The sequence below is a fragment of the Pseudomonas sp. CFBP 8771 genome, assembly GCF_014841695.1.
In the GTDB taxonomy this organism is placed as follows: Bacteria; Pseudomonadota; Gammaproteobacteria; order Pseudomonadales; family Pseudomonadaceae; genus Aquipseudomonas; species Aquipseudomonas baltica.
On record NZ_JACYUJ010000002.1, the window covers coordinates 172,296 to 228,792 of the forward strand.

At 63.1% G+C, this 56,497-nt stretch carries 51 protein-coding genes, 10 tRNA genes and 1 pseudogene (2 of these 62 only partly in view); 24 read left to right on the top strand and 38 right to left on the bottom strand.

Annotated features, from left to right (window positions below; translation table 11 throughout):
* Positions 1 to 904: the 3' portion of an aliphatic sulfonate ABC transporter substrate-binding protein gene (locus IFT80_RS05320; RefSeq protein ID WP_192136930.1), read on the top strand. 62 nt of this gene lie to the left of the window's left edge; only the last 904 of its 966 coding nucleotides appear in the window; the start codon falls outside the window, past its left edge; the stop codon is at positions 902 to 904.
* Between the two features lie 96 nt (positions 905 to 1,000).
* Here IFT80_RS05320 and mntP read toward each other — a convergent pair whose 3' ends face one another.
* From mntP to IFT80_RS05335, 3 genes are all read right to left on the bottom strand, one after another.
* Positions 1,001 to 1,567 carry a manganese efflux pump MntP gene (gene mntP, locus IFT80_RS05325; RefSeq protein ID WP_192137121.1) on the bottom strand — a complete coding sequence of 189 codons (567 nt, stop codon included), beginning with the start codon at positions 1,565 to 1,567 and terminating at the stop codon, positions 1,001 to 1,003.
* A gap of 226 nt (positions 1,568 to 1,793) precedes the next feature.
* Complete coding sequence (locus tag IFT80_RS05330; RefSeq protein ID WP_192136931.1) at positions 1,794 to 2,918, bottom strand: acyl-CoA dehydrogenase family protein; 1,125 nt, start codon at positions 2,916 to 2,918, stop codon at positions 1,794 to 1,796.
* A 148-nt stretch (positions 2,919 to 3,066) separates the two neighbouring features.
* Positions 3,067 to 3,960 (bottom strand): LysR family transcriptional regulator, encoded by an 894-nt coding sequence (locus tag IFT80_RS05335; RefSeq protein ID WP_192136932.1) that lies wholly within the window; start codon positions 3,958 to 3,960, stop codon positions 3,067 to 3,069.
* A gap of 94 nt (positions 3,961 to 4,054) precedes the next feature.
* On the opposite strand from IFT80_RS05335, the gene IFT80_RS05340 reads away from it, so the two are divergent.
* The 12 genes and pseudogenes from IFT80_RS05340 to IFT80_RS05395 all read left to right on the top strand — a co-directional run bounded on the left by IFT80_RS05340 (position 4,055) and on the right by IFT80_RS05395 (position 18,023).
* A complete protein-coding gene (locus IFT80_RS05340; RefSeq protein WP_192136933.1) occupies positions 4,055 to 4,678 on the top strand; it encodes a cysteine dioxygenase family protein in 624 nt (207 codons plus the stop codon).
* A complete protein-coding gene (locus IFT80_RS05345; protein WP_192057573.1) occupies positions 4,675 to 6,258 on the top strand; it encodes a rhodanese homology domain-containing protein in 1,584 nt (527 codons plus the stop codon). Before IFT80_RS05340 ends, IFT80_RS05345 begins: the two co-directional genes overlap by 4 nt.
* Positions 6,259 to 6,371: 113 nt before the next feature.
* Positions 6,372 to 7,166 carry a class II aldolase/adducin family protein gene (locus IFT80_RS05350; protein WP_192136934.1) on the top strand — a complete coding sequence of 265 codons (795 nt, stop codon included), beginning with the start codon at positions 6,372 to 6,374 and terminating at the stop codon, positions 7,164 to 7,166.
* 64 nt (positions 7,167 to 7,230) lie between these two features.
* Positions 7,231 to 8,004, top strand: a pseudogene (locus IFT80_RS05355) (ABC transporter permease); the annotation flags it as partial.
* Between the two features lie 4 nt (positions 8,005 to 8,008).
* Positions 8,009 to 8,800 (top strand): ABC transporter ATP-binding protein, encoded by a 792-nt coding sequence (locus tag IFT80_RS05360; protein WP_192104066.1) that lies wholly within the window; start codon positions 8,009 to 8,011, stop codon positions 8,798 to 8,800.
* Positions 8,801 to 8,963: 163 nt separating this feature from the next.
* The gene (locus IFT80_RS05365) at positions 8,964 to 10,616 is read left to right on the top strand and encodes an ABC transporter substrate-binding protein (RefSeq protein ID WP_192136936.1); all 1,653 of its coding nucleotides are present in this window, start codon (positions 8,964 to 8,966) and stop codon (positions 10,614 to 10,616) included.
* The gene (locus IFT80_RS05370; protein ID WP_192136937.1) at positions 10,613 to 11,572 is read left to right on the top strand and encodes an ABC transporter permease; all 960 of its coding nucleotides are present in this window, start codon (positions 10,613 to 10,615) and stop codon (positions 11,570 to 11,572) included. The genes IFT80_RS05365 and IFT80_RS05370 overlap by 4 nt, the downstream gene beginning before the upstream one ends.
* Before the next feature lie 20 nt (positions 11,573 to 11,592).
* A complete protein-coding gene (locus IFT80_RS05375; RefSeq protein WP_192104060.1) occupies positions 11,593 to 12,549 on the top strand; it encodes an ABC transporter permease in 957 nt (318 codons plus the stop codon).
* The gene (locus IFT80_RS05380; protein ID WP_192136938.1) at positions 12,546 to 14,165 is read left to right on the top strand and encodes a dipeptide ABC transporter ATP-binding protein; all 1,620 of its coding nucleotides are present in this window, start codon (positions 12,546 to 12,548) and stop codon (positions 14,163 to 14,165) included. The genes IFT80_RS05375 and IFT80_RS05380 overlap by 4 nt, the downstream gene beginning before the upstream one ends.
* A gap of 604 nt (positions 14,166 to 14,769) precedes the next feature.
* The gene (locus IFT80_RS05385) at positions 14,770 to 15,747 is read left to right on the top strand and encodes an ABC transporter substrate-binding protein (RefSeq protein WP_192136939.1); all 978 of its coding nucleotides are present in this window, start codon (positions 14,770 to 14,772) and stop codon (positions 15,745 to 15,747) included.
* Positions 15,748 to 15,759: 12 nt separating this feature from the next.
* A complete protein-coding gene (locus IFT80_RS05390; protein ID WP_192057579.1) occupies positions 15,760 to 17,094 on the top strand; it encodes an LLM class flavin-dependent oxidoreductase in 1,335 nt (444 codons plus the stop codon).
* A 62-nt stretch (positions 17,095 to 17,156) separates the two neighbouring features.
* Positions 17,157 to 18,023 (top strand): TauD/TfdA dioxygenase family protein, encoded by an 867-nt coding sequence (locus IFT80_RS05395; RefSeq protein WP_185793936.1) that lies wholly within the window; start codon positions 17,157 to 17,159, stop codon positions 18,021 to 18,023.
* 149 nt (positions 18,024 to 18,172) lie between these two features.
* On the opposite strand, the gene IFT80_RS05400 is transcribed toward IFT80_RS05395, so the two are convergent.
* The 8 genes from IFT80_RS05400 to IFT80_RS05435 all read right to left on the bottom strand — a co-directional run bounded on the left by IFT80_RS05400 (position 18,173) and on the right by IFT80_RS05435 (position 19,100).
* A tRNA-Gly gene (locus IFT80_RS05400) sits at positions 18,173 to 18,248 on the bottom strand.
* A gap of 2 nt (positions 18,249 to 18,250) precedes the next feature.
* Positions 18,251 to 18,326, bottom strand: a tRNA-Glu gene (locus IFT80_RS05405).
* Between the two features lie 103 nt (positions 18,327 to 18,429).
* Positions 18,430 to 18,505, bottom strand: a tRNA-Gly gene (locus IFT80_RS05410).
* A 3-nt stretch (positions 18,506 to 18,508) separates the two neighbouring features.
* Positions 18,509 to 18,584: transfer RNA gene (locus IFT80_RS05415), tRNA-Glu, on the bottom strand.
* Positions 18,585 to 18,687: 103 nt separating this feature from the next.
* A tRNA-Gly gene (locus IFT80_RS05420) sits at positions 18,688 to 18,763 on the bottom strand.
* Positions 18,764 to 18,766: 3 nt separating this feature from the next.
* A tRNA-Glu gene (locus tag IFT80_RS05425) sits at positions 18,767 to 18,842 on the bottom strand.
* A 103-nt stretch (positions 18,843 to 18,945) separates the two neighbouring features.
* Positions 18,946 to 19,021 (bottom strand) — tRNA-Gly (locus IFT80_RS05430).
* A gap of 3 nt (positions 19,022 to 19,024) precedes the next feature.
* Positions 19,025 to 19,100: transfer RNA gene (locus IFT80_RS05435), tRNA-Glu, on the bottom strand.
* 329 nt (positions 19,101 to 19,429) lie between these two features.
* Here IFT80_RS05435 and IFT80_RS05440 point away from each other — a divergent pair.
* Entirely contained in the window at positions 19,430 to 20,200 is a 771-nt protein-coding gene (locus IFT80_RS05440) for a hypothetical protein (protein ID WP_192136940.1), read from the top strand.
* A 13-nt stretch (positions 20,201 to 20,213) separates the two neighbouring features.
* On the opposite strand, the gene IFT80_RS05445 is transcribed toward IFT80_RS05440, so the two are convergent.
* Together IFT80_RS05445 and IFT80_RS05450 are read right to left on the bottom strand one after the other, a co-directional pair.
* Positions 20,214 to 20,705 carry a GAF domain-containing protein gene (locus tag IFT80_RS05445; protein WP_192136941.1) on the bottom strand — a complete coding sequence of 164 codons (492 nt, stop codon included), beginning with the start codon at positions 20,703 to 20,705 and terminating at the stop codon, positions 20,214 to 20,216.
* Positions 20,702 to 21,592, bottom strand: coding sequence for a DUF815 domain-containing protein (locus IFT80_RS05450; protein ID WP_192136942.1), 891 nt, complete (start codon positions 21,590 to 21,592; stop codon positions 20,702 to 20,704). The genes IFT80_RS05445 and IFT80_RS05450 overlap by 4 nt, the downstream gene beginning before the upstream one ends.
* 126 nt (positions 21,593 to 21,718) lie before the next feature.
* Here IFT80_RS05450 and IFT80_RS05455 point away from each other — a divergent pair, with 126 nt between their 5' ends.
* Positions 21,719 to 24,028: a response regulator gene (locus IFT80_RS05455; protein WP_192057581.1), complete on the top strand. Its 2,310-nt coding sequence runs from the start codon at positions 21,719 to 21,721 to the stop codon at positions 24,026 to 24,028.
* 32 nt (positions 24,029 to 24,060) lie between these two features.
* On the opposite strand, the gene IFT80_RS05460 is transcribed toward IFT80_RS05455, so the two are convergent.
* Positions 24,061 to 24,543 (bottom strand): glutathione peroxidase, encoded by a 483-nt coding sequence (locus IFT80_RS05460; protein WP_122479300.1) that lies wholly within the window; start codon positions 24,541 to 24,543, stop codon positions 24,061 to 24,063.
* Between the two features lie 20 nt (positions 24,544 to 24,563).
* Positions 24,564 to 24,971, bottom strand: a complete 408-nt coding sequence (gene msrB / locus IFT80_RS05465) for a peptide-methionine (R)-S-oxide reductase MsrB (RefSeq protein WP_122479301.1) — start codon at positions 24,969 to 24,971, stop codon at positions 24,564 to 24,566.
* A 164-nt stretch (positions 24,972 to 25,135) separates the two neighbouring features.
* Here msrB and IFT80_RS05470 point away from each other — a divergent pair, with 164 nt between their 5' ends.
* The 4 genes from IFT80_RS05470 (at position 25,136) to IFT80_RS05485 (ending at position 33,197) form a co-directional block, all read left to right on the top strand.
* Entirely contained in the window at positions 25,136 to 26,347 is a 1,212-nt protein-coding gene (locus tag IFT80_RS05470; protein ID WP_122479716.1) for a pyridoxal phosphate-dependent aminotransferase, read from the top strand.
* 129 nt (positions 26,348 to 26,476) lie between these two features.
* Complete coding sequence (gene htpX / locus IFT80_RS05475; protein ID WP_043187206.1) at positions 26,477 to 27,364, top strand: protease HtpX; 888 nt, start codon at positions 26,477 to 26,479, stop codon at positions 27,362 to 27,364.
* Positions 27,365 to 27,477: 113 nt separating this feature from the next.
* A complete protein-coding gene (locus IFT80_RS05480) occupies positions 27,478 to 31,770 on the top strand; it encodes a DEAD/DEAH box helicase (protein WP_192136943.1) in 4,293 nt (1,430 codons plus the stop codon).
* 251 nt (positions 31,771 to 32,021) lie between these two features.
* The gene (locus IFT80_RS05485; protein WP_192053725.1) at positions 32,022 to 33,197 is read left to right on the top strand and encodes an OpgC family protein; all 1,176 of its coding nucleotides are present in this window, start codon (positions 32,022 to 32,024) and stop codon (positions 33,195 to 33,197) included.
* Here the strand turns inward: IFT80_RS05485 and nadA are convergent, their stop codons facing one another.
* The 19 genes from nadA to IFT80_RS05580 form a co-directional block, all read right to left on the bottom strand.
* Complete coding sequence (gene nadA, locus IFT80_RS05490) at positions 33,198 to 34,256, bottom strand: quinolinate synthase NadA (RefSeq protein WP_192136944.1); 1,059 nt, start codon at positions 34,254 to 34,256, stop codon at positions 33,198 to 33,200.
* Between the two features lie 217 nt (positions 34,257 to 34,473).
* Positions 34,474 to 34,549 (bottom strand) — tRNA-Lys (locus IFT80_RS05495).
* Positions 34,550 to 34,609: 60 nt separating this feature from the next.
* Complete coding sequence (gene queC / locus IFT80_RS05500; RefSeq protein WP_185793942.1) at positions 34,610 to 35,296, bottom strand: 7-cyano-7-deazaguanine synthase QueC; 687 nt, start codon at positions 35,294 to 35,296, stop codon at positions 34,610 to 34,612.
* 1 nt (position 35,297) lies between these two features.
* Positions 35,298 to 35,945 (bottom strand): 7-carboxy-7-deazaguanine synthase QueE, encoded by a 648-nt coding sequence (gene queE / locus IFT80_RS05505; protein WP_122479306.1) that lies wholly within the window; start codon positions 35,943 to 35,945, stop codon positions 35,298 to 35,300.
* Between the two features lie 162 nt (positions 35,946 to 36,107).
* The gene (ybgF, locus tag IFT80_RS05510; RefSeq protein WP_185793943.1) at positions 36,108 to 36,944 is read right to left on the bottom strand and encodes a tol-pal system protein YbgF; all 837 of its coding nucleotides are present in this window, start codon (positions 36,942 to 36,944) and stop codon (positions 36,108 to 36,110) included.
* A gap of 6 nt (positions 36,945 to 36,950) precedes the next feature.
* Complete coding sequence (pal, locus tag IFT80_RS05515; RefSeq protein WP_043187198.1) at positions 36,951 to 37,454, bottom strand: peptidoglycan-associated lipoprotein Pal; 504 nt, start codon at positions 37,452 to 37,454, stop codon at positions 36,951 to 36,953.
* Between the two features lie 52 nt (positions 37,455 to 37,506).
* Positions 37,507 to 38,811, bottom strand: a complete 1,305-nt coding sequence (gene tolB, locus IFT80_RS05520; protein ID WP_122479308.1) for a Tol-Pal system beta propeller repeat protein TolB — start codon at positions 38,809 to 38,811, stop codon at positions 37,507 to 37,509.
* Complete coding sequence (gene tolA / locus IFT80_RS05525) at positions 38,808 to 39,905, bottom strand: cell envelope integrity protein TolA (RefSeq protein ID WP_446730837.1); 1,098 nt, start codon at positions 39,903 to 39,905, stop codon at positions 38,808 to 38,810. Before tolA ends, tolB begins: the two co-directional genes overlap by 4 nt.
* The gene (gene tolR, locus IFT80_RS05530) at positions 39,905 to 40,360 is read right to left on the bottom strand and encodes a protein TolR (RefSeq protein WP_122479310.1); all 456 of its coding nucleotides are present in this window, start codon (positions 40,358 to 40,360) and stop codon (positions 39,905 to 39,907) included. The genes tolA and tolR overlap by 1 nt, the downstream gene beginning before the upstream one ends.
* Before the next feature lie 14 nt (positions 40,361 to 40,374).
* Positions 40,375 to 41,070, bottom strand: a complete 696-nt coding sequence (gene tolQ / locus IFT80_RS05535; RefSeq protein ID WP_122479311.1) for a protein TolQ — start codon at positions 41,068 to 41,070, stop codon at positions 40,375 to 40,377.
* Positions 41,071 to 41,072: 2 nt separating this feature from the next.
* Positions 41,073 to 41,528 (bottom strand): tol-pal system-associated acyl-CoA thioesterase, encoded by a 456-nt coding sequence (gene ybgC / locus IFT80_RS05540; RefSeq protein WP_192136945.1) that lies wholly within the window; start codon positions 41,526 to 41,528, stop codon positions 41,073 to 41,075.
* A gap of 140 nt (positions 41,529 to 41,668) precedes the next feature.
* Positions 41,669 to 42,724 (bottom strand): Holliday junction branch migration DNA helicase RuvB, encoded by a 1,056-nt coding sequence (gene ruvB, locus IFT80_RS05545; RefSeq protein ID WP_192136946.1) that lies wholly within the window; start codon positions 42,722 to 42,724, stop codon positions 41,669 to 41,671.
* Positions 42,725 to 43,333: a Holliday junction branch migration protein RuvA gene (gene ruvA, locus IFT80_RS05550; RefSeq protein WP_122479314.1), complete on the bottom strand. Its 609-nt coding sequence runs from the start codon at positions 43,331 to 43,333 to the stop codon at positions 42,725 to 42,727. It lies immediately after the preceding gene.
* Between the two features lie 129 nt (positions 43,334 to 43,462).
* Positions 43,463 to 43,987, bottom strand: coding sequence for a crossover junction endodeoxyribonuclease RuvC (ruvC, locus tag IFT80_RS05555; RefSeq protein WP_122479315.1), 525 nt, complete (start codon positions 43,985 to 43,987; stop codon positions 43,463 to 43,465).
* A gap of 160 nt (positions 43,988 to 44,147) precedes the next feature.
* The gene (locus tag IFT80_RS05560) at positions 44,148 to 44,894 is read right to left on the bottom strand and encodes a YebC/PmpR family DNA-binding transcriptional regulator (protein ID WP_192136947.1); all 747 of its coding nucleotides are present in this window, start codon (positions 44,892 to 44,894) and stop codon (positions 44,148 to 44,150) included.
* Positions 44,895 to 44,999: 105 nt separating this feature from the next.
* Complete coding sequence (aspS, locus tag IFT80_RS05565; RefSeq protein ID WP_192136948.1) at positions 45,000 to 46,775, bottom strand: aspartate--tRNA ligase; 1,776 nt, start codon at positions 46,773 to 46,775, stop codon at positions 45,000 to 45,002.
* A 101-nt stretch (positions 46,776 to 46,876) separates the two neighbouring features.
* The gene (locus IFT80_RS05570) at positions 46,877 to 47,098 is read right to left on the bottom strand and encodes an FmdB family zinc ribbon protein (RefSeq protein ID WP_122479318.1); all 222 of its coding nucleotides are present in this window, start codon (positions 47,096 to 47,098) and stop codon (positions 46,877 to 46,879) included.
* Between the two features lie 60 nt (positions 47,099 to 47,158).
* Positions 47,159 to 47,446: a ribbon-helix-helix domain-containing protein gene (locus IFT80_RS05575; protein ID WP_122479717.1), complete on the bottom strand. Its 288-nt coding sequence runs from the start codon at positions 47,444 to 47,446 to the stop codon at positions 47,159 to 47,161.
* A gap of 317 nt (positions 47,447 to 47,763) precedes the next feature.
* Positions 47,764 to 48,234: a Dps family protein gene (locus IFT80_RS05580; RefSeq protein ID WP_090356750.1), complete on the bottom strand. Its 471-nt coding sequence runs from the start codon at positions 48,232 to 48,234 to the stop codon at positions 47,764 to 47,766.
* Positions 48,235 to 48,548: 314 nt separating this feature from the next.
* Here IFT80_RS05580 and IFT80_RS21710 point away from each other — a divergent pair, with 314 nt between their 5' ends.
* A complete protein-coding gene (locus tag IFT80_RS21710) occupies positions 48,549 to 49,139 on the top strand; it encodes a cold-shock protein (protein ID WP_049861522.1) in 591 nt (196 codons plus the stop codon).
* Between the two features lie 63 nt (positions 49,140 to 49,202).
* Here the strand turns inward: IFT80_RS21710 and IFT80_RS05590 are convergent, their stop codons facing one another.
* A complete protein-coding gene (locus IFT80_RS05590) occupies positions 49,203 to 49,409 on the bottom strand; it encodes a SlyX family protein (protein WP_049861523.1) in 207 nt (68 codons plus the stop codon).
* Complete coding sequence (locus tag IFT80_RS05595; RefSeq protein ID WP_192136949.1) at positions 49,406 to 49,837, bottom strand: HIT domain-containing protein; 432 nt, start codon at positions 49,835 to 49,837, stop codon at positions 49,406 to 49,408. The genes IFT80_RS05590 and IFT80_RS05595 overlap by 4 nt, the downstream gene beginning before the upstream one ends.
* Positions 49,838 to 50,677: 840 nt before the next feature.
* Between IFT80_RS05595 and IFT80_RS05600 the strand changes: the two genes are divergently transcribed.
* The 3 genes from IFT80_RS05600 to IFT80_RS05610 all read left to right on the top strand — a co-directional run bounded on the left by IFT80_RS05600 (position 50,678) and on the right by IFT80_RS05610 (position 54,793).
* Positions 50,678 to 51,949: an OprD family porin gene (locus IFT80_RS05600; RefSeq protein WP_122479320.1), complete on the top strand. Its 1,272-nt coding sequence runs from the start codon at positions 50,678 to 50,680 to the stop codon at positions 51,947 to 51,949.
* Between the two features lie 162 nt (positions 51,950 to 52,111).
* Complete coding sequence (locus IFT80_RS05605; protein ID WP_192057585.1) at positions 52,112 to 53,827, top strand: proline--tRNA ligase; 1,716 nt, start codon at positions 52,112 to 52,114, stop codon at positions 53,825 to 53,827.
* A gap of 15 nt (positions 53,828 to 53,842) precedes the next feature.
* Entirely contained in the window at positions 53,843 to 54,793 is a 951-nt protein-coding gene (locus IFT80_RS05610) for a hypothetical protein (RefSeq protein ID WP_122479322.1), read from the top strand.
* A 9-nt stretch (positions 54,794 to 54,802) separates the two neighbouring features.
* Here the strand turns inward: IFT80_RS05610 and dinB are convergent, their stop codons facing one another.
* Positions 54,803 to 55,867, bottom strand: a complete 1,065-nt coding sequence (gene dinB, locus IFT80_RS05615; RefSeq protein ID WP_192057586.1) for a DNA polymerase IV — start codon at positions 55,865 to 55,867, stop codon at positions 54,803 to 54,805.
* A 254-nt stretch (positions 55,868 to 56,121) separates the two neighbouring features.
* Here dinB and IFT80_RS05620 point away from each other — a divergent pair.
* Positions 56,122 to 56,198 (top strand) — tRNA-Met (locus tag IFT80_RS05620).
* A gap of 65 nt (positions 56,199 to 56,263) precedes the next feature.
* Here the strand turns inward: IFT80_RS05620 and IFT80_RS05625 are convergent.
* On the bottom strand, positions 56,264 to 56,497 hold the end of the coding sequence (locus IFT80_RS05625) for a nucleotidyltransferase family protein (protein ID WP_192136950.1). Its footprint extends 360 nt past the window's final position; 234 of the gene's 594 nt are visible here — the last part of the coding sequence; its start codon lies off the right edge, out of view — the gene reads right to left on this strand; it ends in the stop codon at positions 56,264 to 56,266.

Consider the following 56,497-nt stretch of genomic DNA (forward strand, 5'->3'; position numbering starts at 1 on the left):
TGCCTTCAGCTTTTCGGCAGCGGCAGAAACCCAGCTGCGCATCGGTTACCAGAAGTCCTCGACGCTGATGGTGCTGCTCAAGCAGCAAGGTACGCTGGAGAAGCAACTGGCAGACAAAGGCGTGCGCGTCAGCTGGCACGAATTTGCCAGTGGCCAGCCGCTGCTCGAAGCGCTTAACGTCGGCAACGTCGACCTGTCGGCAGACGTTGCCGACACGGTGCCGGTGTTCGCTCAAGCTGCCGGCGGCAAGCTCACCTACTACGCGTCCGAATCGGCTTCACCGCAGGCCCAGGCGATTCTCGTGCGGCAGGACTCGCCGCTCAAATCGCTGGCAGACCTGCGTGGCCATACCGTAGCAGTCACCAAGGCGGCAGGGGCTCACTACCTGCTGCTGGCGGCCTTGCGCAAGGGTGATCTGACGTTCACTGACATCAAGCCGGCCTACCTGACCATCGCCGACGGTCGCGCCGCCTTCGAAAACCAGAAGGTGGATGCCTGGGTGGCGTGGGAACCGTTCCTCAGTGCCGCGCAGCAGCACCAACCTACCCGCGTACTGGCGGGCAGCGAAGGCCTAGCGGCGTACAAGCGCTACTATCTGGCAGGCACGCCTTATGCGAAGGCCAACCCGGCGATCCTGAAAACGGTGTTCGACGACTTGGCCGAAACTGGCAAATGGGTCAAGGCGAACCCGGCCGACGCCGCCGCGATTCTGGGTCCGCTCTGGGGCAATCTTGACCCGGCAGTGGTGCAGCAGGCGAACGCCCGCCGCAGCTACGATGTGCAGCCCGTCACCCGCGAAGGATTGGCCGAGCAGCAGAAGATCGCCGATGCCTTTCACGACGAGAAGCTGATTCCCAAGCGGATCGATGCGGTGAACGTGGAGGTGTGGGCGCCGGGCGAGTAATCCAACGACGCACTCCCAGGATCTGTGCGGCGGCCCCTCACCTGCCGCCGCCAACCGGGCCGGAAAACGCAGCCCATGAGCAGTCGACTGCTCCGATTACGCCGCAGACAAATGCTCGTAGAGAATCACCGCACCGACCAGCATCAACACGATGCCGCCCACGATTTCCGCGCGCTTGCCCACCACGACGCCCAGTACCCGACCCAGCATCACGCCGATCGTGACCATGACCGTGGTTGCCACGCCGATGGCGGCGGCTGCGATCCAGATGTTCACGTCGACGAAGGCCAGGCCTACGCCAACCGCAAGAGCATCAATGCTGGTGGCAAAGGCGGTGACGGCCAGAATGGCAAAGGAATGCTGTTGCGGCTTGTCCTCTTCCGGGGCTTCAGCTTTGACCCCGTTGTAGATCATGTGCAGCCCAAGTCCCACCAACAGCACGAAGGCGATCCAGTGGTCGAAGTCTTGAACGTACTCAGTGGCCGCCTGGCCTATGAACCACCCTATCAAGGGGGTGATGGTCTCTATAGCACCGAAGATGACACCCGTACGAAGTGCTTCCGTGAATCGCGGTTTGTGCAGTGTCGCGCCTTTGCCGATGGCGGCGGCGAAGGCGTCGGTGGACATCGCCAGGGCGACGAAGATGATGGAAATGGGGTTCACGGTCGAAGATCCAGCCGGGCTATGAGTCAACGACGCGACCACACGCCCGGCTTTAGGCATGGATGCATCGTTGGTCTCACCAACCACAAGGTGTTCGTGCCACGGCAGGCAGCCGAGAATGTTGACACGAACGCGCTGGACCGAGGTCCAGAGCAGGCTACTCCCCAACAAGGGACGCCACTGTAATCAGCGGCACATGAAAATTTCGTGAGCTCGTTGATGGGTGTCAGAGCGCCAGTGCCTGACGCCCTATTGCAACCAGGGCGCTGTCATCCTGAGGCGTGTGAATGCGCGCGCAGAGCACGTTGCGGTAGTGCCTTTCCAGCGCGTTGCGACGGTCCAGCGCCGGGTTGCCGCCGGCTTCGATGGCCAGAGTCACGGCGCGTATGGCCTGGTTGCACACCAGGTACTTGATGGCGGGCCAGCGCTCGGCGGGCAGGCGGCCTTCGGCGGCCGATTGCAACAGGGCCTGGTTGGCCAGCAGCAGGCTGTCGATCTCGCCGACCCGTTCCTGGAAGCGCGGCAGCGTCGCCAGGGCGGCACCGAGATTGGCCGGTACGCGGTGCTGCAGCCAATCGATGAACGAATCACGTGCGGCCTGGGCGACGCCGTCGTAGACACTGGACATCAGCACCGCCATCCACAGAAGGCCTTCGCCGTCCAGTTCCGGCTGCGGCGTGCTGGCCGGACTTACGCTGACGGCCTGGTCGAACGGCACCAGCACGTCGTCGAAGACCACATCGTGGCTGCACGTGGCACGCATGCCCAAGTGGTCCCAGGTGTCTTCGATGGTGATTCCGGGGGTGTCTCGATGCACCAGCCAGGAACCCACCAACGGATCGTCATCATCGCTGCGCGCCCACACCAGCAGCCAGGTCAGGCCGTGGCTGCCAGTGGAATAGATCTTGCGGCCGCCCAGTCGCCAGCCCTCGGCGGTACGTCGCGCCACGGTGTTGGGCAGGCCGCCGCGGGCCGGCGTGCCCAGTTCGGGCTCGACCCGCAGCGAGTTGATCAGCGCCCCGCTTTCCACGGCGTCCAGCGCCAGGCGCTGCTTCCATGCCTGAGGCCAACGCTCGCTCTGGTGCAGACGGGCCTGCTGCAGGTACTGCATGACCAGGATCAACGCCGTCGCCGGCTCGCCCTTGGCGACTGCGGCCACCACTTTCTGCGCTGTTGCCAGGTCGGCCCCGCCGCCGCCATAGGCCGTGGGCACGGTCAGCGCGAGCAGGCCGAGGCTGTGCAGGTGGTCGATGTTGTCATGGGGGAACTCGCCACTGCGGTCGTAGCGCTCGGCGTGCAGTGCCATTCGTTCGGTGAGCGCGGCAAGGGCGCCGGGGTCTAACTGGGGCATGGCGAGAACTCGGTCGGACAAGTGCACGGCAACGCAACTCGAAGCGGCAGCGCTGTGGTTGTGGACTAATCTACGCACCTTCAAGGACATGAGTAAAGATCATTTTAGGAATATCCTAATATGCTAAACGCGCACGTATCTTGCTCCATCAGTCCGTATTCATCCCGTGTGCCACGCTTTCCCCGAACAGCCTGATCGCGCCTTGCAGGTTGCCGACGAACGCCGCATGCACCAGCCACAGGTCGACCATGGGTTTGAAATCCGCCACCTGCAGAACCTGCAGTTGTTCGCGGTGGCGACTGTGCTGCAACAGCGGTGCCGGGACCAGACCCAGGCCCATGCCGCTGGCCGCCAGGCCCAATTGCAGGTCGGTGCCGAAGGTCTCCAGGTTCAGTTTCAGGCTCAGGCCCTGCTCGGCCAGGGCGTGCGAAAGGCCAGCGCGAAAGCCACAACCGTCGGGATTCAGCACCCAACCTTCGCCTTGGCAGTCGGCCAGCTTGCAGCGTTTGCCGAAATCCAGGCCCTTGGCCCCAACCACCAGAAGCGGCATGCGTGCCAGCGAGTGACCCACCACGCCGTCGGGAAACACCTTGCCTGCCGGGAACAGCGCCGCAGCCGCATCCAGCTCACGGTGCTGGATACGCTGGACCAGCTGTCCACCCCAGCCGTGGGCAACCTGCACGTGCAAATCGACGAAGCGCTGCTTCAAGGCTTGCAGGGCATCGAGCAGCACGGCGTCACCGACCGTCTGCGGCACGCCGAGGCGCAGAGTGCCGGAGGGCGCTGCGTCTTCCGCCACCAGCTCGTGCAGCGAATCGACCTCGCGCATCACGCCCTGGCAGCGTTCATACACGCGCAGGCCGATGGCCGTGGGTTTCATCGGCTTGGTGTGCCGGTCGAGCAGAATTGCGCCCAGCGACTCTTCGAGACTTTGCAGGCGCCGGGTGACGGCGGACTGAGTCAGCTGCAGGGATTCGGCGGCCACGCTCAGGGACTGCAGGCGCACGACTGCCAGGAACGCTTGGATGTCATCTATCTTCATTCGCTTTTCGCATATTAGCTTATGAACAAATTGAATTTCGGGAAGCTTAATCCCTTTGCTAGGGTAATAACGAATCTGTTCGAGGGCTACTGAAATGACTCATCCACTGCGCTATGACCGCTTTCGCCAGTTCGTCGGCGACCTGGCCGAGTTGCTGGATCGCGAACCCAGCGAGCCGGCGGTGCTGGAACAAGGCGCAGTGCTGCTGCAGCGGCTGGTCAGCCACGACGACTGGCTGCCGGCCATCGCTGCCCAGCCCGATCCGCAACGCTACCAGCAATTCCTGCTGCACGCCGACGCCCGCCAGCGCTTTTCCGTGGTGAGCTTCATCTGGGGCCCTGGGCAGAGCACACCGATCCATGACCATCGCGTCTGGGGCCTGATCGGCATGTTGCGCGGTGCCGAGTTTTCCCAAGGCTTCAGCCGCGAAGCCGATGGGCGCCTGGTGCCCGACGGCGCGCCGATCCGCCTCGGGCCGGGCCAGGTCGAAGCGGTATCACCCAACATCGGCGACATCCATCAAGTCAGCAATGCCTTCCACGATCGGGTGTCCATCAGCATCCATGTCTACGGCGCCAATATCGGCGCGGTAGCGCGCGCTGTGTACAGCGAAAACGGCGAAGAAAAGCCATTCATTTCCGGTTATTCCAATGCCGGTATCCCCAATTTCTGGGACTTGTCCAAAGAGCGCCCGCCAAAAGAGAGTTCACCTGCATGAGCCAGATTGCCGTACGCCCCTACTCCACCTTGCGCCAGGCACTGCTGGACGGCCAGGAAGTGGCATTGATCGATGTCCGCGAAGAGGCGCCTTTCGCCGAGGCTCACCCGCTGTTCGCCGCCAATATCCCCCTGTCCCGGCTGGAACTGGACATCTACGCCCGGGTACCGCGCCGCGATACGGCCATCACCGTCTATGACGAAGGCGAAGGCCTTGCCGCCGTGGCCGCGCAACGCTTGCAAGCGCTCGGTTATACCGATGTGGCGCTGCTGCAAGGCGGGCTTGCCGGCTGGCACGATGCAGGCGGCGAGCTGTTTCGCGACGTCAACGTACCGAGCAAGGCCTTCGGCGAGCTGGTCGAAAGCCTGCTGCATACGCCTTCACTGGCGGCCGAGGACGTGCAGGCCCTGCTCGACAGCCGGGCCGACGTGGTGGTGGTCGACGCACGACGCTTCGACGAATACCAGACCATGAGCATTCCGGGCGGCATCAGTGTGCCGGGCGCCGAACTGGTGCTGCGCATCCGCGAGCTCGCGCCCGATCCGCAGACCCGGGTGATCGTCAACTGCGCCGGTCGCACCCGCAGCATCATCGGCACGCAGTCGCTGGTCAATGCGGGCATTCCCAACCCGGTGTCGGCGCTGCGCAACGGCACCATTGGCTGGACACTCGCCGGTCAGGCACTGGAACATGGCCAGCAACATCGCTTCGGCGAAGTCGCCGAGCACACCCGCGCGGCAGCGGCGCAGTCGGCACGCGCTGTCGCGGACAGGGCCGGTGTGCAACGCGCGACGCTTGCAGCGCTGGCCCGCTGGCAAACCGAACAGGGCCGCACCACCTATGTGTTCGACGTGCGCACCCCGGAAGAATACGCGGCCGGGCACCTGCCTGCGGCGCGCTCCACCCCGGGCGGCCAGTTGGTGCAGGAAACCGATCATTTCGCCAGCGTGCGCGGTGCGCGGCTGGTGCTGGTGGACGACGACGGCGTACGCGCCAACATGAGCGCGTCGTGGCTGGCCCAGATGGGTTGGGACGTGTTCGTGCTGGACGATGCACAGTCCAGCGATTTCACGGCCGACGGCGCCTGGCAGACGCCCCTGCCGACCCTGCCGGAAGCCGAGACGATCAGCCCGGCAACGCTCGCTCGGTGGCAACGCGAGGGCAACACCCAGGTGTTCGACTTCACCAGCAGCGCCAACCACGTGCAACGTCATATCGCCGGTGCCCATTGGGCACTGCGCGCGCAATTGCCCCAGGCCCTGGAGAACGTACCCGTGGCCGAACGCTACGTGGTGACCTGCGGCAGCGGCCTGCTGGCGCGCTTCGCGGTGGCCGATCTGCAGGCGTTGACCGGCAAACCGGTGTTCCTCCTCGAAGGTGGCAACGCCGCCTGGGTGGCCCAGGGCCTGCCGGTGGAAACCGGCGAACGCCATCTGGCCGTGCCCCGCAGCGATCGCTACCGGCGCCCCTACGAGGGCACCGACAACCCTCGCCAAGCCATGCAAGGCTACCTGGATTGGGAGTTCGGTCTGGTCGAGCAACTGGCCAGGGACGGCACCCACGGCTTCAAGGTGATCTGACACCGCAACGCCCCTACATCACTGGCTGCTCGGGACCTGATGAAACCGGACCGAGCGGCGATCGCACTCATGTGCCGTCGCCGCCGGCACGCACGTTTTTCAGGAGAGACCCGATGACTTCGTTGTCCGTTCTGCACGATTCCACGCCCACGCTGCGCCAGCGTGTCACGCCGCAGGAATGGGAGGTGCGCGTCAAGCTCGCGGCCGCCTATCGCCTGGCCGCGCAACTGCGCTGGACCGACCATATCTACACGCACTTCTCGGCCCGTGTGCCGGGTGATCAGGAGCACTTCCTGATCAACGCCTTCGGCCTGCTGTTCGATGAAATCACCGCGTCCAATCTGGTCAAGGTGGATATCGACGGTGAGCTGATCGACGATCCGCTGGGTCTGGGCATCAACCACGCCGGCTACGTGATCCACAGCGCCATCCACCGCGCACGTCCCGACCTCAAAGCGGTGCTGCACACCCATACCCGCGATGGTGCGGCAGTGTCGGCCCAGCGCAACGGCTTGCTGCCGCTGTCCCAGCACGCGCTGCTCTACTACAGCCGCGTGGCCTACCACGGTTATGAAGGCATCGCGCTGGATCTGGACGAACAGACGCGCCTGGTCCGCAACCTGGGCAACAGCAACATCCTCATCCTGCGCAACCACGGCCTGTTGACCGGAGGCGTCAGTGTCGAGCACGCCTTCCGCGAACTGCATGGTCTGGAGCGCGCCTGCAACATCCAGATCGCCGCCCAGGCCGGCGGCAATGCCGAGCTGCTGCTGGCACCGCAGGCGGCCATCGACAAGGTGCACCAGCAGTCCGCCAGTGCAGCCAGCGGCGACAACCCCAAGATCCAACTGCACTGGGACGCCTTGATCCGTCAACTGGACCGCGAGGGCCAAGACTATGCCACCTGAAATCGCCTCTGCGCCGATCGCCAGAGCGCCCATCCACATGCTCGAAGTCACCCCCAGCGCACCCCGCCGCGGCGTGCGCGTGCCAGGCTTCGTGCTCAGGCTGCTGAGCCCGCTGGCGATCCTGGTGCTCTGGGAGCTGGCCTCGCGGGTCGGGCTGATCCCGCCGCGTATCATCGCCGCGCCGTCGAGCATCGGTGTGACGTTCTGGGCGCTGACCATCAGCGGCGAGCTCCCGGCGCATCTGCTGATATCCCTGCAGCGCGCGGTGTCGGGCCTGGCCATTGGTGTGTTCATCGGCACCGCTGCGGCCCTGCTCACCGGCCTTTCGCGGCGTGGCGAAGTGCTGCTCGACTCACCCATGCAGATGCTGCGCACCGTACCCTCACTGGCGCTGGTGCCGCTGTTCATTCTGTGGTTCGGCATCGGCGAATTCACCAAGGTCGCGCTGATCGTCATGGGCACCACCTTTCCGGTGTACCTGAACCTGTTCGCCGGCATCCGCAGCATCGACCCCAAGCTGATCGAAGCCGGCAACACCCTGGGGCTGAACCGTCGCGAACTGGTCTGGCACGTGATATTGCCCGGCGCGCTGCCGTCGTTCTTCGTCGGCCTGCGCTATTCGCTGGCGATCTCCTGGCTGGCGCTGGTGTTCGTCGAGCAGATCAACGCCACCTCCGGCATCGGCTTCCTGGCCAGCGACGCGCGCGACTTCATGCGCACCGACATCATCGTCATCTGCCTGCTGGTGTACAGCCTGCTGGGGCTGCTGATCGACGGCATCATCCGCGCCCTGGAGCACTACGCCCTGGCCTGGCGCCCCTCCTTCGTGAAGAGCTGATCCCATGACCGCACACAACGTCACCCGCCCGTTGCACCCACAACCCGCCGTGAGCCTGCAGAACGTGGTGCGTCAGTTCGGCACCAACCGTGTCATCGACGGCTTGAACCTGGACATCGCGCCCGGCGAGTTCGTTGCCCTGCTGGGCGCCAGCGGCTCGGGCAAGACCACCCTGCTGCGCTCGCTGGCCGGGCTCGACCCGATCGAAGGTGGCCGCCTGCTGGTGCCCGCGGCCCGCTCGGCGGTGTTCCAGGAACCGCGGCTGATGCCGTGGAAGCGCGTGTGGAAGAACGTCACCTTGGGCGTGCGCACCCCCCAGGCCCGCGAGCGTGCGGTCAAGGCGCTGACCGAAGTGGGTTTGGCGCATCGGCTCGATGCCTTTCCCGCCACCTTGTCCGGGGGTGAAGCCCAGCGCGTGGCATTGGCCCGCAGCCTGGTGCGCGAGCCTCGCCTGCTGCTGCTGGACGAACCGTTCGCCGCCCTCGATGCGCTGACCCGCATTCGCATGCATCAGTTGATCATCGATCTGTGGCGTGCCCACGGGCCTGCAGTGCTGCTGGTCACCCACGATGTCGAGGAAGCGATCCTGCTGGCCGATCGCATCATCGTGCTCAAGAACGGGCGCATTGCCGAAGCGCTGCCCATTGGCCTGGATCGCCCTAGGGAAAAAGGCACACCGGCCTTCAATGCCATTCGCCGACGCCTGTTAGGGCTGCTGGGCGTGGAAGCCGGCCCGCCTCAGGTGGCCGATGGACCCTTGCCACAGGCCAACAGACCACGAGCGCTCGCGACCTGAATCGAAGTGGGGCCATTCGCGGGCAGAGCCCCGCTCCCACAGAGAACTCGCCGCCCTCCCCGTTCCCACAGGCACTACCAACCTCTGTGGGAGCGGGACTCTGCCCGCGAAGGCCCGCACCCCAAACCCAAGCCGATCACAGCACTACAAAGGACAGTCACCCATGCCCCACCCAACCCACCCATCGGCTTCGAACCTGCCCCAACGCCCCCGCCTGCTGGCACTGGGCATACTGCTCGCAGCACTGGCGGGCTGCTCGCCCTCGGCCCCCGAACACGCCGACAAGACCCTCAAGATCGCCTTCTTCGGCGACAACACCACCCTGGTCAGCGTCGACCCGTTCCAGGTCTATTGGCTCGAACATCGCGTGCTGCTGCGCAACGTCGCCGAATCACTGACCGACCAGGACCCGGACACCGGCAAGATCATTCCCTGGTTGGCCAAGAGCTGGGACATCAGCGACGATGCCCTGAGCTACACTTTCCAACTACGTGACGACGTCACCTTCAGCAACGGCGAGCGCTTCGACGCCCAGGCAGTGAAGGCCGCGTTCGACAGCGACAAGGCATTCGCCAAGGAGCTGCCGGCGACCTTCGGCGCAACCTACCTGGCCGGCTACGACCATGCCGAAGTGCTCGACGACTTCACCGTCAAACTGGTGCTGTCACGACCCAACGCCGGCTTCCTCCAGGCCACGTCCACCACCAACCTGGCAATTCTTGCACCGGCCTCCTACCAGTTGACCGCCAAGCAGCGCTCGCTCGGCCAGATCATCGGCACCGGGCCTTTCGTGCTGGAGCACTACACACCGGAGAGCGGCGCCCGACTGACCCGTCGCACGGGTTACCACTGGGCATCGGCGAACATGAAGAACAAGGCCGACGCTCATCTCGATGCGGTGGACATCAGCTACATCGCCGAGGAAAGCGTGCGCAATGGCCTGTTCCTGCAAGGCAAGGTCGATGTGCTGTGGCCGCGCAACCCCTTCTCGGAGGTCGACCTCAAGCTGTACCAGAGCAAGGGCGCGACCATCCAGAGCCGTGCCTTGCCTGGCCCGGCTCTGAACCTCTACCCCAACACCCGCAACGGCCGCGTGCTGGCCGACAGGAAAGTGCGCCAGGCACTGCTAAAGGCCATCGACCGCAAGAGCTACGCCAGCACCGTGTACAACGCCGATTTCCCCGTCGTCGACGGTGTGTACGACAGCACCACGCCCTACTTCAAGGCCCAGGGCGCCAAGCTTGGCTACGACGCTGTCGGCGCCGCACGCTTGCTGGACGAGGCAGGCTGGGCACCGGCTGCCGATGGCTATCGACACAAGGACGGCAAGCGCCTGAGCCTGGCCTACAACATCAACGGCAGTGAAACGGCCGGCGATGTGCTGGTTCAGGATCAACTGCGCAAGGTGGGTATCGACCTGAAACTCAACGTGGTGACCCGCGCCGAATGGACCGCCGCCAATGCCCAGGGCAACTACGACCTGACGTCCACCTACATGACCCGCGCCGATCCGATCATTCTGCAGACCATTCTCGATCCGCGCAGCGCCAACAGCTCGACCCTGGCCACCAATACCTACGAACCGGCGACCCTGAACCGGGCCACCGCGCTGTTCGACGCTGGCATCACTGCCACTCGAGCCGAGCAACGCGCCAAGGCGTACGGCGATCTGCAGGACCTGCTGGTGGACGAGGCCTCGGCCATCCCGATCTACGAGCGTGTCTGGCAGGCAGCCACGGCGGATCGGGTGAAGAACTTCCACTGGACCGCAGAAGGCTTCGCCTTCCTCGGTGACATCGAGGTCGGCACGCCATGAACCGTTACCTGCTGGGGCGTGTCGGCCAGGCGCTGCTGGTGCTATGGGGCGCCTATACCATTACCTACTTCATCCTCTACCTGCTGCCCGGCGATACGCTGTCGATCATGCTCAGCGCCTCGGGCCTGGAAGTCGATGCGCTGTCGCCAGCGGACCTGGCCAAGGCACGTGCCTACTACGGACTGGATCGCGGCCTGTTCGAGCAGTACGGGCATCTGCTCTGGCGGGCCCTGCACGGTGACTTCGGTCAGTCGCTGTCGCTCAACCGGCCGGTGACTGCGCTGCTGGCCGAGCGCCTGCCACAAACCCTGACCCTGGCCGGGTCGGCCATCGTGCTGTCGTTGATAGGCGGCATCGGTCTGGCCTACCTGACCGCCTACGTGCGCTGGCAACCCCTGCAATCGGCCATGGCGCGCCTGCCGTCGCTGGGGTTCTCGGTGCCGGTATTCTGGCTGGGCCTGCTACTGATCCAGGTGTTCGCCTTCGGCCTGGGCTGGTTCCCCGCCACCGGCAGTCAGGGCCTGGACAGCCTGGTGCTGCCGGCCATCACCCTGGCGATCCCCAGCGCGGCGGTGTATGCCCAGGTGCTGCAACGCGGATTTCAGCACGTGTGGCGCGAGCCCTACATCACCACGGCCTACGCCAAAGGTCTGAGCCGCGCCCAGGTGCAGTACCGCCACGGCCTGAAGAACGCCGCGCTGCCGATTCTCACGCTGTTCGGCCTGCAGGTCGGCAACACCGTGTCGGGTGCGGTGCTGGTGGAAACCATTTTCAGCCGCAACGGTGTCGGGCGCCTGGCCCAGGAAGCGGTACTGCGCCAGGACATTCCGGTGGTGCTGGCGATCGTCGCCATCTCCGCGGCCGCTTTCGTGGTGGTGAACCTGTTGGTGGACCTGCTCTACCCGATGTTCGACCCCCGTATCACCCACGCGCCCCGTGCGCCCAGTGCGGCCTAGGCCTGCCAAGGATTCCGCTCATGCCTTCATCCAACGCCGTGCACAATCTCGACCGTCGGTTCGGCTCGCCGTCGATACAACGCTTGCCGGCTACGACGCCATCCGCGCCATTGCCAGTGGAGGCCACCACGCCATGGCGACGGCGCAATCGCTGGTCACGCCTGCTCAGCGCTTCACGTCCCCTGTTGCGCCGGCCCGGCTTCATGCTGGCCGCGCTGGTAGTCGCCTTTGCTTTGCTGGCTGCGCTGGCACCGGGCGTGCTGAGCGGCTTCGACCCCAATGCCACGGCGCCGCTGGCCAAGCTCACCGCGCCCAACGCCACCCATTGGTTCGGCACCGACGAGCTGGGCCGCGACCTGTATACCCGCGTGATCCACGGCGCCAGCCTGTCGATTCAGGCAGCGCTGCTGGCGGTTGGCCTGGCCCTGCTCGGCGGCTTGAGCCTGGGCGTGCTGTCGGGGTTCGCCGGGGGCCGCGTGGATGCGCTGATCATGCGCGTGATCGACGTGCTGCTGGCCCTGCCTGGCTTGCTGCTGGCGCTGGCCATCGTCACCGCCATCGGCTTCGGCACCTTGCCGGTAGCCCTTGCCGTGGGTGTAGGGATCATTCCCGGTTTTGCCCGCACCACCCGTGCCGAGGTGTTGCGGGTGAAGACCCTGCCCTACGTGGAGGCCGCCCGCTTGGGCGGCGCGAGCTGGTTGCAGACGTTGTGGCGGCACATCCTGCCCAACGCCTGGGGGCCGGTCGCCGTGCTCGCCACCCTGGACTTCGGCGCCGCCATTCTGGCCACCGCAGGCCTCAGTTTCCTGGGTTTCGGCGCCGCGCCACCGGCGCCGGAATGGGGCACGCTGATTGCCACCGGCCGGCATTTTCTGATCACCGCGCCATGGGTGGCGCTGTTGCCCGGCGTCTTTGTCGTGGCCGTGGTGTTCAGCCTCAATCACCTGGCCCGCACCCTTGAAGAGATCAAGCGATGAACGCGCTCATTGAAGTCCACAACCTGGGCATCGCCTACCGCCAGGGTGCGCAGCACACCCAGGCGGTGACGGATGTATCGTTCAGCCTGGCCCAGGGCGAGACCCTGGCCATCGTCGGAGAATCGGGCTCGGGCAAGACCACTGTGGCCAACGCTATGCTCGGCTTGCTGCCTGACAGCGCCGTGCTGACTGCCGGTCGGCTGGTGGTGGCCGGGCAGGACCTGAGCCAGGCCAGCGAACGCGTCAAGCGCCAACTGCGCGGCCGCACCATCGGCCTGGTGCCTCAAGACCCGATGGTCAGCCTCAACCCCACCCAGCGCATCGGCGTGCAGATCGCCGAGGCACTGGTGCTGGCCAGAGGTGGGCGCTACCGGGGGGTAGACAACGATGTCGGCGAGCTGCTCGCCCAGGTCGGCCTGGACAACCCGACGCTGCGCGCCCGGCAGTACCCTCACGAGCTCTCCGGCGGCATGCGTCAACGCGTGCTGATCGCCATCGCGCTGGCCGGCAACCCGCGCTTGATCATCGCCGATGAGCCGACCAGTGCGCTGGATGTGACCGTGCAGCAGCGGATTCTCGATCATCTCGAGGGGCTGGTGCGCGAGCGTGGCATCTCGTTGCTGATCATCACCCACGACCTGGGCGTGGCCGCCGACCGCGCCGACCGGGTGCTGGTGATGAAATCCGGGAGGCTGGTCGAGCACGGCACGCCGCAGCAGGTACTGGCCAAGCCGACCCAGCCTTACACCCGCGCCTTGATCGCCGCCGCGCCAGCCTTCGCCGAGCCCCGCGCACCGCGCGCTGCGGCTGCGCCAGGGCAACCGCCGCTGCTGGCGCTGACTGCGGTGAACAAGCATTACCGGCTGCCACGGGTCCGTGGCCAGGCCGACCGCTTCCAGGCGCTGGCCGATGTCAGCTTCAAGGTCTGCGCCGGGCAGACCCTGGGCATCGTCGGCGAATCCGGGTCGGGCAAAAGCACGGCGTTGCGCATTGCCCTGGGGCTGGAGAAAGCCGACAGCGGCCGCATCGAGTTTGCCGAGCAGGACGTGACCGATTTCGGCTGGCGACAATTCCGGCCGCTGCGTCGGCGCATGCAACTGGTGCAGCAGAACCCGTTCGCAGCGCTGGACCCGCGCTTGTCGATCTTCGACAGCATCGTCGAACCTCTCGTCTCGTTCGGCCTGGCCCGAGGGGCGGCGCTCGATCGGGCTGCGCGTGAATTGATCGAACGGGTGCATCTGCCGGCCCACTTCCTCGACCGCTTGCCCAGGGAGCTGTCCGGCGGCCAGCGCCAGCGTGTGGCCATCGCCCGGGCCCTGGCACTGCAGCCCGACCTTCTGCTGCTGGACGAGCCGGTGTCGGCCCTGGACGTTTCGGTGCAGCGGCAGATCCTCGATCTGCTCGACGAGCTGCAACGCGAGCTGGGCATCGCCTACGTCATCGTCTCCCATGACCTGGCAGTGATTGCCAACGTCGCCGATGAGGTGCTGGTCATGCGCCAGGGCCGCATCGTCGACCAGGGCCCCACTGCGCAGCTGTTCAACCATCCGGGGAACGCCTACACCCAGGCGCTGCTGGACGCCGTCCCCGGCAAGCGCCAACGCGCCCTGGCCTGAGCCACGTCATCCCGCCCCCCGTAGGAGCGGTCATCGGCCGCGAAGAAAGCACCGCGGTACGCCTGAACCACCGCAGCGCCCATTCGCGGCCACGGACCGCTCCTACAATACTCCGCGCAACCCCCGTAGGAGCGGTCATAGGCCGCGAAGAAAGCACCGCGGTACGCCTGAACGACCGGAGCGCCCCTTCGCGGCCACGGACCGCTCCTACAATACTCCGCGCAATCCCCGTAGGAGCGGTCATCGGCCGCGAAGAAAGCACCGCGGTATGCCTGAACCACCGCAGCGCCCCTTCGCGGCCACGGACCGCTCCTACAATACTCCGCGCAACCCCCGTAGGAGCGGTCATCGGCCGCGAAGAAAGCACCGCGGTACGCCTGAACGACCGGAGCGCCCCTTCGCGGCCACGGACCGCTCCTACGAGACAGACCCATACAAAAATATGCTAGCCACGCATATTCGACCGACGACAGAATTCATAAAAAGAATAATTAACTTAGAACTAAATGTCATTTCACAGCGCCTCGTTAGAGCTTTAGCTTGAATGCAGACCGACCCCTCGCCTGGTGGAGGTAACTCAATCCCTCTTCAGGAGTCGCTGTCCATGACCCGTTCCCGTGTCCTTACTTTCGTCCTGGCCGTCGGGCTGTTGGCCACCGGCCCCCTGGCCTGGGCCGACAAGCTCGAACCATTGCGCGTTGCCAATCAGAAATCCACCCTGAAGCTGCTGCTCACCGCCGCCGGTGAACTCAAGAACGTTCCCTACCCCATCGAGTTCTCGGAATTCGCAGCCGCCGCGCCGCTGGGCGAAGCGTTGAACGCCGGCGCGGTGGACGTGGGTTATCTGGGCGATGCGCCCTATGTCTTCGCGCTGGGTTCCGGCGCGCCGCTCAAGGCCGTCAGCATTACCCATTTCGAAGGCCGCTATACCACGTCCATCCTGGTGCCCAAGGACTCGCCGCTGCAGTCGGTCGCCGACCTCCAGGGCAAGCGGGTCGTCACCAATCGCGGTTCCATCGGCCACTTCCTGGTGATCAAGGCCTTGCGTGACGCGGGCCTGAAGACGTCCGACATCACCTTCGTCAACCTGCTGCCCAGCGATGCGCAAGGCGCCCTGCAGTCCGGCGACGCCGACGCCTGGTCGACCTGGGACCCCTACACCACCATTGCGCTGAACCAAGGCAACGCCCGCATCCTGCGCAAGGGCACCGACCTGCTGACCAACAACACCTACCTGGTCGCCACGCAGCAAGCCACTGAAACCAAGCGCGCGCAGGTCGAGGACTTCGTCGTGCGCCTGGAGCGTGCCTACCAATGGGCCAACACCCACCACGACGAGTTCGCCGCAGCTCAGGCTCAGGTCACCCGCCTGCCCCTGGCGGTGCACCTGGCCTCGGTCAACGAGACCCGCTACACCCGCGCCGAGATCACCGACGCGGTGATCGCCGACCTGCAGCAAACCGCCGACATCTATCTGGAGGAAGGCGTGCTGGCCCAGCCGGTCAAGGTTGCCCAAGGTTTCGACAAGCATTTCAACGCCTACCGTGCACCCACCCAAACCCCACTGGCCAGCGCGCCATAACAGGAGATTCCCATGAGCACACGACAACTGAAACTGGGCGCCATGATCCACGGTGTGGGGCACGGCTGGGGCGAGTGGCGCCATCCGCAGGCGTTGGCCGACGCCAGCACCAACCTGCGCTACTACCAACAGCAGGCGCGGCTGGCCGAAGAGGCGCGCTTCGACTTCGCCTTCATCGCCGACAGCCTGCACATTCACGAACGCTCGAGCCCGCACTACCTCAATCGCTTCGAGCCGCTCACCCTGCTCTCGGCGCTGGCCGCCACTACCGAGCACATCGGCTTGGTGGCTACCATCACGGTCAGCTACACCGAGCCCTACCAGGTGGCGCGGCAATTGGCTTCGCTCGACCACATCAGTGGCGGGCGCGCCGGCTGGAACGTGGTCACCTCCTGGCTGTCCGGCACCGCCGACAACTTCAGCAAGGCCGAGCACCCGCCCCATGCCGTTCGCTACCGCATCGCCCGGGAGCACGTGGATGTGGTCAAGGGGCTGTGGGATTCCTGGGAAGACGACGCCTTTACCCGCAACAAGGCCACCGGCGAGTTTTTCGACCGCAGCAAGCTGCACGCACTGAACCATCAGGGCGAATTCTTCCAGGTCAAGGGACCCCTGAACATCGCCCGCTCGCGCCAGGGTCAACCGGTGATCTTCCAGGCCGGCGTTTCCGAGGACGGCCGCAACTTCGCCGCGCAGAATGCCGATGCGATCTTCTGCCGGCACGAGTCGTTCACCGAGTCGCACGCCTATTACCAGGACCTCAAGCAACGTGCGGCGAAGGCCGGTCGCAACCCGGACAAACTGTTCATCCTGCCCGGCATCAGCCCGATCGTGGGCCGGGACCGCGACGAGGTCGAGCGCCGCTATCAGGAAGCTGCAGACCTGGTGGGCATCGAAGACGCCATCGTCGCCCTCGGCCGCCCGTTCAATGACTACAACTTCAACGGGCATGACCTGGACGCGGCCTTCCCCGATCTGGGCGATCTGGGCGCCAACAGCCACAAAGGTACGTCCGAGCGTATCAAGCACGTGGCCCGTGAAGAGAACCTGACCTTGCGCCAAGTGGCGCTGCGCTTCGCCAAGCCCGACCGGGATTTCGTCGGCCTGCCAGAAGAAGTCGCCGACGCGGTGCAAGCCTGGTTCGAGGGTCACGCCGCCGATGGCTTCATCATCAACTCGCTGTTGCCCAACGGCCTTGAATACTTCACCCGCTACGTGGTGCCGATCCTTCAGCAACGCGGCCTGTTGCGCACCGAGTACCCCGGCCTGACTTTGCGCGACAACCTCGGCCTCGAGGTGCCGGCCAATCGCAACGCAACCGCGCGCCGCAACGAAGAAGTGGCCTGAATTCCCTTTCCCCACCCGCCGTGGCCGTGGGCTCCGGCACTCGATTGCAAAGGACATCTGCCATGTTTGCCGAAAAAATACCGCGCCCTGCCACGGCGATCCGCGCCACTGCGCTGGAGCCGACCATCGGCGCGCAGATCGAGGGCGTGGATCTGCGACGCCCACTCGACGCGCACGCCCGTGATGAAATACGTGCCTTGCTGCTCAAGCACAAAGTGTTGTTCTTCCGTGACCAGCACATCGATACCGCCCAGCAACTGGCGTTCGCCCGTCAGTTCGGCGAGCTGTACCAGCATCCGACCACCCAGAAGCAGGACCACGAGCGTCCCAACGCCCACCTGATTCTGGGAAGTGAAGCCCGCGACCGTTACGGCGACGCCCGCAAGGGCCGTTGGCATACCGATACCAGTTGGATGCTCAAACCCACCTTCGGCGCCGTGCTACGCGCGGTGTCGCTGCCCGAAACCGGCGGCGACACGCTCTGGGCCGACACCGGGCTGGTGTACCGCAGCCTGCCGGCGGCCCTGCGCGAGCGCATCGACAATGCCTTCGTCACCCACAACTTCAAACCCGCGCTGGACAAGGTCGGCTACAACTACCCGATCCTCGCGCACCCGCTGGTGCGTACGCATCCGGAGACGGGCGAAGATGCGTTGTTCATCAACTTTTCGATGTCACCGCAAATTCTGGGTCTGTCACTGGAAGAAAGCCGCGAGATCGTCGGCCTGTTGCTCAAGGAAGTGAGCAACCCGGAGTACCAGGTGCGTTTCAAGTGGCAAGCCGGAGATGTAGCGTTCTGGGACAACCGTGGGGCATTGCATTACCCGGTGTACAACTACGGTGATTTCCCGCGGGCAATGGAACGGGTATTGATTGCCGACGACGACATCCCCCATCGGCGCCGGGTTCAGCCTGACAGCCCGCAGTGAACCCTTCGCGGCCGATGACCGCTCCTACGGTCGGCTCGCTACTGCGTAGGAGCGGTCATCGGCCGCGAAAGGCACGCCACGGTGCATGACTCATAAATCACGCACGAACAAAAACGCCGCTCATCTCTGAGCGGCGTTTTCATTGAATTTGGAGCGGGAAACGAGACTCGAACTCGCGACCCCGACCTTGGCAAGGTCGTGCTCTACCAACTGAGCTATTCCCGCAATGGCGTCCCCTAGGGGACTCGAACCCCTGTTACCGCCGTGAAAGGGCGGTGTCCTAGGCCACTAGACGAAGGGGACACGCTGACCGAAACACATGGTGTGTATTCCGGCGCCCAGACCCAAGTCCGAAGACTGGATGCTGGTTTCACTCAGTGCCGCCCGAAGGCCACACTGCTTAAACTGGAGCGGGAAACGAGACTCGAACTCGCGACCCCGACCTTGGCAAGGTCGTGCTCTACCAACTGAGCTATTCCCGCAATTGGCGTCCCCTAGGGGACTCGAACCCCTGTTACCGCCGTGAAAGGGCGGTGTCCTAGGCCACTAGACGAAGGGGACACGCTGACCGAAACACATGGTGTGTATTCCGGCGCCCAGACCCAAGTCCGAAGACTGGATGCTGGTTTCACTCAGTGCCGCCCGAAGGCCACACTGCTTAAACTGGAGCGGGAAACGAGACTCGAACTCGCGACCCCGACCTTGGCAAGGTCGTGCTCTACCAACTGAGCTATTCCCGCAATTGGCGTCCCCTAGGGGACTCGAACCCCTGTTACCGCCGTGAAAGGGCGGTGTCCTAGGCCACTAGACGAAGGGGACACGCTGACCGAAACACATGGTGTGTATTCCGGCGCCCAGACCCAAGTCCGAAGACTGGATGCTGGTTTCACTCAGTGCCGCCCGAAGGCCACACTGCTTAAACTGGAGCGGGAAACGAGACTCGAACTCGCGACCCCGACCTTGGCAAGGTCGTGCTCTACCAACTGAGCTATTCCCGCAATTGGCGTCCCCTAGGGGACTCGAACCCCTGTTACCGCCGTGAAAGGGCGGTGTCCTAGGCCACTAGACGAAGGGGACACGCTACAACTTCACTTCCTGCCGCGCTTCGCTGTGTGCTTTACGCTGCAAGTGGCGCGCATTCTATGGATGCTTTCGAGGGTCGTCAACCCCCTGTTATAAATTTATTTAAATCAATGACTTCACCGTGCTTTGCAGGCCAGCCGGGCGTGCTGATGAAGCAGCGAGACACGTGGACATGAATAAGCTTTTGACAGCAGTAATAGCACAAAGCCATAGTTGCGACGGACAGCGCTGGTACCTCTATAAATGCGTTGCAGCGTGTTGTGCTATCGGTGTCGGCAGACCGGCCCTACACTTCAACCTCACTCAACCTCGAGAGCTCCCCGGTGACTCCACTCATGATCACCCTGTTCATCGTAACGGGGATCGCCATCCTTATCGTCATCGGCCTGCTCAACAACATGGTCGAGAGCAACAAGCTGGCCAAGGCGCGCGACAAGCTCGAGCTCACCGACCGCCTGCGCCGCTGCGGGCGCATCGGCGAGACGTTCCCCGGCCAGCTGATGACCCCTGCCCTCAAGCAACTGCTTACCCGGCTGGAGCTGAACATCAGCCAGCGCCTGCTGCTGCTCGACAGGCAGAACGCGCCGCTCAAGACGCGCCTTGAAGAGCTGCAAGGTGAGATCGCCAAGGGCGATGACATTGCAATCAGCAATCCGCCCTTCCCGATCCTGACCGAAGACCAGGCCAAGGAAGTGCGCTTTCTGCTCGAAGCTTTGCATGCGCAGGTCACGCGTGCCGCTCAGGAGGGCTTTCTAAACGCGGCCGAAACCAAGCACTGGGGCCGCGAGATCCGCAGCATTCTGGTCCTGCTGCACATCGAGTTCTTCAACAACCTGGGCCAGCAACTGCTGGGAGAGGGCCAGCCGGGCCGCGCGCGGCTGGCATTCGAGCGGGGTGTGCAATACCTCAAGGGCCAACCCGACGCTGCGCTCTACCAAGAGCAGCTGGAGTACTTGCAGAAGATGCTCAAGCGCACCAATGCCATGGTGCTCAGCCAGATGGAGCCGACCGGGAACGAAGTCAACGAACTCACCGACGGTTTGAAGGCCGACGAGAAGGAAGACCCGTTCCAGAAGAAGACCAACTACGACTGAACAGGCTGGCGCTTCAGTAGCGGCTGCAATCGGTCGCTTCGAGGAAGATCGCCGCCAGCTGTTCCAGGCCCTGCTGGTCCGCTTCGCTGAAGCGAGCAGTACGTGGGCTGTCCAGATCCAGTACGCCGATCAGCGCGCCGTCCTTGACCAGCGGAATCACCAGTTCGCTGTTCGATGCGCTGTCGCAGGCGATGTGCCCGGGGAACGCATGTACGTCCTCGACCCGCTGGGTCTGCCGGGTCGCTGCAGCGGCCCCGCAGACGCCACGGCCAAACGCAATGCGCACGCAGGCCACCTGGCCCTGAAAGGGCCCCAGTACCAGCTCCTCGTTGCGGTTGAGGTAGAAGCCCGCCCAGTTCAGGTCGTCGACCTGGTTGAACAGAAACGCCGAGAATTGCGCCGCATTGGCGACGAAATCACGCTCGTCGGCCAACAGCGATTGCAGTTGAGCGCACAGCATGCGGTAGCCTTCCAGCCCCGCGCCTGCGGCGTGCAAATCGATCATGCTTGTTGCTCCAGCAGTTTGAGGCCTACCCAGTAACGGGCAAATTGATAGGCGCAGCGGCCGTTGCGGTTGCCCCGTCCGGTCGCCCAGCGCACGGCAAGGATATCCAGTTGCTCGTCACGCGACCATTGCAGGCCGCTGTCGCGAGCGAGTTCGCCGATCCAGTGTTCCACCACACGCAGGAAGTGCTCCTGGGTGAACGGATAGAACGACAGCCACAGGCCAAACCGGTCGGACAGGGCGATCTTGTCTTCGACCGCTTCGCTGGGGTGCAACTCGCCGTCGACCCGGGACCAGTTCTCGTTGTCGCTCTGATGCTCGGGGACCAGATGGCGACGGTTGGAGGTTGCATACAGCAGCACATTGTCAGGCGCCTGCTCGAGGGAGCCGTCGAGCACGCTCTTGAGCACCCGGTAGTCGCCCTCGCCCGCTTCGAACGAAAGGTCGTCGCAAAACAGCACGAAACGCTGCGGCAGTCTCTGCAACTGCTCGACCACCCGCGGCAGGTCGGCCAGATGGTCGCGCTCGATCTCGATCAGGCGCAGCCCTGCGCCCGCATGTTCGGCAAGCAGTGCGCGCACCAGCGATGACTTGCCGGTGCCGCGCGATCCCCACAGCAACGCATGGTTGGCTGGGTGGCCATCGAGAAACTGCTGGGTGTTGCGCGCCAGCTGCTGGCGCTGCTGGTCGACACCGATGAGGTCGCTCAGACGCATGTCCAGGCTCACCTCCAGCGGCAACAGGTAGCCGCTGCGGCCTTCACGCTGCCAGCGCGCGGCCAGGCACTGATTCCAGTCGATTTCGCCGCGAAGCGCGGGCAGCAACGGCTCGAGCCGCGCCAGCACGGATTCGGCGCGCTCAAGAAAGGCATTCAAACGAGAGTCCACGACTTTTCCTCAAGGCAAGTTGCGTGTAAAAGGTTCGGCAAGGCGGACATGCCGTCGCACGCTGCGGCGCTCACACATGGTCCATGCTTTGGCCCTGCGCACGGAATGGAAATTGGCCCAGTACCCATGGATATAAAATTCACCCAGCGGCTGTCCTATAAACAAGCACGCCTGACGGTACTGGTCGGCTTCATTCTGGGGGCTTTGCTCAGTGTTATCCAGATCGGCATCGATTATTCCAATGTCAACGAAGCCATCGATCGGCAGATGCGCTCGCTGCTCGAAATCAGTCACAACCCGGCTTCGCGCATCGCCTACAACATCGATGCCGAACTCGCCAAGGAACTCACCCTGGGCCTGCTGCAGTCGGAGTCGATCACCGGCGCGCGGCTGACGGACAACAACGGCAATGTGCTGGCCAGCGTGCAACGACCGCGCCTGGAAAGCAGCTACCGCTTCCTCAGCGACATACTCTTCGACGCCCAGCGCCAGTACGAAGACCCCCTGTTTCTGTCGCACATGCCCAACGACCGCCTGGGCACCCTGCAACTGAGCGTCGACACCTTCGCCATCGGCAACCGTTTCCTGCGCCGCGCTGAAATCACCCTGGCCAGCGGCTTCCTGCGCACGGCGCTGCTCACCGGCATGCTGCTTGGCTTTTTCTACCTGATGCTGACCAAGCCCCTCAACCGGGTGATCCGAGCCTTGAGCAGCAGCGATCCGCATCAGCCCAAGCCCGCGCGCCTGGACTACCCGCCGGGCCACGAGCACGACGAGATCGGCGTGCTGGTGAAGGTCGCCAACCAGCAGTTCATCAGCATGGCCACGGAGATCCAGCAGCGGCGCAGCGCCGAGAATCGCTTGACCGAGTACCTGGGTGAGCTGGAAAACATCGTGTCGGCGCGGACCACCGAGCTCAAGGCCAGCAACACCCGACTGAGCATGTCCAACGAAGAGCTGGAAAAGGCTCGCCGCACGGCCCTGGACATGGCCCAGGCGCGCGCCTCCTTCCTGGCCAACATGAGTCATGAGATTCGTACCCCGCTCAACGGCCTGCTGGGCATGATTGCCCTGTCGCTGGACAGCCCGCTCAACGCCGAGCAGCGTCAGCAACTGTCCATCGCCCACGACTCGGGCAAGGTGCTGGTCGAGTTGCTCAACGATATCCTCGACCTGTCCAAGTTCGACGCCGGCCAGTTGGAGCTGGAGCGCATCCCCTTCGACCTCGGCGCCCTGATCGAAGACACCGCCAACCTGCTGTCGCAGAACGCGGCGCCCAGCGTCGAGCTGACCTGCCTGATCGACCCGCACTTTCCCGCCCTGGTCCTGGGCGACCCCACCCGGGTTCGGCAGATCGTCAGCAACCTGTTGTCCAACGCATTGAAATTCACCCGCTTCGGCCGCGTCGACGTGCGCCTCTATACCCGTCCGGGTGGCGTGCGCATCGAAGTCAGCGACACCGGGATCGGTATCGCCCAGGAAGCGCAGGTCAAGATCTTCCAGCCCTTCACCCAGGCCGGCGCCGGCATCACCCGGCAGTTCGGCGGCACGGGCCTGGGCCTGGCCCTGACCAACAACCTTTGCGAGGCCATGCAGGGACGCCTGAGCATCAGCTCGGAGGCCGGTTTCGGCAGCCAGTTCTATGCCGACCTGCCGCTCATGGCGCACAGTCCGGCCTACGTTCCGCCGTTGCTGCGTGGCCAGGTGTTGCTGGTCGGGCACGCCGGCAGCGGCCTGGCAGAGCTGTTGCACGATCTGCTGCCGCTATGGGGCATCGATTACCAGCGCTACGACCTGGGCGCGGACCTTACCGGTATCACTCCAGACCTGGTCGTCACCGACAGCCTGGACTGCCTGTTCGGCCTGCGTCCCGGCATCCAGGCACCGATTCTGCTGGTGACCGCCTACGGCAACTTCCTGCCCACCGAGCAGGCCAACGCGCTGATGCCGTTGCAGCAGCAAGCCCGGCCGCTGGCACGCAATGCACTGTATCAGGCGTTGCGCCGCAGCCTGGTGGGTGACGAACCCACCGCGCTCGACCACCTGGCCAACCGGCGCAGCGCGCAACGGCGGGCACGCATCCTGCTGGTGGAGGACAACCCGGTGAATCAGCTGGTGGCCAAAGGCATGCTGAGCAAGCTGGGGTGTGAGGTCACCGTGGCCGCGCACGGTGGCGAGGCACTCAGCGAGTTGGAGAAACACGAGTTCGACCTGGTGCTGATGGACTGCAACATGCCGGTCATGGATGGCTACGAAGCCAGCCGGCAGATTCGTCGAAGCGGGCGCTGGCCGCAGCTGCCGATCGTGGCGCTGACGGCCAATGCCATGCCCGAAGAACGCGAGCGCTGCCGCGCGGCGGGCATGAGCGACTATCTGGCCAAGCCGTTCCGCCGAGAAGAACTGGTCATGCTGATCGACCAGTGGGTACCTGAATAGCAACCAGGTTCAGCGCAGCGCTATTTCCAGATTCAGCGCAGCGCCATTTCGATCTCGTGGGCCAGCGCGGCGGGTTTGGTCAATGGCGCGAAGCGCTTGACGCTGCCGTCGGGCGCCACCAGGAACTTGGTGAAATTCCATTTCACCTTCTCCGACCCGAACAGCCCCGGCGCGCGTTTTTTGAGCTGCACGAACAGCGGATGGGTCAGGTCGCCATTGACATCGATCTTGCGAAACATCGGGAAGCTCACGCCGAAGTTCTTTTCACAGAACTGCACGATATCCAGGGTATCGCCGGGCTCCTGATTGCCGAACTGATTGCAGGGAAACCCCAGCACCACCAGGCCCTGCTTGCGATACGTCTGCCACAGCTCCTCCAACCCCTTGTACTGTGGCGTAAAGCCACACTGGCTGGCCGTATTGACCACCAGCAGGACCTTGCCGGCGAAATCGCCGATGGTCTTGTGCTGGCCGTCCAGGGTGATGCACGGGATGGAAAGAAGATCTTTGCTCATGGTCGCTTTCTTGTCAGAGGTCATGCCGGCTGGTCGGCCCGCGGCTGGAAGTCCAGGCACACCGAGTTGATGCAGTAGCGCAGGCCGGTCGGGGCCGGGCCGTCGGGAAACACGTGACCCAGGTGCGAGTCGCACGTGGCGCACTTGACCTCGGTACGGACCATGCCGTGGGTGGTATCGCGGATCTCGACCATCGCCTGCTCGCCGATCGGTGCGGAGAAACTCGGCCAGCCGCAGCCGGAATCGAATTTGCTGCGCGAGTCGAACAACGGCTCTTCGCAGCCGACGCAGGTGAAGATGCCGTCACCCTTGAAGTCGTTGTACTTGCCCGTGAAAGGCCGCTCGGTCGCGCTCAGGCGACACACATTGTACTGCTCGGGATCGAGCATTTTCTTCCATTCTTCTTCGCTTCGCGTGAGCTTGCCCATCGGTACACCTCGGCAGTTCAAAAAGCCCGATCTGTGTCTTTTGCAACGATCAGGCGGCACGTATGATTGCGCCTTTGGACAGCAATCTGTCACCCGCGTTGCAGCGAATCGTTTTTTTCATCATCAGGGCCGGCGCGGGCCTTGCCATCTTTCGGGACCTCACCATGCAGTTCAGCAAATCGAACAAGCTCGCCAACGTCTGCTATGACATCCGCGGGCCGGTGCTCAAGCACGCCAAGCGCCTGGAAGAGGAAGGCCACCGCATCCTCAAGCTGAACATCGGCAACCCGGCGCCGTTCGGTTTCGAGGCACCCGTGGAAATTCTTCAGGATGTCATCCGCAACCTGCCCACCGCCCAGGGCTACAGCGACTCCAAGGGCCTGTTCAGTGCGCGCAAGGCGGTCATGCAGTACTACCAGCAGAAGCAGGTGGAAGGGGTCGGCATCGAGGACATCTACCTGGGCAACGGCGTCTCCGAGCTGATCGTCATGTCGCTGCAGGCCTTGCTCAACAATGGCGACGAAGTGCTGATCCCGGCGCCCGACTACCCGCTGTGGACAGCCTCGGTCAGCCTGGCCGGCGGCCATGCCGTGCACTACCTCTGCGACGAGCAGGCCAACTGGTGGCCAGACCTGGACGATATCAAGGCCAAGATCACCCCCAACACCAAGGCCATGGTGATCATCAATCCGAACAACCCCACCGGCGCCGTGTATTCCAGGGAAGTGCTGCTGGGCATGCTGGAAATCGCTCGCCAGCACAACCTCGTGGTGTTTTCCGACGAGATCTACGACAAGATCCTCTACGACGATGCTGTACACATCTGCACCGCCTCGCTGGCCCCGGACCTGTTGTGCCTGACCTTCAACGGCCTGTCCAAATCCTACCGCGTGGCCGGTTTCCGTTCCGGCTGGATCGCCATTTCGGGGCCCAAGCACAACGCCCAGAGCTACATCGAAGGCATCGACATCCTCGCCAACATGCGCCTGTGCGCCAACGTGCCGAGCCAGCACGCGATCCAGACCGCGCTGGGCGGCTACCAGAGCATCAACGACCTGGTGCTGCCCAACGGTCGCCTGCTGGAACAGCGCAACCGCACCTGGGAGCTGCTCAACGACATTCCCGGTGTCAGCTGCGTCAAGCCCATGGGTGCGCTTTACGCCTTCCCGCGCATCGATCCCAAGGTCTGCCCGATCCTCAACGACGAGAAGTTCGTGCTCGACCTGCTGTTGTCGGAAAAGCTGCTGGTGGTCCAGGGCACGGCGTTCAACTGGCCCAACCCGGACCATTTCCGGGTAGTGACGCTGCCGAGGGTCGATGACCTCGAGCAGGCCATCGGTCGCATCGGCCGCTTCCTGAAGAATTATCGCCAGTAAAAACCGAACGTATTCAAGTGTCCGTGCGCATATACACAGTTTGAAATAGTCCCCCGGTTGAATCGACCGGGCTCGGGCCTTATATAGCGCATACGCAACACTTCTATCCGTCAGGAGAACGTTACAACCATGATGCGCATCTTGCTGTTTCTGGCCACTAACCTTGCGGTTGTGCTGATTGCCAGCATTACCCTGAGCCTGTTTGGCTTCAATGGGTTCATGGCGGCCAACGGGGTGGATCTGAACCTCAATCAGCTGCTGATCTTCTGCGCCGTGTTCGGCTTCGCCGGTTCGCTGTTCTCGCTGTTCATCTCCAAGTGGATGGCGAAGATGAGCACCGGCACGCAGATCATCACCCAACCGCGCACCCGTCACGAACAATGGCTGCTGCAGACCGTCGAGGAGCTGTCGCGCGAGGCAGGCATCAAGATGCCCGAAGTCGGCATCTTCCCGGCCTACGAGGCCAACGCTTTCGCCACCGGCTGGAACAAGAACGACGCTTTGGTGGCCGTCAGCCAGGGCCTGCTCGAGCGTTTCTCGCCCGATGAGGTCAAGGCGGTGCTGGCCCACGAGATCGGCCACGTGGCCAACGGCGACATGGTCACCCTGGCGCTGGTGCAGGGCGTGGTGAACACCTTCGTTATGTTCTTCGCACGAATCATCGGCAACTTCGTCGACAAGGTGATCTTCAAGAACGAGCAAGGCCAGGGCATCGCCTACTACATCGCGACCATCGTTGCCGAACTGGTGCTGGGTATCCTGGCCAGCGTCATCGTCATGTGGTTCTCGCGCCGCCGGGAGTTCCGCGCCGACGAAGCCGGTGCCCGGCTGGCCGGCACCAACGCGATGATCGGTGCGCTGCAGCGCCTGCGCTCCGAGCAGGGCGTTCCCGTGCAGATGCCCGACTCGCTGAACGCCTTCGGCATCAACGGTGGCCTCAAGCATGGCCTGGCCGGCCTGCTCATGACCCACCCGCCACTGGAAGACCGTATCGAAGCGCTGCGCCGTCGCGGTTGAATGCAACGGGCTTGATCGGGGGCGACGCGAGTCGCCCTTTTTTGTGGGTTGCGGCAATGCACCTCGGCCCCATGCCGGTTGCAACTTCGCTGCGCGTTCCCCATCAATAGATCATGAACCTACCCGCACAACACGATTCGGCACTGGCCAACTTCCATCCGGCAGTAAGCGCCTGGTTCCGCCGGCAATTTGCTGCCGTCACTCCCGCCCAGGCCCAGGCCTGGCCGTTGATCCAGCAGGGCCACTCGACCCTGATCGCCGCACCCACCGGCTCGGGCAAGACCCTGACGGCCTTCCTGGCCGTTCTCGACGAGTTGGTGCAGCTGGGCCTCGCGCAAGGAGGCGAGCTGCCGCGACGCACCCTGGTGCTGTACGTCTCACCGCTCAAGGCCTTGTCCAACGACATCCAGCTGAACCTGCAACGTCCACTGCAGGGTATTGCCGAGCAATTGGCCGGCATGGACCTGCCCGCGCTGACCCTCACCGCCGGGGTACGTACCGGCGATACGCCGCAGAAAGAGCGGGCCGCCATGCGCCGGCACCCTCCGCACATCCTGGTTACCACGCCCGAATCGCTCTATGTGCTGCTCGGATCCGACTCCGGCCGCCGCATGCTCGCGGATGTCGGCACGGTGATCGTCGATGAGATCCATGCAGTGGCCGGCAGCAAGCGCGGCAGCCATCTGGCCTTGAGCCTGGAGCGCCTGCAGGCACTGTGCAGCAAGCCGCTGCGACGTATCGGCCTGTCCGCCACGCAAAAGCCGATCGCTCAGGTGGCGCAGTTCCTGGTCGGTGCGCAGCGGATGTGTTCGATCGTCGACATCGGTCACGCCCGCCCCCGCGACCTGGCCATCGAAGTGCCCGCGGTGCCGCTGGCGGCGGTCATGCCCAATGACGTCTGGGAGTTGGTCTACAACCGCCTGGCCGAGCTTGCCCAGGCGCACCGGACCACCCTGGTGTTCGTCAATACCCGGCGCCTGGCCGAGCGTCTGGCGCGCCATCTGAGCGAGCGGCTCGGGCGCGAGCAAGTGGCGGCCCACCATGGCAGCCTGGCGAAGGAGCAGCGCTTGGATGCCGAACAACGGCTCAAGCGTGGCGACCTGCAGGTGCTGGTCGCCACGGCCTCGCTGGAGCTGGGCATCGACATCGGTGACGTGGACCTGGTCTGCCAGATCGGCTCGCCCGGCTCCATTTCAGCGTTTCTACAACGGGTGGGCCGTTCCGGCCACCACGTCGGCGGTATTCCCAAGGGCCGCCTGTTTGCAATTTCTCGGGATGACCTGATCGAATGCGTAGCGTTGCTGCACTGCGTGCGGCGCGGCGAACTGGACATCCTGCGCATTCCCCAGGCGCCGCTGGACGTACTGGCCCAGCAGATCATCGCCGAGGTCAGCTGCCAGGAATGGCCGGAGCAGGCGTTGCTGCAGATGTTCCGTCAGGCAACGCCCTATGCGGCCTTGGACGATACGCGCTATGAAGCGTTGCTGCGCATGTTGGCCGAAGGTTACAGCGGGCGTCAGGGCGTGCGCGCCGCCTATCTGCACCGTGATGCAGTCACCCAGAGCCTGCGCGGCCGGCGCGGCAGCAAGTTGACTGCGGTCACCAGCGGAGGCGCCATAGCCGACAACGCCGACTATGCGGTGCTGCTGGAGCCCCAGGCGTTGAGCATCGGCAGCGTCAACGAGGATTTTGCCGTGGAAAGCCTCGCTGGCGACATCTTCCAGCTGGGCAATCGCTCCTACCGCATCCTGCGCATCGAAGGCGGCAAGGTACGGGTCGAAGATGCCCACGGTCAGGCGCCGAACATCCCCTTCTGGCTCGGCGAAATACCCGGACGCAGCGCCGAGCTGTCAGCGGGCGTGGCGCGCCTGCAGGCCTCGATAGACCAACGCCTGGCGCTCAGTGACGGGCTACCCGAGCCCGTGCTGCCGTGGCTGCAGGACGCGCTCGACCTGGCCCAGGACAGCGCTGGGCAATTGCTCGATTATCTCTCCCGTACGCGCGAGGCGCTTGGCGCGCTGCCGTCCCAGGACACGCTGATCATGGAGCGTTTCTTCGATGCCTCGGGTGCCACGCAGCTGGTCATCCACACGCCATTCGGCAGCCGCATCAACCGGGCCTGGGGCCTGGCCCTGCGCAAGCGGTTCTGTCGCACGTTCAATTTCGAGCTGCAAGCGGCAGCCAGCGAAGATGCCATCGTGCTGTCGCTGTCGACCAGCCACAGCTTCGCCTTGGAGGACGTCTGGCACTACCTGCACAGCAACAGCGCCGAGTCGATATTGACCCAGGCGCTGCTCGACGCTCCGCTGTTCGGCGTGCGCTGGCGCTGGAACGCCGCTACGGCCCTGGCCCTGCCCCGCTACAGTGGCGGACGCAAGGTGGCCCCGCAGCTCCAGCGAATGAAAAGCGAGGACCTGATCGCCACGGTATTCCCCGACCAGATCGCCTGCCTGGAGAACATCGTCGGCGAACGGGAGATTCCCGACCACCCGCTGGTCGCGCAAACCCTCGACGACTGCCTGCACGACGCCATGGACAGCGAGGGCTGGCTGGCCCTGCTGCGGCGCATCGAAACCGGTCGGATCAGCCTCATCCAGCGTGATCTGCCCCGCCCTTCGCCGCTGGCGGCAGCGATCCTCAATGCCAGGCCCTATGCGTTTCTCGACGACGCTCCGCTGGAAGAGCGACGTACCCAGGCGGTGCTCAACCGGCGCTGGGACGAACCGCGCACAGCGGACGACATGGGCGAACTGGACAAGGATGCCATCGCGGCAGTGGCCGCCGAAGCATGGCCCTCCCCTGTCAGCAATGACGAGATGCACGAGGCGTTGATGAGCCTGGGCGCATTGGCCGAACGCGAGGTTGGGGCCAGCGAGCTACCGCTGTTGAAGGCCCTGGCCGGTACAGGTCGCGCGGCACGGCTGACCCTGGGCGACGGCAGCCACCTGTGGCTGGCCCTGGAACGGGTAGCCTGCCTGCAGGCCATCTATGGGGGTATCGAGCTGTCGCCAGCATTGCGGATGCCCGCGCACTTGGCGCAGACATGGACGAAGCAAGAAGCGACAGTGGAACTGATCCGCGCCCGCTTGAGCGGGTTCGGCCCGCAGCGGCTGGGTGAAATCGCCGCCCCGCTGAACCTGCATCCCGCGCTCGTCGAACAAGCCCTGCTGGTGTTGGAAAACCAGGGCTACGTCATGCGTGGCCGGTTTATCGCACACCTCGAGGAAACCCAGTGGTGCGAACGGCACCTGCTGGCGCGCATCCACCGCTACACGGTGAAGCGTCTGCGCCGCGAGATCGAACCGGTCAGCCTGCAAGTGTTCATGCGCTTCCTCCTCGACTGGCAGTGCCTCGCGCCCGGTACGCGCCTGCAAGGCGAAGCGGCAATGAGCCGCTTGCTCGACCAGCTCGAAGGCTACAGCGCGCCGGCCAGCGCCTGGGAGAACGACCTGCTGCCGGCTCGACTGCGCGGATACGATCCGTCGTGGCTGGACCGCGCCAGCCGCAGCGGCAAGACGGTCTGGGCGCGGCTGGCCAGCAGTGGCAAGGGTGCGACCCTGCGCAACACGCCGATCGTGCTGCTGCCGCGCGCGCGCCTGCCTTTGTGGCGCAGCCTGGCTGCGGCAGTGCAGCCGCAGGAACTGTCCATGCGTGCGCAGAAGCTGGAGCAGACCCTGGCCGCGCAAGGCGCCATGTTTTTCGACGACTTGGTCCACCAGACACGCCTGCTGCGCACCGAAGCCGAGAACGCCCTGCAGGAGCTGGTCGCCGCGGGTCGCGTGAATGCCGACAGTTTCGCCGGCCTGCGCGCGCTGATCACCCCGGCCGGCAAACGCCAGGCGCGCAGCAGTCGCCGCGGTCGTGGCGCGTTCATCGGTGGCATGGACGATGCCGGCCGCTGGGCTCTGCTGCAGGCGCCCGGTTGCGCGCCCGATGAAGCCGTGGAACAGGTCGCGCTGGTGCTGCTGCGCCGCTACGGCGTGGTGTTCTGGCGTCTGCTGCAACGCGAAGCCGACTGGCTGCCCAGCTGGCGCGACCTGTTGCGCGCGCTGCAGCGCCTGGAGGCACGTGGGCAGATCCGCGGGGGGCGTTTCATCGATGGTTTGTCCGGTGAACAGTTCGCACTGCCCGAGGCTATCCCAGCCCTGCGCGAGGTGCGCAAGCGACCGGTCGATGGCACCCTGGTGTCGATCACGGCCAGCGACCCGTTGAACCTGGTCGGTACCCTGCTGCCACTGCCCGGAGCCGACCCACTGCAGATCCAGAAAAGTGTGCCGGCGCTGCCGGGCAACCGCGTGCTGTACCGCGACGGGCTGCCCGTGGCGGCGTTGATCGCAGGCAAACCGGTGTACTGGAGCGAAGAAACCACGGAAGTGCGCCGGCAACTGATCCACCCATCCCTGTAGCAGCGGCGCAAGCCGGGTCATGGGTGCGCACGGTGAGCCTGAAAGCGGTGAGGCCGGACACAGCTTGCGCCGCGACCACAAGGGCTGCGTCAACTCAGCCTTGTGACATTCCGTAATAGCCAAACTTTTGCAATTCGTTGCGAAACCGGCCAACCTCCGCGCCGCTGATCGATAATGGCCGCCGATACGGAACCGTAATGCCCGGTGCCCAATCCCTACTACATCCTTCCTATTCGCAAGAGCCTGTCGCCATGACTAACGATCGAGACCATCGGATCGATTTCTATCGAGGTTTGGCGTTGATCTTCATTTTCTGGGATCACATACCGCAAAACCCACTGGCCAGCTTCACGCTGCGCAACTTCGGCTTCAGCGATGCGGCGGAGGTGTTCGTGTTTCTCGCCGGCTACGCAGCCGTGCTGGCCTACGGCAAGATCGCCCTGCGCGACGGCTACCTGGTCGCCACGGTGCGCATACTGCGCCGCGCCTGGGTGTTGTACGTGGTGCACATCTTCCTCCTGGCGGTGCTGATGGGCATCATTTTCGTTGCCAACAATCACGTCGAAACGCGCGACATGATCCAGGAAATGAACCTCACCTATTTCGTCTCCAACCCGCAACAGGCCATGGTCGACGAACTGCTGCTGCGCTTCAAACCCAACCTGATGGACCCTTTGCCGCTGTACATCGTGTTGCTGCTCGGCCTGCCGATCGTCCTGCCACTGCTGATCAAGCGGCCAGCGCAGGCCATCGGCTTGTCGCTGGTGTTGTACCTGGCAGTGCAATGGCTGGGCTGGAACATCCCGGCGCACGACAACGGCCTGTGGTATTTCAACCCCTTGGCCTGGCAAGTGCTGTTCGTACTGGGTGGCGCCACGGCGCTGCATGCGGCACGCGCGCCAGTCGCGGTGGCACGCCCGTTGGGCCGCCAGCCGCTGTTTCTCGCGTGCGCCACACTGGTGACATTCAGCGCGCTGGTCGCCCTGGGCTGGCGCTGGCCGGTGCTGCACGAGGCGCTGGTGCCCGGCTGGTTTGGCGAACTGCTCTACCCCATCGACAAGACCAACCTGTCGCCGTCACGCCTTTTGCATTTCGTGGCCCTGGCCTACTGCGTGGCCAAGCTGATACCCCAGGGCGAGTGGGTGAATAACCTGCTGGCACGCAAAGTCGCGCTGATGGGACGTTATTCGCTCGAGGTCTTCTGCCTCAGCGTGGTCCTGGCACCGCTGGCCGACATGGCCAATGCCCTGGCCGACGACCAACTCGCGATGCAGATCGCAAGTGCGCTGGTGGGCGCGGGCCTGATGCTGGCCCTGGCCGAATGGCTGGAACTGAACAAACGACTGGGCCGTCCGCGGCCAGAGTTGCCGAAGCTTGAGCTGGCGAAGTCCGAACGGCCTGTGGTAGCGCTGGGCAAAAGCCTCTGATCAGGCGTTACCGGCCAGTTTCAGGCGCGCGGCCTGGGTGAAGTCCAGCATGCGCTTGAGCGGCCGGATGGCCTGGGGAATCAGCGCCGCGTCCACGGTGATTTCGTTGCTGCCCGCGCGCAGGCATTCCAGCGTGCGCTGCAGGGTGTTCATGGCCATCCACGGGCAATGCGCACAACTGCGACAGGCGGCACCGTTGCCGGCCGTAGGGGCCTCGATCAAGGTTTTGCGGGGAACTGCCTGCTGCATCTTGTAGAAGATACCGCGGTCGGTGGCCACGATCAGGGTCTGCTGCGGCAAGGTGCGCGCAGCGGCAATCAACTGACTGGTCGAACCCACGGCGTCCGCCAGCGCGATCACTTCGGCCGGCGACTCGGGATGCACCAGAATCGCGGCGTCGGGGTACAGCGCACGCATGTCGGCCAACTGCCGCGCCTTGAACTCCTCGTGAACGATGCAGGCACCGTCCCACATCAACATGTCCGCGCCAGTGTGGGTCTGGATATAGTTGCCCAGGTGCTTGTCGGGCGCCCAGATGATCTTCTCGCCGTTGTCCATCAGGCTTTCGACGATCTCCAGCGCGCAACTCGAGGTCACGACCCAATCGGCACGGGCTTTCACGGCGGCCGAGGTATTGGCATAAACCACCACGGTGCGTTCGGGATGCTGGTCGCAGAAGGCCGAGAACGCGTCCACCGGGCAACCCAGGTCCAGCGAACAGGTCGCCTCCAGGGTGGGCATCAGCACACGCTTTTCCGGATTGAGAATCTTCGCCGTTTCGCCCATGAACCTGACACCTGCCACCAGCACCGTTCGGGCCGGATGCTGATTGCCAAAGCGCGCCATTTCCAGCGAATCGGAAACACAGCCACCGGTTTCCTCTGCCAATGCTTGGATCACCGGATCGCAGTAGTAATGGGCAACCAGCACCGCGTCCTGAGCCTTCAGCTCGGCGGCGATGGCGGCACGGTAGTCAGCCTCCTGTTCCGGTGTCAGTGGCCGGGGCTGCTTGGCATCCAGGTGAGCCTGGACCAGAAGGCGTTCGGATATCTGCGTCATGGGGCAAGACCTGCGGGCGCTGATGCGCGAAAGTCGAGTATAGGCCGGGCCGGCGACGGCCTGGGAGTATATGCCCTGGCTTTCGTGAGGTTTTTGAGGGCTGGCGCAGGCTACAGAGAAACAAGCCGTTAGCAAAGCCTTATAGACGTGGCAGGCACCAGCGCCGAATCACGGGCATAAAAAAACCCGCAGCCTTTGCAAGCTGCGGGTTTCGAAATGGTGGGTCGTGTGGGATTCGAACCTACGACCAATTGGTTAAAAGCCAACTGCTCTACCAACTGAGCTAACGACCCGTTTCGTGAGGCGTATAATACCGAATTCTTTTGGTAATTCAACACCCTACAGAAAATAAATCAAAAATAGCGTGTCGGATCGCTCACACCTGCCGCAGCGAAGCCCTCGGCACGCAGGCGGCAGCTGTCGCACTTGCCACAGGCTTGACCCTGATCATCGGCCTGGTAGCACGACACTGTCAGGCCATAGTCCACACCTAGCGCCACGCCTGCCTTGACGATGTCAGCCTTGCTCATGTTCTGCAGCGGTGCCTGTATGGTGAAGCCATTGCCTTCCACTCCCGCCTTGGTGGCTAGGTTGGCCAGGCGCTCGAAAGCCTCGATGAACTCGGGTCGACAATCCGGATAGCCCGAATAGTCCACCGCATTGACGCCAATGAAGATGTCGCGCGCTTCGAGCACCTCGGCCCAACCCAGCGCCAGAGACAGAAACACCGTGTTGCGTGCTGGAACGTAGGTGACCGGGATGCCCTCACCCAAGGTTTCCGGGACGTCGATCGAGGTGTCGGTCAGTGCCGAGCCGCCCATGCCATCCAGGTCGAGCCCGATGACCTTGTGCTGTATCACGCCCAGGTCCCGCGCCACACGTGCCGCGGCATCGAGCTCGGCCCGATGGCGCTGGCCATAGTCGAAGCTCATGGTATAGCAGGCATAGCCCTGGGCCTTGGCCATCGCCACGACAGTGGCGGAATCCAGGCCGCCGGAAAGCAGAATGACTGCCTTTTTCTCGTGTTGGGTATGGTTCATCTCAGCGCCCCGGCTCGTCGTTCCAAAGAAGTTTGTGCAGCTGCATCTGCAGGCGCACCGGCAGGTTGTCGGCCACGATCCAGTCGGCCAGATCGGTAGCGCGCAGTTGATCCTTGCTCGGCGAGAACAGCACTTCGCCGGCACGACCGTCCAGCCCGTACTGAATCAGCTTGGACACGGCCCAGTCATAGTCTTCGCGCGAGCACAGGACGAACTTGACCTGGTCGTTGCGGGTCAGCAGCTCGATGTTCTCGTAACGGTTGCGATGGACTTCGAGAGAACCCGGTGTCTTCAAGTCGAGCACGCGACTGACGCGGGTGTCGACCGCGCTGATGTCGAGTGCGCCGCTGGTTTCCACGGAAACTTCATAGCCGGCATCGCAAAGCCGCTGCATCAACGGGATGGCATTGGGCTGAGCCAACGGCTCGCCTCCGGTGACGCACACATAACGGGGCTTGTAGCTGGCCACCTGCTCCATGAGCGAGTCGAGCGTGCGCTGGGTTCCCCCACTGAACGCGTAGGCGCTGTCGCAATATTGGCAGCGCAAGGGGCAACCGGTCAGGCGTACGAAAACCGTGGGCAAGCCGGCGGTCCGCGTCTCACCCTGCAACGAGTAGAAGACTTCGGTAATACGTAGTGTGTCTTGCATAGGGTCCACGGGCGTGACAGCGAAACAGGCTGACCGCCTCCGTTGGGCACTTCAGGCGGCCCGCGATCGCGCGGCCCCAGGAAGCGTGTTCATAAAATGGCGGCAAATTCTAACGAAAAAACCCGCGACAGGCGCGGGTTTCTTCGAATCACACGGCAAGCTTCACAATCTTTGCAGGTCTTTCTGCGCCAACTGTGCAGCGGACGTACCCGGATATTGGGTGACTACCTGCTGCAGAATGCCCTTGACCCGGTCGGTGTGGCCCAGGCGGCGCTCGACGTCGGCCAGCTTGTAGAGCGAATCCGGCACCTTGTTGTGCTTGGGATAGAGCTGGCTGACCTTGGCGAAAGCCTGGCCTGCGCCCTGCAGGTCACCCTTGGCAAGGTTGACCTCGCCCAGCCAGTATTGGGCATTGCCCGCATACTGGCTGTTCGGGTATTTGCGCAGGAACGCGGCGAAGGCCTGGCTGGCCTTGTCGAAATCCTTGGCCTTGATCAGGTCGAAGGCTGCATCGTAATACAGCTTCTCCTTGGCCGGATCGCCAGGCTCGGCACCTGCGGACGACTGGCCGGCAGCCGATGAAGCACCAGCGCCGCTAGACGCGCCGCTGGCTGAAGAATTATCCGGTTGAGCACTGGGCGCAGGTGCAACCCCCGAGCCAATCCGACGATCGAGTTCCTGATACCGCTCGAGCCCTTCCTGTTTCAGGCGCTGGATATCGTTCTGCTGGACTTCGACCTGACCTCGCAGACGTGCGATGTCTTCCTGCATTTGCTGCAGTTGCATGAACAGCTCGCCCTGAGCCGAGACAGGCGCTTGCGCGACTGTCCCGGCCGAGGCGCCGTTCGTACCGTAACCTGAGGGCGGATAGCTGCCACCAACGGCGCCACTGTTACCGTAGCCTCCATTGTTGTTGCTATCGACCACAGGCACCGCGCCCCAAGCCATCACAGGCAGGGCGAAAGCCAGAACAGTTACAGCACGACGGCACGTTCGCATGACGAATTACTTACGCAGTTCGACGCGACGGTTCTGAGCCCACGACTGCTCGTCGTTGCCAGTAGCCACTGGACGCTCTTCACCGTAGGAAACCAGTTCCAGCTGGGCTGGCGAAACGCCTTGCAGTACCAGGTAACGCTGAACGGCCTTGGCACGACGCTCGCCCAGTGCCAGGTTGTACTCGCGAGTACCGCGCTCGTCGGTGTTACCTTCCAGGACGACGCGAGCGCCGTTGGCTTTCAGGTCCTTGGCGTGAACGTCCAGAGCGCGCATGGCTTCTGGCTTCAGGTCCGAGCTGTCGTATTCGAAGTAGAACGTGGTGATAGCGCGCAGAGCAGCTTCTTCGCTCAGGGAACCGTCAACGGCACCGGTGTTTGCGCCGTAACCAGCGTTAGGGTCGACAGCAGCGCCGCCTTGACCGGCATCTTCGCCGCCTTTGGACGAGCAACCTACAGCTACGGACAAGGCCAGGGCCAGCGCAGCGAACTTACCAAACTTCAGCATTTCCATCGTGAAACTCCTAATGAACCCCAATGTGTTAAGTACAACGTATTACGCCGCGTCAGTTCAGGTAAGGGGACCAGGACGGTTCTCTGACTTCGCCTTGAGCGGTAGGAAGCGGGAGCCTCACGCGGCCGTTTAGCGACACGAGCATCAAGACTCCCCGGCCCTGCTGGCGGGTGGCGTAGATTACCATGGTGCCGTTGGGCGCAACAGTAGGCGACTCATCAAGAGTTGAATCTGTGAGGATCTTTACGCTTCCGCGCTCCAGGTCCTGCGCCGCCACCTTGAAATTGGTGAAACCATCTTGCCGATGGATCATTACAAGGGTCTTTTCGTCAGCCGAAAGTTTCGGGTTGGCATTGTAGTTGCCCACGAACGTCACACGCTCGGCATTGGCGCCACCGGATGTGCTGGTCTTGTAGATCTGTGGCTTGCCGCCACGGTCCGACGTGAAGTACAGGGTCGAACCGTCCTTGCCCCAGAAGGGTTCGGTATCGATGGCAGGGCTGTTGGTCACGCGGGTCAGCGCGCGCGAGGCCAGGTTCATCACGTAGATCTCCGGGTTGCCGTCCTTGGACAGCACCAGCGCCAGGCGATTGCCGTCCGGCGAGAACGCCGGTGCACCGTTTAGGCCTTCGAAGTTGGTCAACTGCTCGCGGCGACCGGTGTCGACGTTCTGCAGGAAGATCCGCGGACGACGCTGTTCGAACGATACATAGGCAATGTTGCGGCCGTTGGGCGAGTAGCGTGGCGACAGGATCGGCTCGCGCGACTGCAACAGGGTCACCGCACGTGCGCCGTCGTAGTCCGAACGCTGCAGGGTGTAACGGGTGGCATTGGTGCCGGCCCGTTCGGCGGTCACGTAGAGCATGCGCGTGGAGAACGCACCCTTGATCCCGGTCAGCTTCTCGAACGACTGATCGGAGATGAAGTGGGCCATGTCACGCAGCTGGTCGGTAGTGCCCGAGACGCTGCCGGTCAATACCTGTTGCTGGGTGTTGACGTTCAGCAGCGCGTATTGCACCTGCAAGCGGCCGCCGGCCGGCGTGATGCTGCCGACCATGACGTACTGGGCACCCAGCGCCTGCCAGTCGCGGTAGATGACTTCGCTGGCCTGGGAAGGCTGGCTGATCATGTTCTGCGGTGGAATGGGTGCGTAGTAGCCCGAGTTGCGCAGGTCGTTGCCGACGATCTCGGCAATGTTGTCAGGCAACACACTGCCGCCCTGGAAACCGAACGGCACGACGGCAATCGGCGTGGCACGGTCGGCACCGCTGGTGACCAGAATGTTCTTTTCGTCCGCAGAGGCCATGCCGGCTGCGCAGCAAAGGACGACGAGCAGTCCTCGAAGAAGGGTAATCACAAGGCAAGATCCTCAGGTGTAAATGTCATCTTGAAGGAACGATAGGGGTTGAAGTCAGCTGGTTTCAAACCCTGCATTTCCGTTAAACGGCCAATGTTCTTGACCGCAGCAACCGCCGAACTGTCGAAGGGACCATCGCCACTGGAGCGTGAGACGCTGACATTGGTGACGGTGCCATCGGGCAACATGTTGATCTGCAATACCACGGTCATGTTCTTGCGTGCCGAAGGCGGACGCGCCCACCCTTCGGCTGCTCGCGAGCGGATCAGATCGTCGAAGTTGCCCGCGACCTCATCACCCTGCTCGTCGGCGAGCGCCTGCTGGCGTTCAGGCTTGTCGGAAAGTAGATCGGCCAATGCCTGCGCCTTCTTGTCCTCCGCTGCCTTGCGAGCTGCGTCCTGAGCCTTCTTCTTCGCAGCATCGGCCGCAGCCTTCTTCTTCGCGTCCTCGGCGGCCTTCTTCTTCGCTTCCTCGGCCGCAGTGGCCTTCTTGGCGTCGTCTTCGGCTTTCTTCTTCGCGTCTTCGGCGGCCTTTTTCTTGGCGTCCTCGGCAGCCTTCTTCTTCGCGTCCTCGGCTGCCTCCTTCTTCGCCTCTTCCTGCTCGGCCTTCTTCTTGGCGATATCGGCCAGCTCGCTCTTCTTGGCTTCGGCCGCTTTTTCAGCGGCTTCGGCCTTGGCAGCCTCAGCCTTGGCCGCTGCTGCAGAGGCGGCTTCCGCCTTGGCCGCAGCATCGGACTTCTTGGCTTCGTCGGCCTTCTTCGCCGCTTCGGCCTTTTGAGCGGTTTCCTCTTTCTTTTGTTCCGCGGCCTTGATGGCTTCCTGCTCCAGCTTCTTGGTCTCCATCTGCTCGACTTCGGTCTGCCGCGCAGCAGACTTCTTCGCCTCGCCCGCCAGTTTCTGGTTGGTCTGGGTGGTGGCCTGGCTCTTGGACTTGAGCTGATAGAGCGTAGCCTGCACGATGGGTCGCGCTTCAGGCAGTTCGGGCGTCATGGCGAAACTGACGAACAGCATCCCGAAGATCAGCACGTGCAGGGCTACCGCCCAGACCGTGGGCCAGAAGAAGCTTTCCGAGGCTGAATGCTCTCGCTTTCGCATCAGGGGGCCTCGGTAATCAAGCCAACGTTACCGACACCTGCCTGCTGCAAACCACCCATGGCGCCCATGACAGCCCCGTAATCCACGGTCTTGTCACCGCGAATGAAGACCTGGGTCTTCTTGCCGCTGGCATTGCCCTGGTTGATGATCGCGGTGGCGGCCTGGGTCATCTGCGCCAGCGTCATGGCCTTGTCCTGCTGCTTTTCAGTGTCTACTTCCTTGCCGACGTTCCAGTAGTAGGTCTTGTCGGCCTTGATGGAAATGGTGAGCACCTGAGTGTTGTTGTCCTGCGGCAACGCTTCGCTGGAAACCTTGGGCAGATCGACCTTCACACCTTGGTTGATCATCGGAGCGGTGACCATGAAGATGACCAGCAGTACCAACATCACGTCGATGTAGGGCACCACGTTCATCTCGGCGACCGGCTTGCGTTTTGGGCGACGACCTCGAGTCATTGGGTTATCCCTGCTCACTCTTCGCTGGTGTGCACTTTACGGTGCAGGATGGCCTGGAACTCGTCAGCGAACGTGTAGTAGCGGTTGATCAGGGTTTCGCTGCGAGCAGCGAAACGGTTGTAGGCGATGACGGCCGGAATCGCTGCGAACAGACCGATGGCCGTGGCAATCAGTGCTTCGGCAATACCTGGCGCAACGGTGGCCAGAGTCGCCTGCTGCGCCGAGGCCAGGCCGCGGAACGAGTTCATGATGCCCCATACGGTACCGAACAGACCCACGTAGGGGCTGGTGGAACCGACGGTTGCCAGGAATGGCAGACCCTGTTCGAGCTTCTCCTCCTCACGGGAAATCGCCACGCGCATGGCACGGCCCACGCCTTCCATCACGGCATCGGGATCGACGCCCTGCTGCTGGCGCAGGCGGGAAAACTCCTTGAAGCCAGCACGGAAAATCTGCTCGACACCCGAATCAGGGTCGGGATTGCTGCCAGCCTGACGGTACAGCTTGGACAGGTCGATGCCCGACCAGAAGCGTTCCTCGAAGCTGTCCAGGGCACGACGACCGGCGCGCAGCATCGAACTGCGCTGAAAGATCATGACCCACGAGGTGACCGAGGCGGCCACCAGAATAAGCATTACCAACTGCACCACGACACTGGCATTGCTGACCAAACTCCACATGGAGGTATGGTCGACGACGTTAGCTTCCACGCTTAATCTCCTGCACTGGATTGTTTGCCCAGGCCGCCTGCGTCGGCAAAGGCCGTACGCAAGGCTGGGGGAATGGCCCGGGGTCTGAAGTTATCGGCGCGCACACAGGCCACCATGAACTGCCCTTCGCAGAGCAGCGTTGTATCTTTCACACGCCATACCTGCTGTTTGAAACGCAGGCTGGCGCGATTCAATTCGGTTATTTCGGCGGTCACCGCGAGCTCGTCGTCCAACCGCGCCGGCGCATGGTAGCGCGCCTCTGCCGAATGCACGACGAACAGCAGGTTCTCACCTGCCAGCTGCGACTGGACGAAACCCAGCGCACGCAAGCGCTCGGTACGAGCCCGCTCCATGAATTTGAGGTAGTTGACGTAATAGACGACGCTGCCGGCGTCGGTGTCTTCGTAATAGACCCGACACTGATGGGCGAACGCCTGAACCCCGTTTTGCGCGCGCATACTCTAGTGCTTACTCCTCAGGTTGCCAATCCGCCCGGGCAACTGTTTTTTCGTCGCGTGTGCAGGCAAGGGCCATGCAAAAGCCGTGTCAGCCCCTAGGACCACGGAAAGCCGAATTAGGTCGCTGTGCGAGGGGCCTTTCATGCTTCGATTTCTTCGGACATGGCATCGCTGCCCGGCATGTCGCCCAGCCGGTTGGGAATGTTCAGACCGAAATGCAGGTAGGCGTGGCGCGTCACGACCCGGCCGCGCGGGGTACGCATGATGTAGCCCTGCTGAATGAGGTAAGGCTCCAGGACGTCCTCGATGGTGTGGCGCTCTTCACTGATCGCTGCGGCGAGACTGTCGACACCCACCGGCCCACCGTCGAACTTCTCGATCATGGTCAGCAGCAGCCGGCGATCCTGGTGGTCGAAGCCGCGCTCGTCGACGTCGAGCATGTTCAGCGCCAGGTCGGCGATGGGCTTGGTGATGTGCCCCTTGCCACGCACCTGGGCGAAGTCGCGCACGCGGCGCAGCAGCCGATTGGCGATTCGCGGCGTACCGCGGGCGCGGCGGGCGATCTCGAAGGCACCTTCGTCCTCGATCTCCAGGTTGAGGATGTTGCCCGATCGACTGACGATGGTTGCAAGGTCCGCGGTGCTGTAGAACTCCAGGCGCTGGACGATACCGAAGCGGTCACGCAGCGGATTGGTCAGCATGCCCGCCCTGGTGGTGGCCCCGACCAGGGTGAACGGCGGCAGATCGAGCTTGATGGAACGTGCCGCGGGACCCTCGCCAATCATGATGTCGAGCTGGAAGTCCTCCATGGCCGGATACAGGACTTCCTCGACGATGGGCGACAGCCGGTGGATCTCGTCGATGAACAGCACATCGTGGGGTTCCAGGTTGGTGAGCAGGGCAGCCAGGTCGCCCGGCCGTTCCAGTACCGGCCCCGACGTACTCTTGATCGACACGCCCATTTCCTGGGCAATGATATTGGCCAAGGTCGTCTTGCCCAACCCGGGCGGGCCGAAGATCAAGGTGTGATCCAGGGATTCACTGCGCCCGCGCGCGGCCTGGATGAACAGCTCCATCTGCTCGCGCACGGTGGGCTGGCCAATGTAGTCGGCCAGGCTGAGCGGGCGGATGGCCCGATCCTGTATTTCTTCCCGATCGCGGCCGGTGGCGGCGATCAGACGGTCGGCTTCGATCACTTAGATCATTCCCTTCAACGAGCGGCGGATCAATTCTTCGCTGCTCAGCCCCTTGGCGTCGATGGCCGCCACGGCGCGACTGGCCTCCTGTGGCTTGTAGCCCAGGGAGATGAGCGCACTGACGGCATCGGCTTCGGCGCTGTTGACCGGCGCCGGCCCCTGCGGCCCGCTGGGCACCAGCTCGAACATGCTCGGCGTGGTCTGCCAGGCCTTGAAGCGATCCTTGAGTTCGACCAGAAGCCGCTCGGCGGTCTTCTTGCCCACGCCGGGTATCTTCACCAGCGCCGAGGTGTCCTGAGCCTGCACGCAGCGCACGAGTTCGTCGACGTCCAACCCCGACATCAGCGCCAGTGCCAGCTTGGGGCCTACACCGTTGAGGCGGATCAGCTCACGGAACAGCTCGCGCTCGCGCTTTTCATAGAAGCCATAGAGTAACTGAGCGTCTTCACGCACAACCAGGTGGGTGTGCAGGGTCACGCTTTCGCCGACCGGCGGCAGCCGATAGAGCGTGGTCATCGGCACTTCGAGCTCATAGCCCAGCCCGTTGACGTCGAGAATCAGGTGCGGCGGCTGCTTTTCAGCCAAGGTACCGCGCAGGCGTCCAATCACGTATGAATCCTTTGTCGGAAGGCGCAGTCACGCCCTGTTCATGCGGGCCAGTTCAAGGGCCAGTTCAAGGGCCATCATTACAGGACTGAGGTGAGCTGCAAGCAAAAAAGTTTGAAACGATGTAAGCCGCTACAGGCGCAGGCGCCCACCGCGACTGCGGGCGGCGCTCAGGCCGTGGGGCATGAGGCTGGACCGGGTGTGCGCGTGGGTGAGTGCGATGGCCAGGGCATCGGAGGCATCGATCTGGGGTTTCTGGGTCAGCTTGAGCAGGTGCATGACCATCATCTGTACCTGCTCCTTGTTGGCGGCACCGGTGCCGACGATGGCCTGCTTGACCTGGGTGGCACTGTACTCGGCGATCTCCAGCCCCTCCTCCGCCGCTGCAACGATGGCAGCGCCGCGCGCCTGACCCAGCTTCAGGGCCGAATCGGCGTTGCGCGCCATGAACACCCGCTCGATGCCCATGGTCACCGGACCGTAGGTCTGGATCACCTCACGCACCCCACGAAAAACGATTTGCAGACGATCATGCAGCAGTCCGCCGCCGGTACGAATACAGCCCGAAGCCACGTATTCGCAACCGCGGCCGGTTTCACGCACGACGCCAAACCCGGTGATGCGCGAGCCTGGGTCGATTCCAAGAATTAAAGTCATAAAGCCTGCAGTAGTGAGGAACACGGCTGATGCCTTCGCGGGTAGAACCCGCTCCCACATGGGTGTGCATAGCATGTGGGAGCGCCGCGGGCGGCGAGCCATCTACCGGCCAAGAAGCCGGCACTGGTAAAGCATGGCTTAGATGAAACACACGGGCCGATCAGCCAAGCTGCTCCATCACGGCGTCGGATATCTCGGCGTTGGAATAGACGTTTTGCACATCATCCAGATCTTCGAGCATGTCGATCAGCTTCAGCACCTTCTCGGCACCTTCCGCATCGAGTTCGGCACTGGTCGTCGGCGCCATGACGATCTCCGCTTCATCGGCATTGAAACCGGCCGCCTGCAGCGCATTGCCCACCGAGTAGAAGCTGGCGAACGAGGTGAACACGTCCATCGAGCCGTCGCCATGGGTCACGATGTCGTCGGCATCGGCCTCCATGGCCGCCTCCATCAACGCATCCTCGTCCACGCCCGGGGCGAAGGACAACTGCCCCTTGCGCTCGAACAGATACGCCACCGAACCATCGGTACCCAGATTGCCCCCGCATTTGCTGAACGCATGACGCACGGCGGCAGCGGTGCGATTGCGGTTGTCGGTCATGCATTCGACCAGCACGGCAATGCCACCAGGTCCGTAGCCCTCGTAGCTCAGCTCGACCACGTCGTCGCTGCCGGCTGCCCCGGTGCCTCGTGCAATCGCGCGATCGATGATGTCGCGACTCATGTTGGCGCTCAGCGCCTTGTCCAGCGCCAGGCGCAGACGCGGATTGGAACCTGGCTCGCCGCCGCCCTGGCGGGCAGCGACGGTCAGCTCACGAATCCACTTGGTGAAGATCTTGCCCCTCTTGGCATCCTGGCGCTCTTTGCGGTGCTTGATGTTCGCCCACTTGGAATGACCAGCCATAACGCAACTCCAGTTTCTGTGTGTTACCCATACGAACCCTGCCCCTGGCAAGGTTTTTCCACCGCACAACGCAAGGGCGCATCCGAAGATGCGCCCTGTCAGCAGTTACTCGGCCTTGGGCTGTTCGCGCAGGCGAATGTGCAGTTCACGCAGCGCCTTGGCATCGACCACGCCAGGCGCCTGGGTCATGACGTCGGCGGCGCTCTGGGTTTTCGGGAAGGCGATGACTTCACGGATCGACTGCGCACCGGTCATCAGCATGACCAGACGGTCCAGGCCGAAGGCCAGGCCACCATGGGGTGGTGCACCGTATTTCAGCGCGTCGAGCAGGAAGCCGAACTTCTCTTCCTGTTCCGCAGCTTCGATACCGAGCAGGCGGAACACGGCCTGCTGCATGTCCTTGCGGTGGATACGGATGGAACCGCCGCCCAGCTCGGTGCCGTTGAGTACCATGTCATAGGCGCGCGACAGGGCAGTGGCCGGGCTGGCCTCCAGCTCTGCAGGCGTGCACTTGGGCGCGGTGAACGGATGGTGCAGCGCGCTGAAGCTGCCGTCGTCGTTCTCTTCGAACATCGGGAAGTCGACGACCCACATCGGCGCCCATTCGCAGGTCAGCAGGTCGAGATCGTTGCCCAGCTTGATGCGCAGCGCACCCAATGCCTCGCTGACGATCTTGGCCTTGTCGGCGCCGAAGAACACGATGTCGCCATCGACCGCGCCAACGCGATCCAGGATCACGTCGAGGTTGGCTTCAGGGATGTTCTTGACGATCGGCGACTGCAGGCCCTCGACGCCCTTGGCGCGCTCGTTGACCTTGATGTAGGCCAGGCCCTTGGCGCCGTAGATGCCGACGAACTTGGTGTAATCGTCGATCTGCTTGCGCGGCATGCTCGCCCCGCCTGGAACGCGCAGTGCGGCAACGCGGCACTTGGCGTCGTTGGCCGGACCGCTGAAGACCTTGAACTCGACATCCTTGAGCTGATCGGCGACGTCAACCAGTTCCATCGGGTTGCGCAGGTCGGGCTTGTCCGAGCCGTAGCGGCGCATGGCTTCTTCGAAGGTCATGTGCGGGAAATCGCCGAACTCGACGTCGAGCACTTCCTTGAACAGCTTGCGCACCATGGTTTCGGTGATGCCGATGATTTCGCTCTCGTCGAGGAAACTTGTCTCGATGTCGATCTGAGTGAACTCGGGCTGACGATCGGCACGCAGGTCTTCATCGCGGAAGCACTTGGCGATCTGGTAGTAACGGTCGAAACCGGCCACCATCAGCAACTGCTTGAACAGCTGGGGCGACTGCGGCAGGGCGAAGAAGCTGCCGGGGTGGGTACGGCTGGGCACCAGGTAGTCACGTGCGCCTTCGGGGGTGGCACGGGTCAGGATCGGCGTTTCGACGTCGAGGAAACCGTTTTCGTCGAGGTAGCGGCGAATGCTGGTGGTGATGCGCGAGCGCAGGCGCAGCTTCTCGGCCATTTCGGGACGACGCAGGTCGATGAAGCGATAGCGCAGGCGCGTTTCCTCACCCACGTCGGAGTACTCGTTGAGCGGAAACGGCGGGGTTTCCGCTTCGTTCAGCACTTCGAGCTCGTAGCCCAGCACTTCGATGGCGCCAGACGCCATGTTCGGATTGACTGCGCCGGCGGGCCGCGCACGGACCTTGCCGGTGACCTTGACCACGTACTCGCTGCGCACGCGATCGGCGGCGGCGAAGCTGTCGGCGCGATCGGGGTCGAAGACCACCTGGGCCATGCCTTCACGATCCCGAATGTCGAGGAAGATCACCCCGCCATGGTCGCGACGGCGATGGACCCAGCCGCACAGGGTGATTTCCTGACCTTCCAGGGTCTCGTTCAGTTGGCCGCAATAGTGGCTGCGCATCATAGTAGTGGTTTCACTTCTCGTAATTCATGATTCGATGACGGCGTGTAGCTGGACACGCGGCACCCTGGACATAGTGCAGGAGCAGGCCGGGGCCGGGCAATTCACTCGGCCTTGTCGCCGCCTGCCAGATTCTTCTTGTTGCCGGTCTTGAAATCGGTCTCGTACCAGCCGGTGCCGCTGAGGCGGAAGCCCGGCATGGAAAGCACCTTTTTCAGTTGTGGCGCCTGGCAGGCAGGGCAATCGGTCAAAGGCTCGGCGCTGATCTTTTGAATGACTTCCATCTGATGACCGCAGGAAGCACATTGATAGTCGTACATCGGCATGGGTAGTGTCTCGGCAACCAAATGACCGCGGCGCAAGCGGCGCCAGGGCGAAACGCGGGATTATATCCGGTTAATCGACGCTGCGCAGCCGTCCAAGGTAACAGACGACGTTCGATCACGTCCCATCAAGTAGGTGACACAGACTACCCGCACCAGTCCGCTGAAATTCTTGACGCCGCCATGGCGCAGGTGGACTTCGCGGTCGACGTAGGAAAGCAGCGCGTTCACCGTGCATTCATTGGCCAGGGCGATGCGCTCGAGAATCTCCCAGTAGATCCGTTCCAGGCGCAGGCAGGTGGCGAAACCGTTCAAGCGAACCGAACGCGAGACGGGCCTGGCCAGGCCCATGTCGAAGTTGTCCGAGTAGGGATCGACGGCAAGCTTGCTCGATCGGTCGAGCTGGCGCGCCCGGGTGACGATGATGTTCCGTTCCATGGATCAGTGCTTCCTAGATGATCGCCCCTCCAACCCTGGAGGTGTGCTGACGGATCTATGGAAGCGTATCGGCGAACGATGACGACAGGGGAATACGGAAGTGCATACGTACGAAGAGCGGCGTCGTTGGGTAGGAGCGAACCCCCCGTACCCAGGCCGTGGCAGGCGGGAAAAGCTGGATCGACACGGCGGGCGCAGCAGTGCAAAAGGCGCCGCCGTGTCGCCAGGGATCAGCCTTCGAGCAGCGAACGCAACATCCAGGCAGTCTTCTCGTGCACCTGCATGCGCTGGGTCAGCAGGTCGGCCGTCGGCTCGTCGCTGACCTTGTCCAGCAGCGGGAAGATACCGCGGGCCGTGCGGGTGACAGCTTCCTGGCCTTCGACCAGTTGCTTGATCATGTCCTGGGCCGAGGGCACCCCTTCCTCTTCCTTGATCGAAGACAGGCGGGCATAGACCGAATAGGCGCCAGGCGCGGGAAAACCGAGGGCACGGATACGCTCGGCGATGGAGTCCACGGCCAGCGCCAGTTCGGTGTACTGCTCTTCGAACATCAGGTGCAGGGTACGGAAAGCCGGGCCGGTCACGTTCCAGTGGAAGTTGTGCGTCTTGAGGTACAGGACGTAGGTGTCAGAAAGCAGACGGGACAGGCCGTCCACGATCGATTTGCGATCTTCTTCGCTGATGCCGATATCGATTGCCATGTGATGTCCTTGATGAAGATGAATGTATACCACCACGGGTGGATGCCCACTTTACCAAGACCCATCGACCCACGCAGCTCCGGCCTCGGGCAAGTTGCGCAGGCTATCCGCCCGACGGCGTCGGGCGGCGCTCTGGCCGATTTGAGAAGGATCGGGCTTTGCTGTTAAATAGACCGCGTGCCGCCGGGGCGATTCATCAAGCCGTGGCGCATAGGCTGATCCCTGCAGATGCTCGGCAATTATTGTCACCCCAACGCTGTGCTTGTTGCGGTATCAGCTCTTCCTGATGCCTGATCTTAGAGTGAGCCAATCAAATGTTGAAAATCGTCCACCTCCTGACGGGCGCAGCGGCCGTGCTGCTGTCGTTCATACCAAGCCTGCGGGCCGATGTAGCGCCTTACCTGCAACAACCCGACGCAATCTACCTGGCGCTGTTCGGTCTGCTCAACCTGCTTCTGGCTCCAGTGATACCGCGCTGGAACAAAGGCCCACGTCATCTGTTGCAAAATCTGGTCAGTGTGCTGCTGGTTGCCTCGGTGATCACCCAGACCCTGACGTTGCTGGTGCCGCTGCCGGCCATCGGCATCCTGCCGGGCCTGTTGTGCGCACTGCTCGCGTGCCTGGCGCACCTGTCGATCAGCTTCTACCGCGCGTCACCGGCACCCAGCGCCGTGCAGTACGACATGACCAACCGCGATACCGGTACGGTGAAGTGGTTCAACACGTCGAAGGGCTTCGGCTTCATTTCCCGCGATTCCGGCGACGACATCTTCGTGCATTTTCGTGCCATTCGTGGCGAAGGCCATCGCGTGCTGGTCGAAGGCCAACGGGTCGAGTTCTCGGTCATGAACCGTGACAAGGGTCTGCAGGCCGAAGACGTGATTGCGGCATCGCCACGTCGCTGACTCCAATGCAGCAATAAAAAAACGCGGGCATTGCCCGCGTTTTTCATTGCCGAAAAAAAGATTTCAGTAATGCGGCGGCGGCGCCTCCTGGGTAGCCGTTTCGAACTGGCCGACCATTTCTTCCTGACGCTTGAGCAGCGCGGCCAACTGCATCTGCAGGCGCTCGATCGCCCGCTGTTGCAGGATCAGTTCGTCGCTGAGCGAAGACAGGGTGTCATCCTGAAAAGCCAGACGTGTCTCCAGCTCCATCACGCGATCTTCCAGACTCATGCCCTGCCCTCCGTAAAAATGAAATCGGTGCCCAGCACGCCTGCCAGCCTTTGGCGAACCGCCACCAATTGCTCGGGAGTGTAAGGCATGGACGGCAGCTTGCCCCACACAGGCGCAGGCCAGGCCGCGTCGGCCCGGTAGCGAACGATCACGTGCATATGCAACTGACTCACGACATTGCCCAGGGTCGCGATGTTGATCTTGTCGGCGCCATAGTGCTGGTGAAGCAACTTTGCCAATGCATTGGTTTCGCTCCACAGCACTTCACGGTCTGCGTCATCGAGTTCGAAGACCTCGGTGATATCCGGGCGTCGCGGCACCAGAATGAACCAGGGATACCTGGCGTCATTACTGAGCAGCAGGCGACAAAGTGCGAAGTCACCGATGACATGAGCGTCTCCGGCAAGTCGGGCATCCAGGCTGAACACGGGCGTTCTCCACAGGAAGGAATGGGGGATCGAGGCATGGCCGCGAATCATCGAATGCCAAGGATAGCGTGCCTGATCGGTTTTTTCCGAACCCACCGGCATCAACTCGACATGCCTGCAACCGGCGCATCTCGCACCGAGTCGTAAGGGAAGCACGGTTTTGGTGCCTTCCGCCCCAGGATCGCCCGCGGCATCAGGGCTTGCCGAACCGCCTTTCGCTGCAGTTCACGCGCTTTATGCAGTACCGCGCGTAACCGCCTGACAAGCGGTCCTTCTTTACGTGGGCACAGCGTTGCCAATTCCTGTCGGTGGTCTAGCCTTGCCATTCAGGACGTCACCTTTCGCACCAAAAAGGTCCACCAGGGAAGGTCTCGGTGCATCAAGGCCTCGCAATCTACCCACTCTTGTCACCCTGCGGTAACGTTTGCGCCGCGAAACAGGATTCACTCGCACAGCGGTATTCGTTGCCGAGGAAAGCAGGAATGGCCCGATGCGCCGGTTTTACGCGGGCTTGGCCGAACCACTGGAAGAAAAGTGAAAAATATGTGAACTGCTGGCACGTTTGTGCACGCTTGTTGCATTCATCCCAGCACGGTCACCGGGGACGTGGGAAGACGAAACCGGAACAAACGGAAACAGTGAATCAATGACGCACGTTAGTGCAGGCACGCAACCCAAGTGTGGTTGTAAGCCTGGACATGCAACAGCGGACTTGAAGTATCGCCAACATGACCGGCGTGGTATACGTTCCGCGCCGTCATAAAAAGAAAGAACTGCCTCAGATAAAAAAACAGGTGAGGCAGTGGTTACTCTTCTTAAAAACCAAAGGAGCAAATCACGATGCGCGTGATGAAGTGGAGCATGATCGCACTGGCTGTAACAGCCGGCACCTCGCAGTTGGCTTTGGCCTCCGCCCAGGACGAGTCCAAGGGTTTCGTGGAAGACAGCACCCTGAACCTCAAGCTGCGTGCCTTGTACATGAACCGTGACTACAAGCACGGCGCAGGCAACCCTACCGCAGGCAGCGACAAGGGCTATCGTGAAGACACTGGCCTTGGCGCCCAGATGTTCTACGAGTCGGGCTTCACCCAAGGCACCATCGGTGCCGGTGTCGATGCAATGGGCTTCGGTTCGGTACGCCTGGACGGCGGTACCGGTCGCCGCAGCAACGGCCTGTTCGCAGCCGACGACGAAGGCAACCTGGAACACAGCCAGACCAAGGGCGGAGCGGCCGTCAAGTTCCGCTTCTCCAACACCGTACTCAAATACGGCCAGCAGATCGTTGCCAGCCCGGTCTTCGCGACCGATGACGGCCGTCTGTTGCCTGAAGTCGCTACCGGCACGTCGATCACCAGCAACGAAATTGACAACCTGACCCTGAACATCGGTCGCTTCACCTCGATGAGCGCGCAGACCGGCATGGGTCACGACTCCCTGGGCCTGAAGTCCGCCGACATCGCCGGCGCCACCTACGCCTTCACCAAGAACTTCACCGGTACGGTCGCTGCGTCCGACGTGGAAGATTACTGGAAGCGTCAGTACGTCAACCTGAACTACACCCTGCCGATCGACGACCTGCAGTCGCTGAACTTCGACTTCAACGCCTATCGCACCAAGAGCCAGGGCGAAGATCTGGGCGGCGACGTCGACAACAAGATCTGGAGCACCGCGGTTGCCTATAGCCTGGGCGCGCACAAGTTCACCCTGGGCTACCAGCGCAGTTCCGGCGACACCGGCTACGCCTACGGCGTGGACGGCGGCGGCACCGTGTTCCTGAACAACTCCGTTCAGTACTCCGACTTCGTCGGCGCCGAAGAGAAATCGTGGCAGGTTCGCTACGACATCAACATGGCAACCTACGGCGTACCTGGCCTGAGCTTCATGACTCGCTACATCACTGGCGACAACATCGAAGCCAGCAACGGTGAAGAAGGCAAAGAGCACGAGTGGGACTTCGAAACCAAGTACGTGGTTCAGCAAGGCCCGATCAAGGACATGTCCTTCCGCCTGCGTAGCGCCATCTACCGCGCCAACAACGCCTACGATGCCGACTACGGTCCGTCGAACAACGACCTGCGCTTCATCGTCGAGTACCCTCTGAGCATCATGTAACAGCCCAGCAGGTCGCTTCACCTCGAAAAGCCCGGCCCTGCCGGGCTTTTCTGCGTCTGGATCGCGGCGCCCGGCAAAGCCCGGCCCTACGCCTGTACGTCGCCCAATCACCCCCGTACAATGCCAGACCTCGATAAAATTTCGCGAAGACAACGGTCAACCATGCGCACCAGTCAATATCTGCTCGCCACACAGAAAGAAACCCCTTCCGATGCGGTCGTGATCAGCCATCAGCTGATGCTGCGTGCCGGCATGATCCGCAAGCTCGCTTCGGGCCTGTACACATGGTTGCCGATGGGTCTTCGGGTGATGCGCAAGGTTGAGCGGATCGTGCGCGAGGAAATGGACGCCGCCGGCGCTCTCGAAGTGCTGATGCCCGGCATCCAGCCGGCCGAACTGTGGCAGGAGTCGGGGCGCTGGGAGCAGTACGGTCCCGAGCTGCTGCGCCTCAAGGACCGCCACGACCGTGACTTCTGCGCCGGCCCCACCCACGAAGAAGTCATCACCGACCTGATGCGCAACGAGCTAAACAGCTACAAGCAGTTGCCCATCAATCTCTACCAGATCCAGACCAAGTTCCGTGACGAGATCCGTCCGCGCTTCGGCCTGATGCGCGGTCGCGAGTTCATCATGAAGGATGCGTACTCCTTCCACGCCGACCAGCCCTCGCTGCAGGCCACCTATGACCGCATGCACCTGGCCTACAGCAACATCTTCACCCGCCTGGGCCTGAAGTTTCGCGCGGTGGAAGCCGACAACGGCTCCATCGGCGGCGCCGGCTCCCACGAATTCCATGTGCTGGCAGAGTCCGGCGAAGACGACATCGTCTTCAGCGATACGTCCGACTACGCAGCCAACATCGAGAAGGCCGAGGCGATCCCCCGCGAAACCGAGCGTGGCGCCGCACTCGAGGAACTGCGCCTGGTCGACACGCCCAACGCCAAGACCATCGCCCAACTGGTGGAAAACTTCGGCCTGCCGATCGAGAAGACCGTGAAGACGCTGGTGGTCCACGCCGCCGAAGACGGCAAATTGATTGCCTTGATCATCCGTGGCGATCACGAGCTGAACGAGATCAAGGCCGCCAACCAACCGCTGGTTGCCAATCCGCTGGTCATGGCCAGCGAAGCGGAACTGCGTGATGCCATCGGCGCGGGCGCAGGTTCCCTGGGCCCAATGAACCTGCCCCTGACCTGTATCATCGATCGCTCGGTAGCTTTCATGAGCGATTTCGCCGTGGGCGCCAACATCGACGACAAGCATTACTTCGGCGTCAACTGGGAGCGCGATCTGCCGCTGCCCGAGATTGCCGATCTGCGCAACGTGGTCGACGGCGACACCAGCCCGGATGGCCAGGGCACCCTGACCATCAAGCGCGGTATCGAGGTGGGTCACATCTTCCAGCTGGGCACCAAGTACAGCGAAGCCATGAAGTGCCAGGTACTGGGTGAGAACGGCAAGCCGGTGACCTTGGCCATGGGCTGCTACGGCATCGGTGTGTCGCGCGTGGTGGCTGCTGCCATCGAGCAGAACAACGATGCTGGCGGCATCATCTGGAGCGATACCCTGGCGCCTTTCCAGGTCGCCCTGGTGCCGTTGCGCTACGAAACCGAGCAAGTGCGCGAAGCCACCGACCGGCTGTACGCGGAATTGACCGAGGCGGGCTTCGAAGTGCTGCTGGACGACCGCGACAAGAAAACCAGCCCCGGGATCAAGTTCGCCGACATGGAGCTGATCGGCATTCCCCATCGGATCGTCATCAGCGACCGTGGCCTGGCCGAAGGCAACCTGGAATACAAGAGCCGTACCGAGGAAGCCGCACAGGCCTTGCCTGTCGACGACGTCCTGTCTTTCATCCAGGCTCGCGTGCGCCGCTGACAGATTCGAGAAACCATGTTCAAGCGAACTACCTTGGCCTTCGGTGGTGCTGCCCTGTGCAGCACCCTGCTGGTCAGTGGCTGTGCCAACCAGATGTCGCAGCGCAACGAACACGAAGAGCGCATCGAGCGCAAGCTGCTCGAACACAGCGTGCAGATCGACCTGGGCAAGCCCGAGGTGCTGCAGACGCCGCAACGCCGCGTGCGCATTCGTGAACTCAAGGATTTCGAGGTCACGGCGTTCGAGACCACACGTCACTACGACCGCTACACCCCCTATCAACCCTGGCGTGAAGTCTACGAGATTCCGCTAGGGGTGGTGGCCGTAGTAGCCGGCGTCGGCGCCAACGTGGTGAACGTGGCGACCTTCGGCAGCCTGCCCGACAGCGTGACCAAGGACTGGGTCAGCTACGGTTTCGCCGGGCTCAATCCGTTCATGAACGTGCAGTCCAACGGCCGTGCCGAGCAGAACCTTGCCGGTATCGACGAGGTGCAGACAGACAGGCGCGTGGAGCACGACAGCACGCCATGGAGCGAGCGGCCTGTACAAGTGGGCACCGGCCGCAAGACCTATGACCTGGAAACCGACGCCAACGGTGTGTTGCGCATCAACCTGCTCGACAACCCGTTTGCGGAACAGGATCTGACCCACGTCACACGCCTGCAACTGAGCGTGGTGGACGAGGAAAGCCAGACCCGGGCCAGCGCCCTGCTGCCGGTGAGCCCGGACCTGCGCGGCAAACTGGCCGAAGCGCACACGCTGATCTTCGATGACCTGGAAGGTGACGAGGTCGGTCAGTGGGTGTATCGGGTCAAGCGCCTGGCCGAACTGGGCCTGGAAGACGAAGCCAGCGAACTGGAACAGAGCCTGATCGAGCTGACCCGCAACGACCCCGAATTGCAGCAGGATTTCCTCAAGTCGCTGCGCAGGGATACCGGCCGACTGGTCGCCGATCCCGGGACCTGAGCCAGCCGGTCAGCCGTCGCTGAACAGTTCCAGCTGCTCGTGGGCCCCACGCAGGTCCAGCAGGCGCACGCCGATGCCCAACAGGCGCACCGGCTTGCCGCCACGGGCGAAGGCCTGACCCAGTAGCTGCCGGTAGCTTTCCAGGTCCCTGCCCGCCCCTGCCTGTTCCAGGGTGGTCTGGGTAAAGTCGTGAAACTTCACTTTGACGAAAGGCTTGCCCGGACGATAGCTGCTGTCGATCCGGTCGATGCGCTCGGCCAGGGTCTGCATCAGCTCTGGAAGCTTGTCCAGGCAACTGGCCAGATCCGGCAGGTCCGCCTCGTAGGTGTTTTCCACGCTGATGGACTGCCGCCGACTGTCGTTCTGCACCACGCGCTCGTCGATGCCGCGTGCCAGGCTGTAGAGACGCTCGCCAAAGCTGCCGAATTCGCGCACCAGCGCCAGCTTGGTCCATTCACGCAGTTCCAGGCAGCTGTCGATCCCCAGGCGGGCCAGCTTGTCGGCGGTGACCTTGCCTACGCCATGTAGCTTGGTGACCGGCAAGGCGGCGACGAAATCTTCGATCTGTGCCGGGGTGATGACGAACAGGCCGTCCGGCTTGCGCCAGTCGCTGGCGATCTTGGCCAGAAATTTGTTTGGCGCCACCCCCGCCGAAACCGTGATGTGCAGGCGCTTGGATACCTTGCGTCGGATGTCCTGGGCAATTCGCGTGGCGCTGCCGGAAAAGTGAGGGCAGTCGGAAACGTCGAGGTAGGCCTCGTCCAGCGACAGCGGCTCGATCAGGTCGGTGTACTCGCGAAAAATCCCCTGAATCTCCCGCGACGCTTCTTTATAGGCATCCATGCGCGGTTTGACGATGGTCAGGTCGGGGCACAGTTTGATCGCGTGCCGCGAGCTCATGGCTGAACGCACGCCATAGGCGCGAGCTTCATAGTTGCAGGTGGCGATCACCCCGCGACGCTCCGCCGAGCCGCCGACGGCCAGTGGCTTGCCGGCCAGCCGGGGGTCGTCACGCATTTCGATGGCGGCATAGAAGCAGTCACAGTCGACATGGATGATCTTGCGCTGCGTCATGGTCTGGGCGGGGTACCAAGCTGGTAAAAGATCGTACAAAAACAACAGTATTATCTCACTCGCAGCGATAAGCGCCATGGCCAAAGCCCGGCGCGCATTCTTTTGCCCATCGACAAATCCGCCTAATACCGCTGGAAGCCCCGCCCCGCCTGACTCGTAGCACTATCGGCAAAGCTAAGCGATTGATGGAAAAGAGTTTTCTTGAAATCAGGGTTTGACAAGCAGGCGCTGCGCTGTAGAATAGCCCACACAGACGCGGGATGGAGCAGTCTGGTAGCTCGTCGGGCTCATAACCCGAAGGTCGTCGGTTCAAATCCGGCTCCCGCAACCAAATAACGAAGAAGGCCACTTGAAAAAGTGGCCTTTTTTGTTGCCTGCAATTTGTTCGCCGACCCGTTACCCGACGAGGTCGCCTGGCCGATCCACATCGCGGTAGATCCCTGGGTCGTCGCACACCACCAGGTTCATGTGCGCCTCGGCGAACAATCGTCGAGCCCCCTGATCACCCTGCAGCGACAGCAACTGCTCACGAAAGATACGGCCAAAGCCTACCGGGTGCCCGTGACCTCGAGCGCCATGGGCGATGCTGATGCGCTCCGGCGCCATGCACTGGCGTACCCTGGCGAACGT

Excerpts from the sequence above, each read along its gene's own strand:
- IFT80_RS05330 (WP_192136931.1), bottom strand. The coding sequence starts at position 2,918 with ATGCCCCAGTTAGACCCCGGCGCCCTTGCCGCGCTCACCGAACGAATG.
- IFT80_RS05335 (WP_192136932.1), bottom strand. The coding sequence starts at position 3,960 with ATGAAGATAGATGACATCCAAGCGTTCCTGGCAGTCGTGCGCCTGCAG.
- IFT80_RS05340 (WP_192136933.1), top strand. The coding sequence starts at position 4,055 with ATGACTCATCCACTGCGCTATGACCGCTTTCGCCAGTTCGTCGGCGAC.
- IFT80_RS05345 (WP_192057573.1), top strand. The coding sequence starts at position 4,675 with ATGAGCCAGATTGCCGTACGCCCCTACTCCACCTTGCGCCAGGCACTG.
- IFT80_RS05350 (WP_192136934.1), top strand. The coding sequence starts at position 6,372 with ATGACTTCGTTGTCCGTTCTGCACGATTCCACGCCCACGCTGCGCCAG.
- IFT80_RS05360 (WP_192104066.1), top strand. The coding sequence starts at position 8,009 with ATGACCGCACACAACGTCACCCGCCCGTTGCACCCACAACCCGCCGTG.
- IFT80_RS05365 (WP_192136936.1), top strand. The coding sequence starts at position 8,964 with ATGCCCCACCCAACCCACCCATCGGCTTCGAACCTGCCCCAACGCCCC.
- IFT80_RS05370 (WP_192136937.1), top strand. The coding sequence starts at position 10,613 with ATGAACCGTTACCTGCTGGGGCGTGTCGGCCAGGCGCTGCTGGTGCTA.
- IFT80_RS05375 (WP_192104060.1), top strand. The coding sequence starts at position 11,593 with ATGCCTTCATCCAACGCCGTGCACAATCTCGACCGTCGGTTCGGCTCG.
- IFT80_RS05380 (WP_192136938.1), top strand. The coding sequence starts at position 12,546 with ATGAACGCGCTCATTGAAGTCCACAACCTGGGCATCGCCTACCGCCAG.
- IFT80_RS05385 (WP_192136939.1), top strand. The coding sequence starts at position 14,770 with ATGACCCGTTCCCGTGTCCTTACTTTCGTCCTGGCCGTCGGGCTGTTG.
- IFT80_RS05390 (WP_192057579.1), top strand. The coding sequence starts at position 15,760 with ATGAGCACACGACAACTGAAACTGGGCGCCATGATCCACGGTGTGGGG.
- IFT80_RS05395 (WP_185793936.1), top strand. The coding sequence starts at position 17,157 with ATGTTTGCCGAAAAAATACCGCGCCCTGCCACGGCGATCCGCGCCACT.
- IFT80_RS05445 (WP_192136941.1), bottom strand. The coding sequence starts at position 20,705 with ATGATCGATTTGCACGCCGCAGGCGCGGGGCTGGAAGGCTACCGCATG.
- IFT80_RS05455 (WP_192057581.1), top strand. The coding sequence starts at position 21,719 with ATGGATATAAAATTCACCCAGCGGCTGTCCTATAAACAAGCACGCCTG.
- IFT80_RS05460 (WP_122479300.1), bottom strand. The coding sequence starts at position 24,543 with ATGAGCAAAGATCTTCTTTCCATCCCGTGCATCACCCTGGACGGCCAG.
- msrB (WP_122479301.1), bottom strand. The coding sequence starts at position 24,971 with ATGGGCAAGCTCACGCGAAGCGAAGAAGAATGGAAGAAAATGCTCGAT.
- IFT80_RS05470 (WP_122479716.1), top strand. The coding sequence starts at position 25,136 with ATGCAGTTCAGCAAATCGAACAAGCTCGCCAACGTCTGCTATGACATC.
- htpX (WP_043187206.1), top strand. The coding sequence starts at position 26,477 with ATGATGCGCATCTTGCTGTTTCTGGCCACTAACCTTGCGGTTGTGCTG.
- IFT80_RS05480 (WP_192136943.1), top strand. The coding sequence starts at position 27,478 with ATGAACCTACCCGCACAACACGATTCGGCACTGGCCAACTTCCATCCG.
- IFT80_RS05485 (WP_192053725.1), top strand. The coding sequence starts at position 32,022 with ATGACTAACGATCGAGACCATCGGATCGATTTCTATCGAGGTTTGGCG.
- nadA (WP_192136944.1), bottom strand. The coding sequence starts at position 34,256 with ATGACGCAGATATCCGAACGCCTTCTGGTCCAGGCTCACCTGGATGCC.
- queC (WP_185793942.1), bottom strand. The coding sequence starts at position 35,296 with ATGAACCATACCCAACACGAGAAAAAGGCAGTCATTCTGCTTTCCGGC.
- queE (WP_122479306.1), bottom strand. The coding sequence starts at position 35,945 with ATGCAAGACACACTACGTATTACCGAAGTCTTCTACTCGTTGCAGGGT.
- ybgF (WP_185793943.1), bottom strand. The coding sequence starts at position 36,944 with ATGCGAACGTGCCGTCGTGCTGTAACTGTTCTGGCTTTCGCCCTGCCT.
- pal (WP_043187198.1), bottom strand. The coding sequence starts at position 37,454 with ATGGAAATGCTGAAGTTTGGTAAGTTCGCTGCGCTGGCCCTGGCCTTG.
- tolA (WP_446730837.1), bottom strand. The coding sequence starts at position 39,905 with ATGCGAAAGCGAGAGCATTCAGCCTCGGAAAGCTTCTTCTGGCCCACG.
- tolR (WP_122479310.1), bottom strand. The coding sequence starts at position 40,360 with ATGACTCGAGGTCGTCGCCCAAAACGCAAGCCGGTCGCCGAGATGAAC.
- ybgC (WP_192136945.1), bottom strand. The coding sequence starts at position 41,528 with ATGCGCGCGCAAAACGGGGTTCAGGCGTTCGCCCATCAGTGTCGGGTC.
- ruvC (WP_122479315.1), bottom strand. The coding sequence starts at position 43,987 with ATGACTTTAATTCTTGGAATCGACCCAGGCTCGCGCATCACCGGGTTT.
- IFT80_RS05560 (WP_192136947.1), bottom strand. The coding sequence starts at position 44,894 with ATGGCTGGTCATTCCAAGTGGGCGAACATCAAGCACCGCAAAGAGCGC.
- aspS (WP_192136948.1), bottom strand. The coding sequence starts at position 46,775 with ATGATGCGCAGCCACTATTGCGGCCAACTGAACGAGACCCTGGAAGGT.
- IFT80_RS05570 (WP_122479318.1), bottom strand. The coding sequence starts at position 47,098 with ATGCCGATGTACGACTATCAATGTGCTTCCTGCGGTCATCAGATGGAA.
- IFT80_RS05575 (WP_122479717.1), bottom strand. The coding sequence starts at position 47,446 with ATGGGCCTGGCCAGGCCCGTCTCGCGTTCGGTTCGCTTGAACGGTTTC.
- IFT80_RS05580 (WP_090356750.1), bottom strand. The coding sequence starts at position 48,234 with ATGGCAATCGATATCGGCATCAGCGAAGAAGATCGCAAATCGATCGTG.
- IFT80_RS21710 (WP_049861522.1), top strand. The coding sequence starts at position 48,549 with ATGTTGAAAATCGTCCACCTCCTGACGGGCGCAGCGGCCGTGCTGCTG.
- IFT80_RS05590 (WP_049861523.1), bottom strand. The coding sequence starts at position 49,409 with ATGAGTCTGGAAGATCGCGTGATGGAGCTGGAGACACGTCTGGCTTTT.
- IFT80_RS05600 (WP_122479320.1), top strand. The coding sequence starts at position 50,678 with ATGCGCGTGATGAAGTGGAGCATGATCGCACTGGCTGTAACAGCCGGC.
- IFT80_RS05605 (WP_192057585.1), top strand. The coding sequence starts at position 52,112 with ATGCGCACCAGTCAATATCTGCTCGCCACACAGAAAGAAACCCCTTCC.
- IFT80_RS05610 (WP_122479322.1), top strand. The coding sequence starts at position 53,843 with ATGTTCAAGCGAACTACCTTGGCCTTCGGTGGTGCTGCCCTGTGCAGC.
- dinB (WP_192057586.1), bottom strand. The coding sequence starts at position 55,867 with ATGACGCAGCGCAAGATCATCCATGTCGACTGTGACTGCTTCTATGCC.